Raw genomic sequence first — 57671 nt, forward strand, 5'->3', positions numbered from 1 at the left:
GTATGAAATAAAAAGTGACTTTTCTATAGAAAACCACGAATCAATTCCTAAGTTCTGAATTTCACTTATCTTTATGGATAGCTTTTGCTTACTTTATTTCTCTTTTCGAAACGCAGAAAAAAAAGATAAGTAAAGTAATCCATGTCTGTGAGCAGTGAGCACGAAGCACTAGTGGCTTTATTGCGTTTACACCCTCAAGTCGTGCTCGTGCTGGGATATCCCCAGCAGCAATTCCCCTTTCAGATCCCTCCGCAGGCTCGCGTTGTCCAGGACTCGGATATACTTACACAAGTTCCCCCCGTGAATTACATGCAGCTCTCATCCTGACCCTCCAAAATGAAAAAGGGGAGCTACTTCTAGTGATCGTCACAAAAATTTTGCGCACAGCAGACTCGCAGAAAGCAACGAGCTGGCCTATCTATTTGCTTCACCTACAGAAACGCCTTGGATGTAAAATCTGTCTGGTTATCTTTGCGTTAGATGAGGAAGTTCTACGCTAGATTCAAAATCTCATCCGCCGCATCGTTCCAACCTGTATTCCATGCCATCATAAGACCTAAGCCTTTAGATGGGTCCTCCTCCACTGAAGATTCCGACTCTGCTTAGAGCCTTACCTGTGCTCTTGACGCTTATATACTTCTCAGGCAGCTAGATATCACAAAGCAAGATGATTGTATTGAAACATTATTTCTAGCCCTTCCTCTGCACCTGCGGAGTGTATGGAGGAACAAGAAGAAATGTTAGCAAGCATGGGCGATTACATCACCACCCCATTCGCCAAAAAAATCTTTCAACATGGCAAAGCTTCTGGCAAAACTCAAGGAAAAGCAGAAGGAGTACTCTATGAAGGAGCACAAGCTATCTTCTTAACTGTCAAGCGAGAGGGTTAGAAATTCCTACTCCACTCAAAAAGCGAATACTCGCTTGTACCGACATCAGCCAGCTCTACAGACGGATACAAAAAGCCATTACCATCGATACACCTACTATACTTTTTGACGAATCCTTCAGCAAAAATCATTAAAACACAGAATTCATCGTATTCTGTAATGAAGGGGGTGTACTCTTCTGCTTGACTTTAAGCCATTCGATTTTTACCTAAGATACCATGTGTATTTATCATGTAGGCACAATTTTTTGTTAAATCCGTCTCAACCTCTGGATGCCTCTTGCGCTCAGGCTATGCTTACTTACTTTTTTAAAATGCATGAGGAGCAAGCACATTGAATATGAAGAGGTAATAGTAACATAAGCAAAGAGCCGAACCAAAAAGCTTTTGTGGGCACAACAGGTATCGAACCTGTGACTTCGACCGTGTGAAGGTCGCACTCTACCGCTGAGTTATGTGCCCTAACAGTCTTTTTTATTAGCGCATCTCCTCTCTGATAGCAAGATGAGAACACAGGATTCCACCCCTTCAGACAAGAATACAAATTCCATCCACTTGTTGTGTCCAAGCAATCAGGATATGGAACTAATAAATAGATGAACCCATCCTTACTGTAGATGCAGTGGTACCAGACAGCGATGTTTGAATGCGCTGCCAGAGCAGATCCTGCCCCTCTCCACTGATAGAGCTAATCCCCACCCATTTTTGTGGGAACTGCTTGTAAAGCACTCGCATAGCAAGCTTGCGCTTTGCGAATGCGAGTTTATCCAATTTCGTCGCAACAGGGATCAGGGCAATGGGGGGTAGTCCCGGTTCGCGCGCTTCTTGAATAAATGAAATCAGCGCTTCTTCTTCCTCTTTGATCCCTCGACGCACATCAACCAATAAAATAAGAGCGCGCAAATTGGCCCTGGAAGAGAGATACGACTCAAGCAGCGGACCCCATGTGGCTTTTTCTGTTTTGGAAACATGGGCATATCCATAACCGGGCAGATCGACAAACCGAACCGCATCTCCGTCCTGCCTCTGAACTGCAAAGAAGTGGATGTGGCGAGTACAGCCAGGTTTCTTGCTCACTCGAGCCAAATCTTTGCGTTCCATCATTCTATTGAGCAAGCTTGACTTCCCCACATTGGACCGACCTGCAAACGCAACCTCATCCTCCATAGGAGGGAGAAGATCTTTAGGGGAAGCAACACCTGCCAGAAAAACCGCTTTTTTAACGATCATGAAACGGAGAAGAGCGGATTGATAGGAAAGGAATTCGGCGCATAAGCATCCTGGCCACCGGAGTCAGTTCTGAAACACCGAGCAACCAGCAAGCTCCCAAAAAGAGAAGGCCAAACAGACCAACACCTATTATAGCATGGAGAATTGTCCATGTCGATGGGATCTTCGCGCTCACCCAACAACAGATCCCCCACGCTCCTCCTCCGGCTACAGCAGAAGCTTGGAGAATGCGGAGCGCTGAATGTATCACCTCTTTCCACGGAAATTGTTTAAATCGAACCCCCAAACACAGGCAAAGAAAAACCATCTGAAAGAGGCTGGCACCAACTACTGCTGCACTGACACCGCAGTGCCCCATGGGCCCTTTGAGAAGACTTGCTAATCCAAAAAAAACAAGAAAATCAAGAGCACTGATCAAAATAGGTGTTTTCGTGTCTTCAAGGGCGTGGAATAAAGGGATCACCTGCCGCACCACCACAACCATCCAAAGTCCCCCTCCCTGCCATGCAAGTGCCCGTGCTGTCTCGTGCATAGCCACCTGATCGAATTGCCCTCTCTGAAAAAGGGCTGCTGTAAAAGGCTCTGCGAGAACGACCAGCATCACACTAGCAGGGATAGCCACAGAAAGGACGAGACGCAGATTCGAAGAAAAGAGATGAACGAGCTGAGATAATTGGCCTGAACTCACCAACGTTGCCATCATTGGAAGAGAGGCACTTGTCAGAGCCATACCAAACACAGCTTGAGGCAGATCGCAAATTCGCATCGCCCACATAAAATAGCTTGGAGCTCCAATCCCAAGCTCTGACAAAAATCGACGTGAGAATAGGACATCGACGTAATACACTCCAACGCCAATCAACATCGGTCCTATCCGTCGAAAAAAAAGAGCAATTGTGGGCTCCCGAAAATCGAGCACAGGCTTCACCCAAAAGCCAAGCTGTCTCAGAGAGGGCCACTGACAAACCACTTGAAGAACTCCCCCCAAAAGAGCGCCAGTTCCCATTGCATAAGCCGGATCCAACCCTCTCGCATGAAGCCAAGGAGGAAGCAAAAATGCCGTCAACAGAAACGATATGTTGAGCCAAGAAGGGGCCAATGCAGAGGCTATAAAAGAGCGTTTCACCTGGAGGGCCGATGCATCCAACAAGCTAATACCCATCAAAAAAAGATAGGGAAAAACAAATCGAGTCATCGTGACAGTGCGCTCGAATTGGGATCCGTAGTCATGATAACCAGAAGCAAAAAGCTCACAAAGAGGCTCCGCGAAAAGCATCCCTCCCGCCGTTGTCACAGCCAATGCAAAGATGAAAAAACCCTTAAATCGAGCATAGACGAAACGCGTAGCATGCTCTCCTTCCCGAGTCATCTTTTGAGCTAGCAGAGGGACAACCGCACTGGACATCGCCCCTTCCCCCAACAACTGACGAAATGTATTAGGGATCGTAAAAGCGACAAAAAAAATATCCGTATCTTGACGACGAAAGAGAGCCGCTAGTGCAATATCCCGTCCAAGACCCAACACGCGGGAAAGCAATGTCCCTACACTGAGAATACCTGCCCCCTTCAAAACTTCAGCACGATTTTTATCCGTCATGACGCACTCTTAAGGGCAAACTCCTCCGGACAAGACCCTTCACTCGGTCCTGGTTCTTGCTCCTTGTTCTTTGCAAGGAGGGCACTGACAGAGAGTCCGCAAATAGGGGAAAGAGTAGATCCCACTCCCATGCCCATCCACCCACTCCAGCAGCAAAGCATAATTGCCAATCACTTCAATGCGCATCAGCTCGCATTGAAAATCAGAAGGGGGTACAAACTTGATCGTACCGGAATGACCTTGACATCCCGCACATGGACAACAGCCCCGTAAAATCGTATGAGGATAGATTCCTCGATGGCCATCCCCCCACTCGATCTCAGTAAAACGCCCCCCTTTGGGGGAGTAGACTGTTTTACATTTAAAACAGCGAGGGGTTCCCATTCCTATCATAACGATAGCCCCATATGAGCTTTAAAAACAGCATAAATTAGGTTGAGCAGTTCGTCGATCTGCCCGGGAGAAAGCTCGAGATGCTGACCTAACTGAAGTTGAATACATGCCATCCGAGTGGAGCTCTCCATGAGACGTCCTCCTCCCCCACATGAGGTGCAGAGAAGTCCCCCCTTAATGACATCAACCGTAGCCTTTTTTGCAGGACCACATGGTTTTTGACATCGAACACAACGCTCGAGCTCCAGTCGGTATCCTGTATGGACTAATAAACGAAACATCAAATGAACTAACTCCAGAAATGGGGAAGAAGAAGGCTTATCAAGTGTATCGAGCCATTCTTCGAGAAGATTCCAAATAATAGGGTCTGGAAGATGAAAAGGGGATAAGCAACGAATCCATCTCAATGCAGTCCCTCCTGCTTGTAATGCACTGAGATGAGATAAAATACCACTCCTGGCTCGCAAAAGGGAGGCCTCCCCTAAAAGCATTAGGGAATCCGTAGAAGGTCCCTTCTGTTTCACTAGAATCTCTAAGGTGTGAAAAGCTTCTAAAACACCCCCGTAGCGCTTGATACTCTTCCTCCCTCCAGGGACCAATACGCTAATTCGCCCCTCTTTCTGAGTGAAGAAGGTAACCATCAGACCATTTTCTCCATGCTCCAAACGGCGAAGTAGCAAGGCTGGAGTCAAAAACTGGTCTGCCAACATGTCTCCTTCTTTCCGCCCCGCTTTCCTTGAGCAGAAGTTGATCCCGTATCCGCTTAACCCCACCCGAGCTCACGGGATACAATCCAACCGCTATTCTCAAGATGGTAGGAAAGCTCAACAGGCATATCGTATCCACGCGGTTTGAGAACGATGGAAAGCGCAAGGACAAACAAAGTCAGAAGGAGCACAAAAGCAATCGCGAGCCCAAAACGGCGATTGTGTTCTTCCCCCTGAGATTGAAAGGGTGCCACCACTGGCAGAGGGGTCAAACAAACGATCGGCCTTCCCTCTGTATAACGCTCCACAATCTCTGAGGGGGAAAGCCCCACGGCAGAAGCGTATACCTTCAAGAAACCTCGAACAAACACCTCTCCTGGAAGCTCATTGAAATGGTCATTTTCAATTGCCTCCAGGAAATGAAGAGGGATACGGGTTAGTCGAGCAACTTCCACGATATGCATTTGCTTAGCAGTGCGATGTTGCTTCAAAAAACTTCCCAGGGACTGCGAACTCACCAATTCACCTCTAAACACCTGTGCGAAGAGGGGGACTCGAACCCCCACGCCGGTCAAAGCGCTAGCACCTCAAGCTAGTGCGTCTACCAATTCCGCCACCTTCGCTCGCATCCATTTCTAGGCATCATCCGAGCCCAGGAACGCCTACAAGTCAAGGAGATTTGTCGCCCGTCCCCCCAAAGGTGCAATCGCGCAAAGAGGAGAGCACTTGTTGTGCCTCCGCTAACGTAATGGTATGTCTTTTCACAATCTCAGCTGCAACCTGTTCCACCTCTTTCTCTACCGCCCCCGCAGCGACTGCAACAGCTCGAGCATGGAACCCCATATGTCCCCGCTGAATTCCATCAGTAGCAAGCGCACGAAGAGCTGCCAGATTCGAAGCGAGCCCAACTGAAGCAGCGATTCCCGCGAGCTCAGATGCGCTTTGAATGCCTAACATTTCGAGCGAGAGGCGAGCAATCGGATGTACACGCAACGTCCCTCCAGTCGTGCCTACAGCAAGAGGAAGCTCAAGAAAACCGACAAGCTCTCCACCTTCTCTTATCCATCGCGAAAGAGGCGCGTACTTCCCATGACGAGCTGCAAATGCATGTGCTCCCGCTTCGACTGCACGCCAGTCATTTCCAGTAGCGATGACGACAGCATCTATCCCGTTCATCACCCCTTTGTTGTGAGTAGCCGCGCGGTAAGGATCGAGCTCTGCAAAACGGGAAGCTTTAACAATCGCTTCCACCACTTCATCCCCTGTTTTCCCCTCTACTGCCATCGCTGCCGAAGGGATGCGACAGCGAACACGCACACAGCGTTGATCGCATAAGTTGCTTAATATCCTCAGCCCAACTCTTCCATGTGCGATCTCGGCAAGTCGTTCCGCAACAGCCTCAGCAGCCGTATTCACCAGATTCGCCCCCATCGCGTTGAGACAATCCATCACCAGATGGACTACTATTATCCCCTCCTGGGGATCAAGGATCCTAACCTCCATGCTTCGAGGCCCCCCTCCTCGCGCAACAAGCCCAGCAACCGAACCAGAAGCGCGCTTCAAAATCTCCGCCTGGTGTTGACACAGACGATATACGGCACCCTCGAGATCGGCAATGCCTGTCAATTGAATCTGACCCACCATCAAAGAGGGGTCTGCTTCCACATTAAATCCACCTCCCTGCCGTACAATTTTCGCAGCACTGGATGCAGCCGCGATGACACCAGGTTCCTCAACAACCATCGGAACCACATAGTCCTGGCCATTCACACACATGTTAAGCGTAACCCCATAAGGTAACGCGTAGAGCCCGATCACATTCTCCACCAACTTATCTGCTATCTCCACCTCAAGACCCCCTTTATCAAGAGAAAAGGCCGCTGGGGCCAAGTCGCAGCAAGCCATTTGCCCCACCAGGTCACGGCGTTCGGAGATCATTTTCTTATAAAACCCAGGAGAACGAGAAATGCGCTTTGCAGACATCAGAGAAACCTCAGGATTAGTTAAATAAGGGGAGAGACCAATTGAGCCCCTTCCCCAGGACAAGTTTCTAGCACCCTCTGCACCCCATGTAGAGCTTCGAGAGATTGCTTCACGAAAGAAAGATGTTTGGAGCCTGTGAGCACTTTAACGTGAGGGCCTGCATCGATAGTCGCATACGCTAGCCATCCTTTCTCACGAAGGCTGCGCACCGCCTCGAGTACAGAAAAAGTGACAGGAGACCAATAAAAAATCCCAGCAGCCAAGGCAGATGCATGCATCGCAAGAGCACTGGTTTCTACAGCTTCTCCCAGTTGACATATGTCGCAGGCAAGCAGAGCACGGTGGATGCGCTCATGAAGAGCAGGAGCAACTTCAAGCCAAGCTCGATAAAATGGGCTTTTGGATGCAGTCACCCGCATCCCTTCCGTAGAAGAGATCAGCTTAGGAGCTTCTGTAACGACACAGACAAGCATATACAGATCCAGATAATCTGGAGGGGCCACTTGGATCGCAGCTAATAGGCCCTCTTCCCCCTCTCTCTCAGCGGAAGGAGGGCCTGCAGTAAGTTCTACAAATCCACCAATGATACTACGCGCCGCACTCACTGAACTCTGACGAGCCAGATCCCCAACCCACTCACGCGTATAGGATAGACCCGCCGCATGCGCAGCAGCCAACGCGAGCGCAGCAAATCCAGAAGCACTTGAAGCAAGCCCACTACCCGTAGGAAAATCATTGTTCGTTCTGACTTCCGCAAAACGATTCTCTCCCGATACAGCACGAACGCGATTCAAAAGCTCTTTCACACGCTCCAACGGAATTCCGGAGAGTTCTTCCCCTGCCAATACCAAGCGATCGCAGGACAACTCCTCACGAAAGCAGACTTCGGTTTCTGTTTTCATTCCCTTCAGAGTGACTGAGAGGCTGGGCACCGCTGGATAATTTCCAGGCCCAGGCCATTTTCCCCAATATTTGGAAAGGGCAATATTCGGGTGAGCGATCGCAACTGCCATGGCTTCCGATCCTACCTCACCCCGTCGCTTGTCGGGGAAACAATTGATCCCGGATGCCGTTTCTGACGATAAATCCAGAGTAGCCATGTTCTTTCCAGGACTGAATTACTCTTTCTGCAACTTCTTCTCCCCCCACAAGAGCAATGACACATCCTCCTCCTCCGGCACCTGTCAGCTTCGCCCCCCAAGCCCCTGCCCGCTTTGCAAGTTGACAGAGCTGGCCTAGAGCAGGGGTCGAGAGAGAGAGAGAGTCGAGGCATGCTTGGTTGTCATCCATCAGATCTCCTACTTTCTGATATTCCTCGCTCTCAAGTGCTTTTCGGGTCAACGATACAATTCTCCGAATACGATTGAAGAGAGCTTCTACATGCGGTCGGTGATTTTCAAGAAGCTGAGCTACTTGTTCCACCATAACACGCGTGCTCGACGCACTCCCCGAATACGCTACACAGAGCAGAAACTTAAGTCTGCTTTTGATCCTTACCATCCCTTTCCCTTTTTTAAAAAAGATACACCCTCCATGGGCTGCGATCGTCGTATCGATACCGGAGGGGCTCCCATGGAAAACCTTCTCCCATTGCATCGCCCGCTCAATGACAGCTTCAGCAGTTGCTTTCGGGTCCAGAGCGCGCGCAATTGCAACACCCAACGCTGCGGAGCAACCCAATCCTACCCCAGGCGATAAATCCGATTCCACCTCAACCCGAACAGTATCCACCCCAGAGACTTTACCCCACCTTTCTGCATTTCCACCAGCCTTGAGAAGAGAGCGAAAAGCCCGTCCAATATCACTTTCTTCCTGTTCATGATTGCAGACATGAACCCCCCATTCCTTGATCACAAGCTCCGAGCAAGAAAAAGTAGAAGGGGAAAGCCAAGCCCGAACCCCTCGCTCGATCCCCAATGCAATCGCGGGAATTCCATAAACTACAGCGTGCTCACCGACTAAAATCACTTTCCCATAGGCAAGGTTTGGTACACTGCGCATTTTCTCGGATCTAAGCTTACTTTAACCGTATTGTGATGTAGCATTGAAAGATACAGATCGACTGAACGTCTACTCCAGCATTCACGACAAATAGAGATCACCCCTATCCACCAAAAGCCAGGGTTCAAATAGTAAAAGAACGTTATATTCGTCAATATACCTACAGCATTATCAAACGGTAAGGAAACATTCTCCATGGATACCCAATTAGAACAGCGAAAGATTGACCACCTTTCTCTCTGCTCAAATGAAGAGGTTAACTTTCGAACAACCACTACACTCTTTGAAAATGTTCGGTTGATTCATAACGCCCTTCCTGAACTTCACATGGATGAAATCGACCTTTCCTGTACTGTATTCGGTAAACAGCTACGCGCCCCTTTATTGATCGCCTCCATGACAGGAGGAACAGAAGAGGCCTCACACATCAACAAAACCCTCGCCTCCATCGCTGAAGAGAGAAACTATGCCTTTGGCCTAGGGAGCCAGCGGGCGATGTTAATCAACGAAGAAGCGAAAGCAACGTACTGGATTCGAGATGTGGCCCCTACAACTCTTGCCTTTGGAAATATCGGACTTATCCAGGCGCGCGATATATCTACTCCTACACTTGAGAAATTAGTTAAAGAAACGGCTGTCGATGCACTGTGCGTTCATCTCAATCCTGCCATGGAATTGATTCAATCTCATGGAGATCGGGACTTTCGAGGGGGGCTCTCTACCCTTCAGCGCCTGTGCGCTTCTTTTCCCGTCCCGATCATCCTCAAAGAAACAGGGTGTGGAATCTCTTCAGAAGTAGCCACCCGAGCGAAAGAGGTAGGGGTTCAGCACCTTGACATTTCGGGCGCTGGAGGGACTTCCTGGGTAGGAGTGGAGACCAAACGAGCTCAAAAAAAAGCCGATCTGACACAAAGTCTTCTCGGTGAGGCTTTATGGGACTGGGGTATTCCAACCGCAGCCAACGTCCTCATCCTCGCTCCCCTTAAGTTTAAGACTTTAATCGCGACAGGAGGAATTTTTGACGGAGTTAACGCGACCAAAGCGATCGTATTAGGAGCCAACTTGGTTGGGATTGCACGTCCTATTCTTAAAGCTTTGCATGCAGGAGGGCGTGAACAGGTGATTGCCTTCTTGGATAATGTAGAAGCTCAAATGCGAGCGCTCATGATGCTCACGGGGAGTCGCAACTTAACTCAACTGCAAAAGACCCGCTTCATTGTAGGGAACGAGCTGCACCTGTGGCGCGAGCAATCTCACAGAATTATCTAGCAAGGCGCTCGTGAACATCTGCACAGGTTAAAACAGCTTCTCGGAACGAAGAGGCGCTGTTAACGAAAGCCATCATTTCCTGAGCTGGCGTGAGACCCCGCGAAACCAATTCGGAAATCCCCTTTAAATAGACACGCTCATCATTTCCCTCTGCATTGTGTTGACCACGGCGCGCAAGCCCTTCTTGTGCAACATAAACCAATTTTTCTGCCCACTGGTAAAGCGGCCGACCGCGAAATAGCTGCTGCAAGCCCTCTTCGCCAACCTTCCTCCGCATTTGGTCCACTTCTTCCAACGTCCAATCCGCACACCATTCCTCTATTTCTTCAAATGCACGCGGATCATACAGAATACCCGTCCATAAGGCAGGCAAAGCGCATGTGTAGCGACCTGCTTGCGCATCAGCCGATCGCACCTCAAGAGTCCTTTTGAGGCGGACTTCAGGGAACAAGGTATTGAGGTGAGCAATCCAGTCCGCACAGACAGGCCGATGCCCCTGCCAACCATCCTTCCAAAAATTTCTGAAGGTTTGACCGGCATTGTTTACTTGTTTGCCGTTTCGGATAAACATAAACATAGGTACATCGAGAGCCCATTGTACGTAATCCATCCATCGAGAGCGTGGATCCCACACCTGAGGGATCAGCCCCGTCCGGGCACAATCCACATCCAACCAGACTTTCGACCTTAGAGACATTCCCCCCCATGCTTCCCCTTCCACCCACGGACTATTAGCAAAAATAGCACTAATAAGCGGGGCCAACTTCAACGCCAACCGCAGCTTGCGCATGGCATCTTCTTCATTGCGATAGTCGTAATTGGCTTGCACTGCACATGTGCGCAACATCATGTCAAGCCCGTGCTTGCCGCGGGTGGGCAAGTAATTGCGCATGACTTCATACCTCATCTTAGGAGCCCATCCAAGTTGCTCTCTCTCTGCAAAGGGATGGAATCCAAGGCTAAGCCAAGCAATCCCCATCTTGCTTGAGATCGGCTCCAACTCCCTCATATGGACTCGCATCTCTTCAGCGACTTGATGGAGACCGCAGCAAGCAGCCCCACTCCATTCCAATTGTGCACCCGGTTCCAGCGTGATGTATGCATCCCCTCTCTTTAAAGCGATCAGAGGGCCCCCTTCGACTTCGTAGATCGGCTGCCATCCATACTCCGCTTGCAATACTTCAAAAATCGTCAAAATACTGGCCGCCCCTCGATAAGGGAGAGGCCCCCCTGTATTCACAAAAATGGCCCATTTTTCGACTTCAATCCCGATATACTGACGATTTGGATCCTGTGCCTCTTCAAACACACGAAGTAGATCTTCGTAGGTACGGATTAATTGATCGCCATTGGAAGAGACATTTGCCATCAGTACACTTCTACGCTTCCTTGCATCATCACCATGCAAATAAAAAATCAGTTGATGTTTACTACCAATAAACACTAATTTAACAAAAAAAAGAGTTGTATTATCTTCTTGTCATTCTCTCTTGTATTTTTTTACGTTGCTCACTCCTACATCCTTTCCTCCTGTTCCATTCATCTCATTGGATGTGACCTCCTCCTCTCCCCCTCACTCAACAGAAGGATTTTTGACCATTCAACGCACCCAGTTGCAGGTCCGGTCTTCACCCCACGAGTTGAGCGAACCATTCACTTACGACATCGTGACTCGAAAAGCGCTGGACGCTGTCGCTCTTGTTCTCCATTTCATACGAGATCAAAAACGCTACGTGATCCTCCGCTCCTGTCTGCGCCCTGCTCTCGCTATGCGTCCTTCTCCTCCTCGCTTCTCTGGACTTCTCTGGGAAATACCTGCAGGACTCATTGAACCAGGAGAAAATCCGCGAGATACTGCAGTACGGGAGACGTCCGAAGAAGTGGGGATCCACTTGCATCCCGACGACTTTCAAGAGCTTGGCCCGTGGACACTGCCGTCCGCAGGGATGATTGCAGAACGCCTTTTATTCTTCCACGCCTCTATTAAAGAGAGACCTACAGCATACACCCCTTCAGGAGATGGTGGCCCTCTTGAAAGACACGGAATGGTTTGTGAAGTCTCCTTAGAAGAAGCGCTCGAATACTGCCGTCAAGCCTACCTCCAAGATGCCAAGACCGAACTCGGTCTCCGACGTCTCAAAGACAACGATGCGATCCTATAAAGTTGCAGTGATCCTCAAGCGATCAGAATATTACCTCCACGTAGAACAAGAGCATGATCCACACGTGCAGGATTTGATCGAAAGGGATGATCCCATAGTACGCTCCATGTGCTCAGCTCATGAAGAGCACCAGGGAACGATTCAAGAGGTACTCGACGCATTGAAGAAAGAGAACGTCTCTTTCCAAATCTTTGAGAGCTCAAGTTCTCTCGACGAAAACACATTTGACCTGTACATTACAGTTGGCGGCGATGGGACGCTCCTCGCTGCCTCTCACGTGATCGGTCCGCATGCTGTAGTCCTCGGCATCAACAGCGCTCCCACGTATTCAGTCGGTTTTTTCTGCGCTGGACGGAAAGGGACGCTCTCTCAGACAATCCATGCTGCCTTGACAGGTTCCCTCCCCCAAGTGCGACTCACGCGCATGAGTGTGTCCCTGAATGATCAATGCATTCATCGAAGAGTCCTCAATGAGCTGCTCTTCTGTCATGCATGCCCAGCAGCGACCTCTCATTATCTCCTCCGAACGCTCCATCAGAAACAGATCGTCCAAGAAGAAGAACAGCGATCCAGCGGTCTATGGGTAGGCCCTGCTGCAGGTTCAACAGCAGCTCAAAAAAGCGCAGGGGGGCAGATCCTCCCCCTCACTTCCCCTCAGTTACAGTATGTTGTTCGTGAACCTTATACCCCTTTAGGAGGCTCTTTCACTATGCGGACTGGCCTTTTTAGCGAAGACGAAGAGCTCCTGATCCTCAATGAAATGAAGCAAGGGAAGATCTTTATTGATGGACACCACGTTGCCTTCGACACCACCATAGGGGATGCTATCGCTTTATCGCTTTCCCCCGAACCATTGACCATCCTCGGGCCGATTCCGATTACACGAGATAACAAAACCCATCCTTTATGATATAAGGCCATCCTCAATGAAGCAAATTTTGAATCTTCACATCATGATTTTGCCCCCTGTCTTCTTCCTTTGTTTCTTCTTTTTACTTTACCAACAGGCTCACGCAGGAACAGCAATTGCTATCTCTTACCCAGAGCTTGTTAGAACGTCAGAAGCAATAGCTATGGTTTTTGTGGAGAAGAAGAGCTGCATACAAGAAAAAGGCTATCTCTCTACTTTAAACGAAGTTGTTGTTGTTAAGCCTATCAGTGATAACTTAAAAGAAGGAAATAAGCTGACTATCAAGACACGTGGAGGGGAAATGGGCGATCTGCGACAAAACGTACCAGGAGAGGCCACCTTCGTTTTACAGGAGAACGCACTTGTTTTTCTCACCCGCGACTCACATCAGCCTTGTATTTGGTGGTCAAAAGAACGAGCACAAGGCACTTACCACATCATGCCAAAAGGTAAGGAGCGCGTTTTGAAGACAGGTGATGTGGATCTTCTGTTCGCTCTTGTTCCCCCCTCTTCAGGATTAAGTGGTCAATCCAATATGTCTGTCATCCCAGCTACTCAACAGTTAGAAGGGCGTTCGGTAGCCGATTCCTTATTCTTACAGCTACAGAAAGATTGGCATCGTCTTCATAAGATTACAATCTCAACCTCTTCAACCCGCTAAGTTTATGGAACAAATCCGAAAACAAAGTTGGATCCACGTTGGATTCCTTGGTGTACTGTTCTCTCTGTTTCCTGGAACAAGCAAAGCTTTCTGCATCCAAACCACCAAAAATCCTCTTCCCACTTACAGACTCCAAGACGGATGCTGGGAGGACGGGATTCGGGTCTGGTGGCCAAACGAATGTGTAGGGTATAGCCTCCATCATAATGCTGTCCAAGATACAAAAATCTTCGAAGATGCATTTAAAAAGTGGGAAGTTGTCCAGTGCCACGGTGAGAAAAACCTACATCCATCGATTCACTTTATTAATTTAGGACCTGTTGAATGCGACTGCGTCCAATACAATGAACGAGGGCCCAACCAAAATGTGATTGTTTACCGTACGGTATGGCCCTATCACGATGCCACTCATCAACTGGCCCTGACTACCACCACCATGGACCAAAAAACAGGAATGCTGCTCGACGCAGATATTGAATTCAATCAAAGCATGAAATTTGCCACTGCAGAGCAGATCCCTTCAGATGCCTATGATTTCATTACCGTGGTCCAACATGAAACAGGCCATTTTCTTGGTTTGTCGCATGCAAATACGCAAGGTACTGTGATGAGTGAGGAAGCAAAGACAGGTTCAATTACCTTGCGAACTATCAAACAGGATGAAATGAATGGGATATGTGCGCTCTACCCTCCATCCGGACTTCGTTTTGTTCCGATGTCGGTAGCTGACAAAGGGGTTCTGAAAGCAGAGACCTGCGATCCCACCCCTCGCCACGGTTTTTCAACCACTTGCGACAAAGGGGACCCGCCTGTGCGTGGATGCAGTTGCCAACACTCTTCTTCTTCGCATTCTTCTGAAAAGCTTTCTTTATTGCTAGAATGCACTCTTATCGTCCTTTATCGATTTCACCCCAAAAGGAAATTTTCCACTCAGCTTTCTTAAAGCTTTCTGATGTTCAATCTCAGCTTTTCCCTTTGTCGTTATCGAAAGCAATTGCCTATTATTCTGATCGTGTTGTGGTGCTACCCCACAATCAGTAAAGCCTTCTGTCTCTCGCGAACCGTTCCACCTAACCCCAATCATCAAGCTGACATGCAAGGCTGCTCCACCCAAGGGTATCCTCTTTGGTGGCGCAATCAATGTGTTGGTTACAGTCTTAATTACAAAGCGAGTCGGAACATCCCCCTTAATGTGGCAACACTCATCGTCAAATTCGCTTTCGCTGTGTGGTCCAATGTCCAATGCAACACATCCAAATTTGAAATAGCTAGCCCCTCGATTCAATTTATCGATCTAGGACCCGTTGTATGTGATCAAGTGCAATACAACCATTCGCGTCCGAATCAAAACATAATTGTGTTTCGAGAAGATGAATGGCCGTACACTGATTCAACCAACACGTTAGGCCTAACAACCGTCACATTCAATTCCTATGGAGAACTGCTGGATGCAGACATAGAATTGAACGACACTAATGAAAGGCTCTTCGCAGGCGAGCCAATTCCGCCAGACAAATACGATTTTGCGACTGTTATCACCCATGAAATAGGGCATTTCGCTGGCCTCGCACATTCCGACGACCGAGAAGCGACCATGTACCCAAGTGCCCCCCCAGGGAAAACCGACATGCACACGCTTGAGACAGATGACATCAAAGCAATCTGCACGCTTTATCCTCCCTCTGGACTCCGTTCTGTACCGAAAGAGGTTTCTCCTTCGGGGCTTCTCGCTGCTGAATTTTGCAATCCTGCTCCACCCCATGGCTTTGGAAGCGAATGCAAGCTGGCAGTTCAAGATAGCTCAGGAGGATGTAACTGTAGCCATGCTGCATCCTCCCGGTTACCACAGGCGATTTTCTCAGGCATCGGCTTTATCGGTTGGCGGCGATGGCGCGCTTCCAATCGTTCAAAATCCTTATTTCCCTTCATCTCCAAATGGAGCCACTGACCCGCTGACTCCTCCAACCACTTGGATCTAATTGTTACAAACTCTTACAAGAAGAGGGATGAACACAAGAAGGTGCCATCGGAGTAAGACCAAACTGATGCATCATCGCTCGATCTTGATCTTCTTCTGGGTTAGGCGTGGTGAGAAGCTTATCCCCGTAGAAGATGGAATTAGCCCCCGCTAGCATGCAGAGCATCTGGGCTTCTCGCGATAATTGCCCCCGCCCTGCAGACAATCGCACACGCGCTTTAGGCATGAGCAAACGCGCAACAGCGATAACCCTTACGAACTCTAAAGAGTCAATCGGGGGTTGATTTTCGAGAGGGGTCCCTTGAATGGGCATAAGCGCATTGATCGGAACGCTCTCCGGTTGAGGATCCAGATTCGCTAACGTTCTCAACATTTCGCAACGATCGTCAGGGCTCTCACCGATCCCAAGAATCCCCCCAGAGCATACCCCAATTCCTGCCCGACGAACATGTTCAAGTGTTTGCAAGCGATCTGCAAAAGTGCGGGTAGTAATAATACTGCGATAGTACCGCTCACTGGTATCCAGGTTGTGGTTGTAAGCATCGAGCCCTGCTGCTTTGAGCCGTTGCGCTTGTTCCTCTGTCAACATTCCAAGCGTCACACACGCTTCCACTCCTTCTCGTTTAACTGCCCGCACCATTGCAAGTACCCGTTCAAAAGCGGGACCATCCTTGACTTCACGCCATGCAGCACCGAGACACACACGTGTCACTCCTAATGACTGCGCTTTACGCGCCGACCCGATTACCTCTTCGAGCGTTGTCATTTTTTGAGGAATCACTGCAGTCGAATAATGGCTCGATTGAGAGCAATACCCACAATCTTCGGGACATCCTCCTTCTTTGATATTCATCAGAGTGCACAACTGAAGTTCAAAAGGGGAATGATATGTGCGTTGCACTTCCCGAGCTTCATCGATCAAAGCGAGAAGAGGACGATCATAAAGAGAGCGAACACATTCTGAAGAGAAGGGAGGAGCATTTATCATCCTTCATGCGGTACCAAACCCATGAGCTGCCGAGAAGAGAAAATCGCCTTTTTTCTATTTTTAGAGCCAGAATGTTTTTTTAAAACACCGCATCGAGCCCCAATCCTAAAGACCACACCGTATAATGTTCTGCCTGCACAAAAGATTTGTTATCGCTCTGACAGGCGGAAATGATCCTTTCTTCTGGAGTACCTTGTATGTTTACACAGCCTCCGAGAGGGATCACAGGCATCAGTCGAAAGAATGGACCTACACCCAATAGATTGAGCAAACTGACGTCCGCACCTAGAGAAAGCAAAACTCCAAAACCATAATGCTGCAGTTTCCAGGTAGCTGGGACAGCCGGCAAAGAAGACTGGAAGAAAGCAGAATACTGCTGCGCATCGTAGACATACTGAAGCCCAATCCCAAAATAAGGCTCGATGAGAGGGATTAGGGGAACAGTGAATCGAGCATAAGGGCCAACTCCAAATCCCCAACGCGCAATCGATTGTTCAACAGCCATTGGAGAAGCATCTGAGGACACATCCTGAAACCTGATCCCTCCAGCAACTCCCACACTGATCCCTCCTAGCATGTACCATCCTACCCGCCCATCAACCCACACACCCCCGGTATAAGGCGTTCTTCTCCCCGAAAAAATATTTCCAGGCCACTCCATCGTCCCATTCTTGACTTGTGTGTATTGAACCGGAGAAGTATCTCCCGCATAGACATAACTGAGTTGTACACCTACTTCAGGGTCTGCATAGGCCGCGCTGTTCCACCCTACCACCAAAACGCTAACCATCCAGCAAAAGCAACCAAGAAGTAAGCTCGCTCGCTTGGTTCTTAACAAAAGACCCATTCCACAACAAAGCAGTACTCCAAGCATAACACTTCGACATCGAACCACACATCACACAATTCTAGATCAAAGTAAGCTTCTAAGAACAGTTCAAAGCATGCGACATCCCCTGGTCCCACCTCTTTTGAGCAACCAGGGAAGACTGAGGAGAATACACCCCTCTCCTTAAAAAGCCTCGCCAAAGCAACAAACCACCTATGCGCTACAGTTTGAAAGATGGTTAAACCATCCATTAGGAAGTCCGGAAAAAGTCAAGGGAGGGGAATAGTTTGCTTCAAGTTCAGGAATTTTGCCACAGAAATTGGAAAGTACACCAGAATTCTTTTACTGCCTGTCATCCACTGCACTCACTAACCTGACGAAGGTCCCTCGACTTTTCTAACGCCCCCAGTACTACTCTAGTACTACTAGAAGCCAATCAAGCCTACGGAATCCCTCCCCAGCTATGATTCATGGGCAAGTCAGATCAAAAACATCTGCGTCATAGCACCTATCCCTACGGAAAACACCTCGCTCTTTCCTCTTCCTCCCATAACCAACCCAGTTGCTCAGAAAGGGAAAATTCGCAACCTTTCCATTCCATGCGGATGAAAAGAAACAAGTAGGGATCATCCCCTACGAAAGTACACGGGATATTTCCTATATCCAATCTCTGGATCCGCATCAACGCACAATCACCGCTGTGTATAAAATCCGATGGACTCTTCAGACCAAATTCCTAAATATCAACAAAATGCAACTAACCGATATAGGTAGGGCAAAAAAGTCAGCAGGAACATCTGTGGCGTGAAACGTGTGGTGATGAGCTGAACACAGAAGAAAGACAAGGGATTGAATTGCAAGGCGTTCTGCATTTGCAATTCGCTTCCGCACAAAAAAATGCGTTGGAAAGCAAGATCAACCTGAATGTTCCCTTCGAGCAGCTCTATTCAGAGCTGCACCAACAGGACGAGTCGCTAACTAAAGACATCCATGTGAAAGCACTACTCTCTTATGTTCTCCATGATCCCCAAAAGGTTGTTAGACAAAGCAATACAAGATCTAATGTGTATCATGCTTTCTGAAATTAAACAGTAACAGTAAAGCGGCTCCCTATCACAACGACAACCTATGTCTTTACCCCTATGGTCTCTACACGAGATACAAACAGAAGAAGCATTTAAAAATGCCGCCCTCCGCGCAGGAGGAGAGGGGATTGTCGAAGTCCCTTCAGACTGAACTTCAGAACTTGCCCTCTAAACATCCCTACTCGAAGGAATTATGGGAACAACCCAAGCATCACTCCTACAAGGAGAGAATCAGCTTGTGGAGTCCTGGTCATCCTGCCGTATTCCTCTCTTACTGCCCCATCTTCAATCATCTACTAGAATTCTCCATAGAAGAACCTTAGGCTCCTTCCGCATCTATGGCTTTCCCTTACAGCCTACCGCAATTTTCCAGATCGGAAAGGTCAAGTTCTCTATTTAGATCGTGTGGCAATTTATTGGAATGGAGCAGGGGAGAAAGCCCTTGACATTTATGGCAGTATCTATCAAGCATGAGGCAACTCATAGTTCACTTGGCTATCCGATCCCCCTGTTCATCTCTACACCAACTGATCCAAGTACTCCAGTCTAGTACCAGATTCTTCAAGAAGGGATGATTTACTATGTACTAAAGGGATCTGCACCTGCACTTTAGTTATAGGGTGCAGGACGTTTCTTTGAAAAGTGGCATGAATCTAGTGCTACACCAGGATTTCCCAAAATAGACGCAGTGGGTATAAGCCATGGTATTGCACTAATGGATTGCGCCCACGGTGCATTCGCATGGAAATATAAAACTGAACCCAGGAGTGAGCTCGTCCCTAAGCCCCAAGCTTTTTTCCTTTATGCATTAAAGCAGGCGAACTGGTGATGCGATTTTCAAGCTACTGTTCATTTAAAATTCGATGAAAGCAAGCAGGAATACCAATCGGAAAATGAATGGTGCGAGCACTGTGTTGTTCTTCTTTTTTTTGAGAAAGGGGGCTTGCTAGAACAATACAATCCGACCACACCATGGACCTATCAATCGATTGCCATTGCGAAAGACTGGGTACCTCAATTGACAGGGGCAGGGGGTAGGTACTTCGGATTCCCTCACACGGGTATTCTTGACATCCAAATGAAAAGATCTATCCTCCAGTCAGAACTAAAGCACGAGCGATATTTTAAGGGGGAGGCTCAAAAAATTTTTGACCTACAGAACTATCTACTATAGTAGAAAAAAGAGACTCTCCTAAGCCCAATCCTGGTTACGTGGTATGAGGCCAAGCAATACTGTCCCTCACTGGAACCCAAAGGAAGCTACTTTCAATGAATGGAGAGAGACCATAGAATAACCTTTCCCCTTTCTTTGGACAATAATGAGCCTCAATATTTTTTTCTAGACAGACGCAGATACATCCGCCTTCCATGCATGAAAGAAGAGCGATGGTGTTGAGTTGTGTCGCCTAAGTATAACCAAAATCCCTCCTGTTTTTCTTAAACGAAAAGAGAAGGGTTCGATACAAAATGTGGGGAGAACTTCAATACAGAAGGGAATACCTATTATGTACAGTGCGTACGCTGAATGCGCAGGCTAATGTTACACAATCATGCATTCAATCACGGAATGTCCCCATCCAAGCTGATGCGGACTACTTCTAGGTTAGGGAAAGCGGCTAGCAGCTTGCGAGTTTCTTCGCTATCAATGCCTTTTTGCTCTTTATCCAGATGATAGACCATCAGTTCTTTCACTGTGGTTTGCCATATCAATCTGATTTTGATAGAATGACCACTTTCGATGGATTCATTTGCCACCAAGAGCAATTAAATACAGAACTTGTAGATGAGATAGAAGCTGGAAAGCTTCACTGCTTGGATAAAATTCCTCGCTTATTTGTATCTGTACAATGGGAATATCTCCTATATTGGTCCTGACGTTCTGTTGCCTGCTGCAAGCGCTTCACGTCCTTAGGATAGGCTATCGTACAAGAGGAGACCAAGCATAGTTTACCTTTTTAGGGGCGCTAGCCATACTGAGCAACATCATAATCCCTCTTTCACTGATATTGGTGCTTAATATATCGAGATACCGAATATTGAGCTTATCAATTGTTCGACAATCCCTTCATGCAGATCTTTCCGATCCCGCAGTTGCACCTCACTAATAGAAATAAATGGGTATTGTTCCTGTCTCGCCTGCGCCTGACTGAGATTTTTTCAACTGGGTTCTGGCGGTTCCTCTCATAAATCTAAAAGACGCCACGTATAGTGAAATGAAAGTATTTTATTGTTCAAGATTGTCTGCACAAGAGCATATACCACTTATCCACCAACCCTCTTTTGATGAGCTCTTCTGCGCAGCTGTCTACGTTCAGAAGGATCCTCGCTTGCAGCTCTCTAGGAAGATCACACCAGCTAGCCTTCTTCTCTGCTTATCTTTCGTGTTCTTCCCGAGTTCCTAGCATGGATGACCGAACTGAACGAATCGCCTCCCCCCTCTGCCCCTACTTTCAGAGCATTACCTTCCTCTACCATTAGACTCCCCCTAATGCTCCACCCCTATTTTCCACATTTATATCCAATACCTCCTCCTAAAAGGTTAAACAACAAAATCAAATATCAAATTTCCGTACTGCTCATAGAATACCACCCACACATAGCAAAATACACCTTCTAAACAAGAACACATATTTTGATTGACAGAGGTCTCACAGACATTTTAGCTTATTTGTTGATTGAATCCGGCGCTGATTTGCTTCACTTGCGGGCGCATCTTCAAATACAGCTAAGTTAAGGTCTTCTTCAGTGATTCTACTTCAACATCTCGTTAAAGCCTACAAACAGGCAAAAAGTCCTGTGTTTGCTATTAACAATATTCAACTGACCATCCCGCCCAGCGTAATCTTTGGAATTGTAGGCTATAGCGGAGCAGGGAAAAGCACATTGCTGCGCTGTATTAATCTACTGGAACGTCCAGACAGTGGTAGTGTCCAATTCGATGGTCAAGAGCTTACACATATGAACCCCATCCAACTGCGTGAAGTTCGTTACAAAATAGGGATGATTTTCCAACATCTCAATTTGTTCTCGAGACGAACGGCCTACAACAATGTAGCCTTACCCCTAGAGTTCCTTAATTGCCCTAAAAAAGCCATTGCAGAACGAGTCACAGACGTACTTGAGCTGGTAGGTTTATCTCATAAAAAAGATAGCTATCCTCACCAACTGAGCGGAGGAGAAAAGCAACGGGTCGCTATCGCCCGCGCGCTGGTAAGTAAACCAAAAGTACTCCTGTGTGACGAGGCCACTTCAGCGCTCGATCCTTCCACTAAATCCTCTATCCTCGAATTGCTCTACACCATCAACCAGCAATTAAAGGTCACCATCGTACTGATTACTCACGAGCTTGAAGTCGTTAAAAACATCTGTCACCTTCTCGCTGTGATGGAACAGGGGAAGATCGTCGAAGAGGGCCCTCCTCTTGATCTCTTCCTCCGCCCCAAAAGTGACTACTCGCGGCACGTTTTTCGGGCCTTTTCCCTTGCCAATCTCCCCGATAGTTTACGCCACCAGATGATCCAAGAACCCACTGCCTCTTCAAGCGCTCCTATACTCCGTCTGATTTACGAAAATCAAGCAGGCCACCATGTCCTCTGGGATCTGATCAAGAGTCTTCATTTTCCTGTGAATATCGTCCACACTCACACGGAATCGATGGGGGATCGCAGCGTCTGCATGACGGTAGTTGCACTTCCTACTCTAGAACAAGCCCTTCCAAGGGCCCTATCTCTCTTCACGGAACACGGACTTAACCCAGAGATACTCGGCTATGTCTCCTGATATCATCCACCTTGTAGCGAATGCCCTCTTGGAAACTATCTTGATGGTAGTCGGGGGAGGGCTGATCGGTATGTTATTTGGTATCCCACTAGGAATCCTCCTCTTCACCACACGACCTTCAGGAGCATGGCCGCATAAGTATATTTCAATGGTTCTCGGAGCAGTGGTCAATGCAGGCCGCTCCTGCCCTTTCCTGATCCTCATGGTCGCTATCCTCCCGCTCACACGCTTCCTGACCGGAAGTTCCATTGGGACAGCAGCTGCTATCGTCCCGTTGGGGATCAGCGCTATCCCTTTTGTCGGACGAATCGTAGAAGGAGCGTTGACAGAAACTGCCCCTGGACTGATTGAAGCAGCCCTGTCCATGGGAGCCTCCCCCTCTCAAGTAGTGTTCAAAGTACTTTTGCCTGAAAGCCTCCCACGGATTTCCCATGGCATCACGGTTATGTTGGTGAGCCTTGTAGGATCCTCTGCTATGGCAGGCGCATTGGGGGGAGGGGGCCTTGGGGATCTCGCCATACGGTATGGATACCAGCGATTCAATACGCCGCTCATGATCATTACAGTAATCATTCTCATCTGCTTCGTGCAGTTGATCCAGATCGTTGGGGACTGGACCTCCCACACACTCGATCATCGAGGATGACCTCCCTTTTCTACCACTTGTTTTCATGTTTTCCTCTCACTTATCAATCCTTTTTCTCTATTAAAAGACTTTATTAAAAGATTAAGCGACAGGAGATATTTATGCGATTATGGCCCCTTTCTATTTTCCTTCTTTCCCTGATCCCAGCATGGACAGGTTGTCGCAAAATGGGGTGCCTTTCTCGTCAAGAAGACTCGGCTTTAAAGGTAGGGGTCATGGAAGGTCCTGAAACTGAAGTCATGGAGATTGTCCAGCAGATCGCACGCACACAGCATCAGCTCGAAATTAAGATCGTCCCGTTTACCGACTATACTCTCCCGAACGCCGCGCTTGCAGATCAAAGCATCGATGTGAATATTTTCCAACACGAGCCCTACCTCCAAGAAGCCATTACAGCCCTGCACTATCCCATCACTGCGGTCGCCAAAACATTCATCTATCCCATGGGCATCTATTCCCGCAAGATCTCCCACCTGCCTGAACTTCACCCAAACGCAACCGTCGCGATTCCCAATGATCCAAGCAATAGCGCACGAGCTCTTCTTCTCTTGCAAAAGGCAGGACTGGTCCGACTAAAAGGGGACTTGTCCCTTCGGGTAACCCTGACTGACATCCTCGAGAATCCCTTCCATCTGCGCATCCGAGAGCTAGACACCGCAACTTTACCTCGCGTGCTCGAAGACAGCACCTTGGTTGTCATTAATACCAACTATGCGATTCTCGCAAACCTCTATCCGACACAAGATGCACTGTTCATCGAAGATAAAGAATCCCCCTATGCGAACCTCATCGTGGTACGGACAGATCGTCAGACAGATCCCCGCATCGCTCTTCTGATCCAGAGCTTCCACTCCCCCGAAGTAGTCCAAGCCGCTGAACGGATCTTTGCAGGTCTAGCTATCCCAGCCTGGTAATCTACAAAACAAGGAAAGAGCATCATCCTGAGCATCAAAGCTATCTTCTTCGGAACCCCTGCGTTCGCGGTCCCCTCTTTGCAAGCACTCTGCTCCGTTGCGGAAGTGCTAGCAGTTGTCTGCCAACCTGACAAACCAGCTGGTCGCGGAAGACACCTCACCATACCTGCTGTAAAGTCCTTTGCCCTCGAGCTAGGATTACCTGTCATCCAACCGACTTCTATCCGGACGGAAGGCTGGATGGACTGGTTCGAAAGCCTCCAGCTCGATGTCGCTCTCATCGTTGCTTACGGAAAACTGCTTCCCAAAAGAATCTTGGACGCACCTCGTTTCGGATGCGTCAACGTGCACGCCTCTCTTCTCCCCAAATACCGAGGAGCTGCACCGATCCCGTGGTCCATCCTGAAAGGGGAACATGTCACAGGAATCACCCTGATGAAATTAGACGAAGGAACTGACACAGGGGACATTATTACCAGCGTCTCCACTCCAATCGGCGCTGAAGAGACAGCTGGAGAACTGACACAGCGCCTAGCCCTCGTGGGTGCAGATGCTGTTAGACGAGATCTCCCTTCCTACTTAGCCGGCCACCTTCCTCTGCACCCGCAATGCCATGAAGAAGCCACCCTCTCCCCTCCCCTCCGAAAAGAGCAAGGGGCGATCCAATGGGAAAGTGCAGCCACTTCCATTCACCAACACGTACGCGCGTTTAACCCATGGCCGGGGGCCTACACCTTCCTGCAAGGTAGACGGATCAAAATTCATGCAGTCCGTCCATTGATCCCCATGTCCCCCATCCAGGAACCCCCTGGCACTGTTATCCTTGCAGACAAATCACACCTCATCGTGGCTTGTGGAAACCACGGCGCAGTTGAAATCCTCACAATCCAATCCGACGGCGGAAAACCAATGCAAGGAACAGCATTCGTCAGAGGGCGAGGAACACAAACGGGGGACATCTTCTATTCTTAAAAAGAGACACTTACCCCATCTCTCCTTGCACTGCCTTTCCACTGCATCGAGCTAACTACACAGTCTCCCGATCACTTCTCGAACGAAATGACTTCCTCCACACCCAACTGCCCACCACAGCTACAAGAGACAAGAAGCTAGTCCCTGCGCTTGTAGACAAGCTTCCGCAGGTCATCGAGCATCCAGCCCCCACAGGCATAGTCGTTCGCGGATTAGGATCTGATACCCCATTGATTGCATTCGGATCGGAGGAAGGTGCTCCTACGATGTCTTCGATGTCATCCTGATCATTCAAAGGACTTTCCCCTTTTCCATGGTTTCTTCCTATACTAGGGCTCACAGGATGAGTTCTTCCATGGCTCACAGGATAAGGCCTCCCACCCTCGATCGAATCAGAGCTCCCATTGGAATTGGGACCACCCTCGACTTCACCAGATTGATCCCCCTCTGATGTATGCTCCTCAGGTACCTCCCCATTCCCTCGGCCATTTGGACCAGAGGAAAATCCAGGATGACCAGGTTGAGGCAGCAAAATGCAATTAGATGACTGATGCTTTGCAATTGCCTCCAGCGTATCTTGAATAAACTGTTTGTGCAGCGGAACAGGAGCGAGAAAATTAAGCCGAGGTTGAACATAATTTTCTGTGTCTATGCCAAAGGAAGTAACCCCTATCACACACCCTCCTTTTCCTCTGTAATACGCTGGGCCACCGCTATCACCATCACACAACCCGTATCCTACATGAAGTAAAGGACTTTCAAAGTGAGCGTTTGTTCTAATCTTCTGTAACTGGGAAGGCAACTTTCCACTCTCATTAACACCCCACCCATGAATCTCAACTAGATACTGCTGCCCCTCCTGCATCAAAATATAACAAGGAAGGGCGATTTGAACCAAATTGTCTAACGACTGATCTGTTTCAAGAATAGCAAGGTCTGCACCCTCACACACATTGTTGCTCTCAGGATAATAAATGCGCACTCCACGTGCTGCACGACGTAGATTCGCAATCCCTACACCGACAACAATTGTAGAGGGGTCATAATCCTTTCCATAAGTACCGCCTGTTCCATACTTCCTACCTCGAAAACATGCAAAGCTACCTGCTGATATCTCTGCAACACAATGGCGAGCCGTCAAAACCGCTTCAGGGCCAATAAGTGTACCTGTACAGGTATGGTTTGAGGTGAGGCCTAGACGCCGAAGACAAACCGTAGGTTGATGTAGTACATTTTTCCCACCTGCTATAGGCTGAGATGAAACTTGCGCGGAGACATTCTCCTCTCCAGCCTGAAAAGAACAATTAATCAAGCCTAAGCATAAAGGAACATACCATTTCATAAGAATAAGCCCATAAGCTAAACGTTGAAGCAATCTCCCTACCTTAAGACTTACAGAGAGTCGATCTTTCTTTCTAATTCAATAAGAATCAACCGGTGAGACCAATGCAAGAGAACCAAATTAGCGTTATGCAAGCCGAACCATATGATTTAAAAAGGCTTCCTTTTCCTCGACAGACCAGCCAAGGCCTGGTCGATGCGTATGTGTTATCCAACCTGGCTGCTGAAATCCCGCGATTTCTCTTTCTTTCCAAATCCCAAGCCTCTTGTGCTTAGCAAGACCACAAGCAAGAGGAGGGCGGTTCAAAGAAAGCGCGAGCTGACTGGCTGCTGTCAGCGCAACCGGCCCATCCACACAATGAGTAACGACAACTTCAACCCCAAACTGATGAGCTTTTTCAGCGAGCGCACGAGCCATTAACAGCCCCCCCACCAGAGCAGGCTTGAGTACCCAAACACTACAGTTGCCATCTTGCAGAAGAAGAGGCTGCAAGGAAGGATCGACCAGAGACTCATCTGCAGCCCAAGGGACAGAACAGGGCCCCAGCTCCATCAATCCCAAACCCTTCGTAGGCTCTTCGACAAATTGAGGACAAAAGCGGCTATAACTTGAGAGACGCAAGATAGCCTCTGCAGGGGACCACGCACCATTTGCATCCAATCGAAGCGTCCTCTGTCCTCTCATCTGACATAGCCTCTCCTCCAATCGTTCCAGCTCTCGCTCAAGAGATAAGCATTGATGCCCGACTTTCACCTTGAGAGTCCTGATCCCTTGGTTATCTAACCATTCCTTGTTTTGCTCCCATAGCTCCAATGGCTCAGCTAAGTCGAGAACACCGCTCAGTTCTACCTTATCATATCCCCCTCCTCCCAACACAAAGGCGATCGACTCCCCCCGAGCTTGCCCCACCAAATCTAGTAAAGCTGTTTCTAAAGCGAACAAAGCAGATGGTTCCCTTTGAGGAGAAATCCCGAGCGTTGCTATCCAAGCGTTCAAGCGGAAAGAGAGCTCATGCGATCTCCCTTCTTCCTCAAGTGGATAGAGGTGAGTCTGCTGGATCGTACGCAAGCAGGCAAGACAGCTCTCTAATGTATCCGGTGAATAACCAGGAAGGGGGGCTGCCTCACCTATTCCCATCCTTCCAGAATCATCCAGCAGTACAAGAACAACCCCTTCGCGCACTTTCCACCCCCAACGCCAATGGGGTAGAACCTCTGGAAAAGGTTCCTTATAATAAAAAAGGTGAGATGTGTTAATGTGAATCACAAGGCCGTTCCATGGATTTAAAAACCGATCACTCCGAGAGAAAAGCGAGTCTTTTAATCATGATCGCAAGCATCCTCTACAGAACAACAGGCTATCTTGGGGTCCAACTCATGGCACATTACGTCTCCATTCTTCAAGCCCTCTTTTTGGCGCTCATTGTTAGCTGCCATCGTTATTTTGGAATCAGCAAGATCCCTCTTCATCTGATATAACTTCTAAGTGAGCCTGGCTAGCCGCATGTTCGCTAGGCACTCTCTTTCATGCGGTTCCTCGCTCACCTACTTCATTGCTTTACAACGGATAGATACGGAATAGGCATCTGTTTTCTACATACAGAAGAAAACGTCACACTCCACTCAAAAGGGATATGCTTCATCCTGATTTCAGCCCTCTGTTATGCATTTTATCTACCAGCGAGCGAACGAATCACAGCTTATCTTTCTTCACTTGCTTCGACCACAGCAGCCTGTACAGGAAGCGCATTGAGCTGCTTTCTCCTCCTCTGCCTCCAAAAAGAATCTTTTTTCCCTACTTCCATTACTGGCTGGTTCTACATTGGTTCTGGAAGTTTAATTGCAACAGCCACCCCCATCTTTTTGGTCTTGGAAAGGATCAGATAAGTTTCCCCCTTCCGCGCATCCCTTCTTTCCATGCTTAAGCACCTCGCAGCTCTAGGGATTGGAGCCATTGCATTCCACGAACGGCTGATTTCATCCTAATGGATTGCCACTAGCTTTCTCCTCGCCGGAACCCTCTTAACCCAACGCCCCTCCTCGAATCAAAAAAACACCCATGACCGACAAGGATTCTAAGTGAGATCTAACTTAGTGGCAATAGCAGGTTGCTCGCTCAGACTACTCACGCCTTTTGAAGATAGAGAAGAGGCAGGAACAGGCTGGCTAACCAAGTTACGACTGCGAATATGGGCAGGCACTGTATGTAAATCCCAGATCAATCCTATCGCCTCAAGACCCTTTAGCACATAGTAACAGATATCGATTTCCCACCAAAAGAATCCCTGTCGAACAGAACGTTGGTAATAGTGATGGTTGTTATGCCACCCTTCTCCCAACGTGATGATCGCCAGAATCCAACTATTGCGACTGTTATCTGCAGTCTGGTAGCGCTTCTTTCCAATGACATGAGTCAGCGAATTGATACAAAAAGTACCGTGCCACAAGAGTGTTGTAGAAACAAAAAAACCCCAAAGAAGAGCCCACCAGCCCCCCAACAAGAACAAGGTAACCCCAAAAGCGGCAGGCGGGATAGCCCAATAGCGATTGAGCCAACGCAATTCCGGATACTTCATGAGGTCAGGGATTGTGAAGTTGGAAGTTTCCTCGTACTTGGGAGACAGGATCCAGCCTACATGACTCCAAACAAACCCATCCAACAGGACAGAATGAATATCTCCTGGCTTATCGGAATTTTTATGATGGGTTCGATGATGGGAAGCCCACCACAAAACCCCTTTTTGAGAGCTGATCATCGCGAGAAGAGCGAGGACAAATTGAAAGGTCCGGCTAGTCCGAAAGGCTCGGTGAGAAAAATAGCGATGATACCCAGCTGTCACTCCAAACATCCGTACGACATAAAGCGCAATCGCAAATCCTAACCCGGCCCAAGACCAGCCTAGGTACCAAACACCAACAATAGCGATCAGGTGCACAAGGACAAAAGGAAGACAACTAATAAGAGAAACAGAATGGAGGAAAGAAGAATTTCGCATAAAAGCATCTTATGATTTTTTATGTCATAAATCCGTCACAAGATTATCATATTTATCCATCGATTCATTTTCCTTCCACTTCACCGCCTAGCTTTGATGAATCCGCCATGTGCTATCCTGCACACACAGCAACCACAAAAAAGAATTCCCAGACTCGGATTAGAAGAGAAGTTTAACGAGGAGGTAACCAATCCCGAAAGAACTCAGCAAAGAGACAAATCCAGCTTGTTAAAACAGTGGCTTAAAATATCTCTCCCAACTCTGGTTGTGCCCACATGTAATCGAAAGTAATAGAACAGCGAACGTAGGACAATTCGAACACGAAGAATAGCTACTAATCGAGAAGGGAAAAGAGCAATAAGCGCATGAGGGCTAGGCCTAGTGATAACCACACAGGTACAAGCGTGCGAGACTGCCGCCGCTTGGCTACTTTTGCTGCTGCAATGGTACTCCCATCACAAGCAGAGCACAAGCAAAAAGAGAAGGTTGACTGGTTACGATAGCTTGATGAGCCCCTTCAATTGGTCGAGACACCCATGAAAGAAGATATCTCCCGTCCAGGTGATCCCGAAGATGGACACAACTGCTTCCATCACTGACATAAACACCGTACTTTCTCTCATGTCCTCGGGTTTCATTTTACAGACAGCAAAGGACAATGAGCACAGGCACGCTGAGCATGATCATTTCAATGGCTAGAGCCATATTCAATTGCTCACGGAATCCCTTGACAACCCAAGACTGATGCGAAGAAGGGATTAATTCCAACGCCACAACCCCAGCTACACCGATCATGAAAAAGGCGACGGACATCTTTGCATACCCTGTGACTTCAGATTTGACAGCTGATCCTGTTGGCTGAACCAGTCCTTGTACGAGACGATTCTGATACTCAAGGTCATCATTTAATCTTTCCCCATCGATCAAACCGACAAGGCACCAATCATGCAGTCCCGAAAGGTAGGCTGGCCACAATGGCCTGCTGAGAAGCGATAACAGCAATAGAAACAGGCCGCTCGGGTCTCACTCAGGATTGATAGGCCACTTCCACAACGATAGGAAGTAAGGAGAAAAGATCGTAGGGGACAAACAGAATAAGCAATGTGTCCAGTCCATGAGCAAAATGTAAGTAGGTAGGTTACCATCGTAGCGACAAAGGTGATAGCACGCAGATAACGGCGTCAGGAATGCTTCGCAAGACGAGTGAGGTAATCCATTCCCCATGCTATACTGGAGTGCTCCCGCTGCCGTTACAACAGATGCGATCATCAGCATAACATCGATAGGAAAAGAGGTAAGACAATACTCAAGTACAAAAGTTAGAATCAAAAGAGCAAGGCCGCTTATCATCCACAGTGAGATGCCCTTAAATCTAGCCCCTACAATAATGGCTCTAGCGAAAGAGCTAACTTAAAAAAATCATCAGACAACCTTCCTCTGTTAAACAGTGAAACAACTTATGTGAAATACACCAAAATCGTTCTGTTCTCCATTGTACAGATCATAACGAGCGATAAAGTAGATACGGACTGCATCCCTACTATTTCCTATGGTCCATCTTTGCTGAGACCATAGAGAAACTCAAGGCCTAAACAGAAATATGCAACTGACTCAGCCAGAATATTAATAGAAGCACAATCAGCCTTCATCAAATTGCCCATGTGTTCAAAATTGGTGTGCCCTAAAGCTATCCCTCCCAAAAGCAGGGTCTATCGGAGAGGACTATCCCACCACTTTTTTTCGTAAGCCATAATCCCCCCAACGACAGGCAAAGCTACCCCATATCCTATATCATCCACTTCCGCATCAAGACTCTGACCAGCCAGAGAGGAGAGATACCAATCAATCCCCCTTCCAATTAATCCCCGGTAGTAAATCTTATCTTGAGCAAAGACAGGAACTGCACCAGCAATAAAAGTTCCAACCCCTAAAAGTGAAGCGCGCCAAGAAGAAACACGATAGGGAACTTCGCGCATTAAGGTAGGCTACCTGCACATGCCCCCACTTCCTTTGAAACCGAACATTCTATAAAAAATCAGGTAGACGAGGCGAAGGCTCTGGCTTTACCGTTGCCGGACTTAGGAGGGAGAATGTCCTCCCCCCACTATAATAAGATGCTACATCACCGCTCTGGGGCTTTCCACAGAAAAATGCATATGTCCTCCACATCCGATCGGCAAACGATAACGGATCATAGGGCTATGGGTCATGATTGTGCTAGGAACACTATTGAAGTCTGCAATCGGAGTAAACACATTTTCGTTAGCATACACACTCCACTACTGACCCATCTGGAGACCAACATAATCCATATAGACATAGCGGAGGCGAAAAGAAGGGAAAGGGAGTTGATAGAGTCCGCTTTAATATAAGCAATAGCAGGTTGAAGGTCGGACTCTGAGAGAGCCCATGGAAATCGTACCCTGAATTAAAACGGACAGAGAGCCACCCAAACGCAAAGTAGCAAGGCTTACCATCTGGTATCTTCTCCCAGCTTTGATGGTTGATCGGATGGGCATCAAAGATGCCAGCGGAAAGTGCGACGAGCGAAGAAAAAAAAGAGCCTCGTCTTTCCTAAAGAATTCAGCAAAAAAGGCATCTTGTTCATTTAGGTCAACCATGTAAGAAAACTCAGGTATGGTTGACAAACACAAAGAGTTGCTGGCAAAAGAATTAATATGCAACGTTCACGTGTAGGGGTTCTATTCGGTGGACAATCAGCTGAACATGAAATTTCAATCCTTTCCGCAAGGAATATTGTTGCAGCCCTAGACCAAGATCGTTTTGAATCCGTTCTCATTGGAATCAGTAAAGAAGGCCAGTGGCTTCTCGCATCAGAGACTATGCTACTCGGAGCAGGGGGTGTCCTGCGTTTTGCTAGATTGCATAATCACGTCCCGATGATGATTCAACCTCACGCTGCTCATCAAATATTTCTGGTTGAGCAAGAGAAGTACCAAGAGAGACTCGTTTCGGCAATCGATGTCATTTTTCCAGTCCTCCACGGACCCATGGGGGAAGACGGAACAGTTCAGGGATTGCTTGAAATGATCGGTATCCCTTACGTAGGAAGTGGCGTTCTTGGATCGGCCATCGGAATGGATAAAGACGTCATGAAGCGTCTTCTCTCTCAAGCAGGAATCCCTACCACATCATTCCGAACACTGCATGCCCATGATTTTAAACGCGATCCTGTGTCCGTCTCATATAAGGCGATCGAGGTAGGATTTCCTCTCTTTATTAAGCCAGCAAACTCAGGGTCTTCGATCGGCATCCGTCGGGTTAAAAGTCAACAAGAACTACAAGAAGCTCTCGAGCATGCATTTTTATATGACCATAAGGTCCTTGCCGAAGCAGCCATCTCAGGGCGTGAGATCGAATGTTCCGTGCTAGGAGGGAATGTTCCTGTCGCTTCTTTACCCGGCGAGCTTATTATCAAACATCCAGATGGATTTTATTCCTACCATGCCAAATATGTGGACGAAACGGGGGCTCTTTTGCAAATTCCCGCGCAACTGGAAGCGGATCAAATCCACAGGATTCAAACCACAGCGATTGAAGCCTTTCGGGTATTGGAATGTGACGGGATGGCTCGAGTCGACTTCTTTCTGCAGGCCGATGGCAGCTTGCTGCTTAACGAAATTAACACAATCCCTGGTTTTACCAATATCTCGATGTATCCCAAGTTATGGGAAGCGACCGGCCTTCCCCAGCAACAATTAATTACCCGACTGATCGACTTAGCCCTTGAACGCCACCAAAAACGCAAGGCTCTCAGAACCTCTATTATTAATAAACAGCAGTTGCTTGGGTCAGGTAGATAGCCAATCACAAACCAAAAAAGAAGGCTTCTACCTCAGGAAGAAGCCTTCCTCTTGAACAGATGCAACAAGCTGAAAGCTTATTGTTTCCAGCGTCGAGCAAGGAAGTCGCCCTCAATCCCAGCGAATGCCGCTGTCACTATCTGATGAACCTCCTCCATCCTTGATCGGTTCCTCCGTCTTTCTGACTTCCAGAGCCGTCCGTCGACGAATCACCATCCTGACCACCTGGATCAGGAGGAAGAGGAGGTTCATAGCCTCTCCCCTCATATCGAGCAGTCCCTATACAGGTTGCTGTATCATCAGAGAGCAATCTCTTGCACTCGTCATCGCTCATGCATCTTTGCTTTGCACTGATCATTCCATTGCCAGCAAAAGCGTTCGCGCGGATAATCACCACGCCACCCCCTAGAGTTCCGTCTGTACCTACAGCATCGTTTTGGTGACTACCTCCGCCACCACTCCCAAGCGTCATTCGACCCTCGAAGTTCGCATAAGCAACACTCCTCCTACTCCACATGTCGAAAGTGGACCAAATCCTTTTTGATGCCATAGAGCATCACTTGAAGCACTGGCACCTAGACCGTTCTTATTGGGATTCAAAAAGTACACACCAGGAATAATTCCCTCTCCTCAACAACCATAGCCCTGCTTTCTATTCGTATCGGCATCGTCATACAGACCTTGTCATGATTTTACATCTTTATTAGGAGCCCTCAATCCACCACGAAATCCGAGCCTATCAACTACTATCTTTCCATTACCCGTCATCACTGTCCCCGCGCTGAGAATAACCATAACAGCTCCTGTAGCTCCATCCCATGGCAATCCAGACAAAACATCAGGATCTCCTACCGTCACATCCGTGTACTCTGAAACACTAATCACTTGGGGTAAGTTTGGAGCATAGTCTGTCCCGAGAAGCTGTGTTAATGTGTCGTTGTTTTACTCTCCGAAACATCCTAATTCTCGCATATTCATAAGATCCCACTGTCGTGCCACCTAGAGCAATAGACGCTTGATATGCTAGATCACCAGGAGTACGCCGCTGGAGGAGGCGTAAGTGCATATCCAGTCGGTTGCCACACCACCACACGTTTCCACTTTTCAAAAGAGACAGCACCTGGATTGTTATTGGCACAGAGAATTATCGTCAACACTCTTTTATCTGCAATTGCAATTATTTATGCGTAGGAATTGACTATTTTTGGGGTTCGAGCTGTCCCCCCATTCAATATACTAGCCCCATCCTTTCCAGTACCGAGACCATAGGTATCTTCACCATATGCTGCCCGTACCAATGCAAGAGAAGCAACAGCCCCCAAGACCCATGCATATGCCTTCCCAGAAAGAAGATCCCCTCACCTCTACATGCTCACTGATGTACTGCTCTTCTCTTTCATAATTCTTCTTAAAATGTACATGTTACAATCAAAATAGACTGAACTACGCGGAATTTTTCTCAACTTCAGATGGCGAGAGTCCACTGTACTGTAATCCAAATCCCAATAAGAAGCGGCAAACCACAGCAAAACCCAGTGACCCCAACTTCCAGTCAAAAGCATACATCCACCTTTCCAAGTCACCTGCCCGCTCAACTCGTTGGGACACCCTCGTAAGACATAAGAAAAATTCTCTTCCGTACCTCTCCTTACTATAGAGACAACCCCCCTGATTTAACAAGTAACTTTATACCGTATTCAAATGACTTTGTAAAATTCTTAGCGAACGAAAATGTTAAGCAAGCTCATATCGCTCAAATTACTCAATAAGCCCATCCTTTTTCTTCAGAGAGAAACAGATGTCTGTAGTTGCTTCTCGTCAAAGAGCGATTTAAGGAAAAGGAAAGGGATTGTGAAAACAATCCCTTTCACTATCCTCCCTCCTGAGCAACTCGTTCAACTATTTCTAGAAGAACGACAGCGTATCGGCGCAACCAAAAAACCACTTACCACTGCAACTAGACCGACCAGCGATTCCTCCATATTCCCTTCACTCCATGTGGATCATCCACCTCCGCCCTTCCTCGAATCAGCTCCAGAAGGTCCTGTCCCACCTTCCTTATTGTTGCCACCATCTCCCCGTTTCTCCCCCCCCTGTCCCACCATCTTGTTCACCAGGAACAGGCGGCTTATCACCAGAATCCAGACAATAGCTCAACTTACAAACTTCTCCCCTCTCGCAATCGCTACCTTCTACACACCCTCCACACTAGCCATCCTTGACAGGAGTTCCAGGTGGACAGTACACCCTAGCAAGGACCTCTCCCTTCACAAACTTCTGATTCACATCATCACGAAATGGCTCATCCTCTCCCACCGAAATCGCTCCCCACGTCCGATCTTCTACAGAGCCATTTTACTTCTCTAGCCTCTTTCCAACCCCAGATGCATAGGTCGCACTGTTTCCACATGCTTCACCATCTCTATCAAGCAAAAATTTCATGTCATCGCCCACGCCGCCACTATATCAATCCCACCGCAATCGGAAGCACTATCCACCCGTAAAACCTCCGTCCCTACTGGCGTCTCCCCTACCATTCCCTCTACCCGTCTTACCCGAAGCGTTCAACGAGGCGGCGTACCTTTGCTGTCCCGCCGCAGAAAAAACCAGCTAGCCTTCCACTCTACCAGCATAGACAATCACCATCTCTCCCCCGTTGCCCCCTCCTCAAGAAAAAAAAGCATCAAATGAATCACCTAAACCTACACCCCCACCAAACAATAAACGTTCAAGTGGGGAACCCACTATCTTTCGGACGCTCCGGCCACCCACATCTCTCCCCTTCTCATTACCGGTAGTCCCATCTCCCGCATACACCCCACCTTCTTGGCCACATTTTGTACCATGGGCTCTATCATTTCCTCCAGCATTCCGACATTCCCCACCCCCTGCCGCATTCGCCCAACTCCCTTGGCCTCCTGCTGCCGCACTTTTCGGGTCTCCCTCATAGGCGCTGATCAATCCTCCCCAGCAAACGCAAAACCCACCACTTGGCTTCCCTTGGTTTGATTGACTTGCCGAATCACACTTGTCCTTCTTACTGTGATAAGAAGGTTTTCTATCATCTGCATCTTACCCTCAGGAATCCTGCATGCGAAGTTGTGATCGTCACATTCCCAGACAAAACCTCCCCGCCTACAATGAAAGCCACTCCTTCCTTCTTTCCATCACATAACTGAGGAACTATCGTCCCTGGACCACGTCACCGTCAATTTTAGTATATTCAGCAATCAAAACTACCTGTAAAATGCAACCCATCAAACGCTAATTCCAGATTCCGATTCAGCGTCAATTCCCTCCCCTACACACTCTTCACATGCACTACATCGAACTTCTCCATCTTCTTCGGGCTTTTCAACAAATCGATCGGGGGGCTAGCGTCAATCCCACCGTCACTCCTAACTTATCCGGTTTCCTTGCCATCTACAACACCATCACACCCTTCCCCTTCGCATTCGCAATCCCGCTGACTCGTCGTCCGCTAACACCAATACCGTATAATCCCCAACATTCCTCACATCTTGAAGAACCCCACACTGACTCACCTGCGTACGCTCCTTGTCTACCACCAATTCCCTATCCAAATCACGACCAAGCCCAAAACCCAAGCTGTCCACATACGATAACGAACTAGCAAAAAATATCGCTAAATCTATTCCTACACGACCTCTAGCATGCTTCAGGTCTCTCCAGCCTCCTCCTGAATGTACAACAAAACAAACCTACCCTTGTCCATACGTTACTTTTCCATGTCACCTCCAAACTAAGTAAGCCACCAAAGTCCTTCCCACCCCTCCTCTTACAGGAGAACTCGTTTCCAAACGACAAACTCTTCATAAGTGAGTTATAATGAAAGTTTACCCTCTTCAATCAAAATTAAAAATGCGCTGGTGTTCTTCTTACAGTTCCAGTCCGGAAACAATCTTTTGCAATCCTACCAGCGTGGATAGATGCGTCTGTTGAAGCACACAATACAACACATGAGACTTAAAGATCACTCCATCTCCTTGCCTCCTTGCCGATCAAAAATTAGCACAGGCCCTGTGTCTTCTGACACATCCTCATCTCTGGCTCCTCCGCGCATGTTGAGTTCTTTCTTGACGAGAGACACAATCTCCTCACGTTGCTTTTGCGAACAGTCTCGCAGGAGCTTCTCAAGATAGGTTACCCCCCGCAGGTGATCATATCCATGTTGAACAACATGCACTGCAAAGCTAGAGAATTCCTATTCTAACTCCCTTCCTTCACGGTCCACATAGCGAACAGTTACACGCTGATGCCGTTTCACTTTCCCCCTCAGAAGTCCCAAAACGCTCAAACATCCCTCACCATTAAGGTAGATAGTAAGTCTCTTCACTATAATGAATGATGATGGGATTGATTAAAGAGGTGGAAGGGGGGATCTCCATGTCAGGATAGCGACTCCAAACAGACATCTGTAACGCTGTACCGTCCGTCCCAATCCAACATATTTTTCTGGGCGCCTGAATCAACTGGCATTGGTTAGATGCAATTCCACCCCTTTATGCTGGGATTGCTCCTCCTGTATCTTACCGAGATCGCAAGCAACTCCTCACTTCCTTAACATCTCCAGAGGACGGGAGGGGAAGGATTCCAAGGATAGAATCTCCCCTATCTGTCTTATGCTCAGGAAATCCCGTCTATCCGATGTTGTGGAGGGCTTGACGAACCACTCCTGTCTCCTGGTTAGATTCGGGCGACTTGGCAGCGTGAGGAGTTGGATTGACGCGATTTTACACCCAACCAGTACACCTCCCAACAAAATCATCACACCAATCTGCATCCTGTCGATTGTTCCCTCCTCAAGATCAAAAACAACAAAAAATTAGTCTTCTTTCCACCTTATCTCATTCCCTGAGCCGCTGAAGGCTCATCCATATAAAAATATTTGACATAATGTCCCAGATGGTTTTTAAAAACTAGTACGTTTATTTTCCCTTCTTTTTTTGCTCAAAAGCCAGCTCTCTGCCAATCGCTTCTCGTCACTTCTCTATTTTTATGCTCATGTGGGATGCAGGCCTAAAAAAACAGACAACAATGTCTATCAATCCCCCTCCGACAGCTAATAGAAATCTATCCTTGATGGTAATAAAAAGCTGTCTTGCGATCGATAGGATAAGAAAAATTTCATATGTACTCTCTCCTAAGAAAAAAGGGCTCACCACAATCCCTATCAGTTCGATCGACGATCAAAACCCATACTCATTCTACCCAATTAAGAATGTGTTTACTTCTAAATGTGTAAGGGGTAGCCTACATCCCTTTTCTCAGAGATACCAGTGAAATAAGGAGGCCAATTTGGTCGTTTCTATCCTAAATTCAAGTACTAGTGAACTTTGGTATGTCTCTTTCCTTCCATCGAGCATGACCAAATTCAATTGGGCATTAATGAAAACCGCAGAACCAAATACGAAATTCTTAGGAGTTTCTCCATTACCCAATTCATAGTAGACGGAAGTCCCTCTGGAGTTACCCCCCTCTCTTCATTTCAAGTATTTGTTTGGAATGAAGAACGGGGGCTCGTTCCGACTGTTGCCACTGAGTCAGATCTCAAGGTAGCCGATTCATGGCTAGTGAGCGATGGGTATGTATACGGATTAGCATTACATAAACTGCGTTTCTTTCAAGCTTGTAGGCACATAATCCAGGGGATTCACCCTCCCCTAGAGTTAGAACTATTCTGGCAAGCAGTCTTGGAGAAACTGCCACGCCAGGGGCGGTGGTTCCCCCGCGTAGAACTCGCATGGAAATCCAATCTGCAGCTCTTTCTAAGGCTCCGTCCAGCCCCCTCAGTACAAGAAACAGCACGCGTCTGGATAGAAAACCACTTCGATCCTCGTCGGACACCACGAAGGAAAGGGCCTGATCTCACCTCCCTAGCTGAATTGCGCCACCGAGCCATGACCAAAGGGGCTAATGAAGCTCTGCTCGTAACCCCCTCCGGTATTGTCCAGGAGACGTCCTCGTCCTCTATTCTGTGGTGGAAAGGGGATACGCTGTGCACTCCTTCCCCTTCCCTCAGGATTTTACCGAGTATTACGGTAAATCTCATCCAGCAAATGGCCTACGAGATGGGGGTGCACACAGTGTTTCGGAAAACTCCGCTCAGCGAGTTAGAAGGGCTTGAAGTGTGGCTAGCGAACTCCCTTCATGGCATCCGCCCCGTCGTCCAATGGGTAGGAAATTCTCCATCCATCACTGCAGGCCCCGTTCAAAAAGCCCCCCTCTGGCAGCGCATGCTTCACGCCCGCGCACAGCTTTTATAAGCATACTCTTTTGATCTCCCAACGCAATGCTACCTTTTCATTTTTTGATAAAATTTTTAAAGCCTGTACACGATCAATATAATCAAGGGGCACGATCAAAAAAGACCTTCTTCAACGAAGAGAAGTGGTCAAATAGTCCAGTGCTTCTCTGGATATAGTCTTTACGCTACACAAAACCACTGCGGTTGCGAAGAGTGAATGGATACTTTAAAATCTGAACTTCCCCCACAACGGGAAAAGACTGAAATTGATTATTAGAAAGAAATTATTCCAACATAGTTACATCAGAAAAAATATTCTCCAAAATAAGTTGATTGAGCTCATACCGATCGCGATATCGCTTTCACCATTCCTCTATCTTTTTTGTCAACGATTGATTGTAATCGATACCCCTTCTGGCGAGAGCTTTCTGGTAGATCAAGATAAAAGCACCAGGCTCTATACACAATTTTTTTATTTTTATGATGGTATATAACTTTCGGCATTCATCAAAACAATGAACATTAAATACAAATTTTGAATTACTTTCTATATAATTAATATCATACATTCTTTTCCTATAGTTTTTCCCTCCTTGATTATTTTGAAGATGTTCCAACGTTTTAGATCAACTTTAATTTAGGCATTTTTTGAACAAGTAGATCGTAATCAACAGAAAGCACTTTTTTAGAAATTAGTTCTCAGAACAACTAACCTGAGGAAGATAAGAAAAACATCCTCCAATCGAATCCCTCCTGACAAAGCAAACTCACAAAGCCAGGCCGCTTGCCATGGCTTTTCTCCTCTATCCATAATCTTTAAATCGTAATTCAGTGAGCCCCCCAAAAAGTCGATTTGCAAGTATTTCTCTTTGTTGGATAGAACCATCGCTGATGGCAGGAAGTGGACAGATTCTAGAGAAACTTCTGTTGATTCTTTAACGCCTCCACAGGTCTGCAATAAACTGGTAAACACAAGTACCATCCATGGATTGATTCGGCCATGATTTTCAAGCATCTGAGGGACTTCTTTCTTCCCCCTTAAAATTGCCTTTTCTTTAGGTTTCTAGGTATTCTAAGCGCTCTTGAAAGGGAACACACTTATGATAAGAAAAGGAAGAAAGCAGTGTATGCTTGCTGGACTCATGCTGATCGGACGCGTGCGGAATGTCAGTCAGGGTGCTACCGACGCAATCTTCTGGACTCGCTGATCTGGTCCCGGAAGCATTGTTCAATCAGATGTTCTTACATTGTTCTACATCTCCTTACGAAGGAGCCTTTTACACTTATCTGCACGGAAATAAGAGCTTGCTGCTTTCTTTGCCAACATCGCCCATAAAACAACAAGGGAAGACTACCACACCGAATGGGTGCTATTCTTGGGGCCTTTGTTTGGTCAAAGAAGGCAAGCCGAGTCCTCCTCAGACTAGCTACTGCGACATAGTAACCTGCAATGACCTTGTCAGCCAGGTAAATTCTACTATGATCGCAGCCCAATTCAACTGAGTTGGAATTACAATTATGGATAGAGGCAGGAACAGCCCTTAATCTTCCTCTTTTAACCGATTCTGACGTGTTGCCCCCGATCCAGTCATCGCATTAAAAACAGCCATCTGGTTTTGGATGGCAACGCAATCGCCCAAACCCTCCTGCCACGATGTGATGACAGGAAAGTGGACACCCTCTGGTGCAGACATCAGCGCAGGACAGCTGCCAAGACAAGATTCGGGATCACCATCAACATCATCAACGGAGGGAGGAGGGAGCGAGCACAATCAGCCTACCCCCCTCCAAGTACAAGACCGCATTAGCTACTATCAGCAATTCACAGGCCTATTGAATGTAAATCCTGGAGAAAAATTGGACTGCAGCCATATACAAAGCTACCAGCGAGAAGAGATCTCTTCTTCATCCTATCTTAACCATTAACGTAGGGGGGACAGGGCAATAGGACCATAGAGTCAACCCTATTCCACCAAAAAATACAATACAGAGCATGCAAATTTGATTTAAATCTCATCTACATGTTGCAAACAATCCACTTTCAGTTAATTAGTAAAACAAAAAATGTCCTTCCTTTCTAAAGATGGAAGGGAATGAAAAAAGGCAAAACGCCTTGCTCTTCCTCTGCTAACGACATCCAGTCAAAATACATTGGGGAAGATAAGGAAGTCACATCAACGGAAAAAAATGGATCTGTATGTCTTGTGTAGCCATCCTAATGACTTGTGGAAATGCAAAGATGGACGGAACAGAAGACCAAGAGGACTTGACTGCTCTACAGAGCCCTTTGATAGAAGCAAAGAACAGCCAATGGAAGTCAGATAATATTACAATAAAAGGATGGGAAGACCCTAGACACAAACCTAGGATTCCACGTCCACCAGCAAATATACAATGCAAGGAGACTCGCGTTTCTACTCCAGCACTCCTCCATCCAAGCAACTTCGTTTTCCATACATCCGAATCAACTTCTACAACCAATCAGTAATTCTAACAAACCATTCATTCGAATCAAAATCATGTTCCTGTCTCTTTCTTTACTTGCTCTCATCCACTTAATTCAAGAGAAGGATCTTTAACTATGAGAAATACACGTTATTGGATCAGTACAGTAGCACTTGTATATTGTGGAGGGTTGGAGGAAGGGGAGGACACGGTTACTCCAGAAGCCCTGTCCTTCTTATCTCAAGCTATGAATACGCCTCCCTCCTTACCCCCCAGGCTTAAAAAATCCACAACTTCACAAAAATAAATAACTCTACCAGTTGTTCCTTCAAAGTTATTAGATTCCCCTCCAAAGCCAATCAATCATCTTCCTCTTTCTCATAAAGAGATTATGTTATTAGACCACAATCAGCTCCTCCACAGCATATGAGAATGGTATAATCTTAAGCGGTATAAAGAATTACAAAAGCTCGTACATATCAATCAAATTATATACTACCTATTTCATTCAATCGCAACAAAAAAGGTCCTTATACAGAGCTTGTACCATCCGCAGACAATTTTATTTTAGCCAACAGCCTCAACTATCCTACCAATTGGAAAAACTCTCATTTTAGACGGTATAACCAGCTGCAATATAGACAAATCATCCGCTCCTTTGAAAATATAAAGGGTATTAAAGATATTATTAACTTTCGATCATTTTTTTTCTTCAAGAAGTGACAGAACTGTTAAATGGAAACGAATTGACTGGATTTAAAAAATTAAAAGAAATCTTATTATAGTACCCAAAGGATTTTATTAAAATATCTACAATAAAATATCCTCTGAGTGGAGAAAAAGTGCCTCAAAAGATGATATCCAAGATGGATATAAGAATAATTGATTACAAACTTCTGACCATTCAATATAAAATTCAACATCCTAGAACTTGGTTTCCAACCACACAAACAAGAACAAGGATTAATAGGTATTTACTATCAACTAGGTGATTCCATCTACGAGGTAGACGATAAGGAAAGAGACCTAAAATTGCAGCCACTGGGGCCCGACAGGCGAATTATGGATAGAAAGCCTTAATGACACATAAAATTCTGCTCGCTCGTTCCACCAAATCTCAGGAATGACTGGCTGATTTACATTTTTACCCAATTGATCAATCCACATTTTAATCACAACAAGCTCTCAATATATCCTCACCTTATCAATTATTGTGTGTGTTTTGACTCTCAAACTAACATATAAATCACTGTCACTGATCCAACATTAAGAAGCAACAAAGTAAGAAGGGGCGAATCCTTTAGAAAAAGTTGGATAAAATGCACAAATCGTTTCTCCTATAGAACGAAATCGACAAGCACCTCTATCTCTCTAGAGACTATCGATACAGAATAACTATGATTATTTCCTTCATCTCTCAATATCCGCAATGAAGAAAAAAATAACCGATTGGGGAATAAGGCTGAAATGGTATTCCTTAATATTGTCACATGTTAAGTTTTATCGTATCATCGTGTTCTTTTAATAATTGCTTGCTTAGGAGAAAGCACGATGAAAAGTATGTGGCATGTTCTCTTCCCCAGGATCGATACAACGCGTGGAGATATTCCCATTTTGCTGCTTCGTACTGTGGCTGGCGCCGCGTTTTTGATACATGGATGGAAGAAAATTCAGGACCCTGTCGGTTGGATAGGCCCCGGGTCATCCATTCCAGGTGTTTTGCAAGCACTTGCCGCACTCTCTGAATTTGGTGGAGGGGGGGCCTGGATACTCGGGTTGTTAACGCCTCTCGTATCAGCCGGTATCCTGTCCACCATGAGCGTCGCATTGTGGATGCATATCAGCGTGTGGGGAGATCCGTTCGTCGGGAGCCCCTCTTCGTACGAACTCCCTCTCCTTTACGCAATCATCGCTATTCTCCTCCTTCGAATGGGACCAGGACGGTTTTCTATCGACGCGATCCTATCCCGACAACTCACTCCAAAGAAAGAAGACGAACAGTTGGTCTAGGCTGTTTCGGATTTCGACTTACGCAAACGGGACCAGTACCACCAATTACATTGTCCAAGAGGAAGATCAGGATGTTGAGCCTGGGCAATCGCTGCCCGAAAAACATCCTCGCAGCAGGGCTCGTAGAGGATACCCTGTCTTTTCACACAGCTACCGATATAGCTCGCTCGCATTACACGCAGCGAGTTGTTTGACAGTTTGAATACGGAGCAGATCAAAACCGCGCAGGATTGCACGACCCACCGATACAAGCTCCCTCAGCATCTTCTCTCTGTCTTTGCTTTTGCTTTTCTCACATCCACCTTACAGAAAGCCATGTCAACCAAAGGCTGCACTGCGAAATCACCCCTTCTCTTCTCACGGTCTCTGGTCCCCAAAGCTCCAAAGGCATTCTCTCCTCAACACATAACGCTGTGATTTTGTCGAATTGTACAGTTATGGGATTCCCCTGCACTGATCGTCACCACGGGAGATTCATCCTCTGGAGGAACAGGATCCGTCGGTTTTAGTCACCGCATGTCACGGGTCCCTATCCCTAGCTGGCCATAGCTATTGTCTACCCAACACCAGACTTTCCCACTCTTGCTCAGCATACAAGCATTTTCCCACCAACAACCACCTGAACCAATTCCTCATTGAGAGCAACATCCATCCCAGGAGCCACCTAATTTTTTTGAGTTCCATCCCCCAGCTGCTTGCATCCATCACTTCTTCAACATGATACCTTCCCCGTTTCTTCAAGCGCACAGGTGAAATTGAGCTCGGTAGCTAGTCCAGTCACCTTATTGAATGACACACGTATAGTTAGTTATATAAGATGTTGATTCTGACTACAGAGACGCAGTTAGCTCAGTAGGCAAGCGCATCAGAGGTGGTGCTTGTGACCCCAGTTCACCGTTATCCCCCAACAGCTGATCTGATGGCTGAATTAATCATACAACAATATCCTGCGCCAGTAGTGACCTGGCTCGCTTGTACCATATGGCGACCCAACAAACAGAAGAGGAGAGGTGGGCTCAAAAAACCGATTCCGCACTCGCACTCACCTTTTCTAAATCACACCCCCAACATCGAACGGCATGCTCTTTATAAGGAGAGCAGCCCCTAAGGGATTACTTGCTATCTACTACGCTTGATTCCTTCGCGGGATAGATCAACCGCTAAGGCATTTCCTCTCGAATTCATTATAGCTCCATTTTTTAAGAAATCGGTAGAGACATGCATCCAAACTCTTCTCGAGTCATTTCACGAAACAGAAATGCGCTCGGATCCACTACCCCACGCACTTTTTGCTGACCTGCTTCGTTATAGGCATGGAGATACACATAGACACGAGGACATCCCTTGATCACATCCGCCAACCGTTTGAGAGCAACTTTTAGCACAGAAGGGGGATTATTGAAAGCCCCTTGCCCCACCAAGGTTAGATGGACAGGAACGTTTTGCTGAGCGATCAGGCTCCGGATCACCGCAAGTTTGCCAATCACCTCATACTGTGTCCCCACGACAAACCGGCAAAACTGGGCCCCGATCGAATCATCTTGCGGCATGCTCACCCCCTGATAGGACGGGGCTGCTGAAAATACCTGCAATTGAACACGGCCTGAAGCCTCACATTGAACCCACTGAGCAAGAACGCGCATCTTGCTCACTCTCTGTTTAACATAATTAAACACCCCACTAAGCTGATCATCTGGGATCTTGAAAAGTTCCAGATATCCGTTTTGATAGTAGCTTTGATGATTAGCAGGAAGAAGCATCGTCAACGCATGATGCAATTTTTGAGCTCTAACCGCAGCTGTACGATGAAGAGCAGCTGCGCCAGCTTCTATCGATCCTTGAGGCCCCTGCGTGGAATCATACAAATAAGCGGAAACAGGAGTGATTTGATTGTTCGGGGATTCCAAGAAGTTAAACTGACTCGCCAATTGTAAAATGCTGTTTTTGGCAAGCGGCACTTCATGAAGGAAATTGACACTGACCCCTTTGACCATGGTCAACGTGGGGAGTGTCGTATCGAGAGAAGAAGGAGGATTCTTTTTTTGCCAATATTGATAGGCACTGTCGATACTTGCTACCGTCCACGTAGGTGGACCAGGAATCTGGCTGAGCGACGTAATCATCTCATCCTCGCTCTGATCAAAGGTATCCTGTATCCAGTTCGGTGTCCTTCCTGCACCTACTCCTTCTGCCCGCCGCGCATTCTGTAAAGAGGACAAGGTCTGATACCGCTTGATTCCTGTCTGCGCCAACTGCGACACAGTGGGGTCATAAGTGGGAGCTTCAATGTAAGCATTGAATTCCTGGATCGTTTCATTCATCGGATGGAATCCCTCTCGCAAGCTGAAAAACAACAGAGACTCCTCACTACAGAAGGCCATGTAATAGTCTGATGCCCTTTCTTAAACAAAAGCTACCTTCCATCATCACAAGCTAAGTAGACATCAAAATGCGATTTGCGCAGCGAGCTCTGTTAGTATACCCTCATTCTTGCACTATGTTCTCAGCTATTGATTTTGTCCAGCCTTTGTAGCACCCTCTCTAATAATTTACAAAATATACAAGATGTTGTTGACACACCAAATGATTCCACTATATGTTGTGCTTGTTGCTGGTATTTGCCCGCAAGAGCAATAAAAAGGGAATCTGGTACAAATCCAGGGCTGCCCCGCAGCGGTCAACGAGAACAAGTCCACCAATACGCACTGATCATTGATTGGGAAGCAGATGGTAGTAAGAATGTGGTCTCACCCACAAAATCGCAAGCCTGAAGACCTGTCAGCATCCCTTTCTGGAAGATATCCAGAAAGGCCCGTTCGAAATCCTCGAGGGAGGATGTTCTGAAAAGAAGCGCTCGCTTCTTGCTCTGTCCATTCTTCTCTCCATCCACCTTTTACCCAACAGTTCTTAATCTATTGAATCTTAATGCCGGGAGGAGAATCATGAATAGCGCTACCATGCTATCTGTAGGCTATCCACATGCACATTCGTCGACCAAAAGAAGCAAAGGGGCGGAATACGAAACCACTTTCCTTCCCTTCCATGGAGCAAACCACGTGCGGAAGCGTAAGGGGCACCTCGAGCGGATCGATCGAGAGAAATTGCTCCGTTCAGTCACGTCCTGTTGCCAGGAATTATCTGGAGTGGAGCCAGATCGAATCATCACCAAAGTCCTCTCAAGCCTACAGGATGGCACCTCCACCACCGAATTAACCAAGCTTCTCATTCAGACTGCAGCCTCTCTCACAGCTGAAGAGCCTGACTACAGCCAGCTCGCAACACGCCTTCTTCTAACTTCTATCCACAAGGAAGTAGCCAATCAGAAAATCCTCTCATTCCTCGACTCGATCACCATGGCTTATGAGAGTGGGCTCCTCCATGAGAGAATGCTCACAAGGGCACGGGAATACGCCTCCGTCTTTGAAGAGACCATTAGGGATTGCCCTCCTTCCCCATTCGATTACATAGGTCTTCAGACAATCTATGATCGATATTTGTTAAGGCATCCGACAGAACATCATGTCGTAGAAACACCATCTTATTTCTGGATGCGAATTGCAGTCGCACTATCGCGTTCAACAGAAGAGGCCTTACAGCTTTTTCATCTTTTTGCATCGCTTGAATATCTACCTAGTTCCCCCACCTTATTCAATGCAGGGACCCGTCACGAACAGCTTTCCTCCTGTTTCTTACTTGACTCTCCAGAAGATTCACTGGAAAGCATCTACCAGCGATATACTGAAATTGCGCTGCTTTCAAAATTCTCTGGGGGGATCGGGATAGCCTATCACCGCGTCCGAGCACAAGGTTCGCGAATCGAAAGCACCAATGGGCGTTCAAGCGGAATCATCCCCTGGCTCAAAACACTCGATTCTTCTGTGGCAGCAGTGAACCAGGGAGGAAGGAGGAAAGGGGCCTGCTGCGTGTATCTAGAACCATGGCACATGGATATCGATGATTTCCTGGAATTGCGAGACAACACAGGGGATGAAGCCCGTCGCACCCACAATCTTCATATTGCACACTGGATCCCGGATCTCTTCATGAAACGCGTTGAAGAAGACCAGCTCTGGTCTCTCTTTGATCCCAAAACCGTACCACATTTTCCTGATTTATACGGAGAGTCCTTTAAACAAGCATATGAAGCAGCAGAACAAGCTGGCCTCGCTGTCAAGACTGTCAAAGCACGTCAGCTCTATGGGCGCATGATGCGCATGCTGGCTCAAACAGGAAATGGATGGATGAATTTCAAGGACACCTGCAACAGGACTTGTAATCAAACTGCAAAACCAGGAAGAGTTCTTCACTCATCGAATTTATGTACGGAAATTCTCGAGGTTACTTCTTCAGGAGAGGTAGCCGTATGCAATCTAGGGTCTATCAACCTCGGACGTCACACCAAGCAGAATTCTCAAGGCCACATTGTTCTCGATGAAGACAAGCTAAGATATACAATTACCACTGCGGTGCGGCAGCTGAATCGTGTCATCGATCTTACCTTCTACCCTATTCCTACTGCTTCTGCTTCGAACCAGCGCTGGCGACCTATAGGACTTGGATGGATGGGGCTACACGATCTCTTCCTTCAGATGCGTCTCCCTTTCGACAGTCCAGAAGCTCAAGAACTCTCGACTCATATTGCGGAAGAGATCTATTTCCATGCGCTGTCCACATCCTGTGATCTCGCAGAACAAGAAGGGGCCCATCCAGCTTTTTCGGAGACACGAGCCGCACAAGGGAAACTGCAGTTCGATTCCTGGGGTGTTCAACCTAAAAACATGGATCGGTGGATTCAACTGAAGCAGCGGATTCAGACCGTAGGCCTGCGCAATTCTCTATTGATCGCGATCGCCCCCACCGCCACGATCTCATCGATTGCAGGCTGCTCTGAATGTATCGAGCCCAGGGTTTCCAATTTATTCAAACGGGAGACACTATCCGGTGATTTTCTTCAAATGAACCGCTACTTGGTTGAAGCGCTCAAGAGCCTCAATCTGTGGAACAAATCGATCCGTCATCAGATCAAGGCAGCGGATGGTTCTATTCAGTCGATTGAAGAAATCCCTGCTGCCACCCGAAAGCTCTTTCGGACAGCCTGGGAGCTCCCCATGCGACCTCTGATCGATATGGCCGCAGCCCGCGGGGCTTTCATTGACCAGAGCCAATCGCTTAATTTGTTTATGGAGTCCCCTACGCTCGATCAGCTAAGCTCGATGTACATGTACGCATGGAAGAAGGGAATTAAAACAACGTACTACTTACGTTCGAGACCGGCCACGAGAATTGCGAAAACTACTGTAGAAGGAGCTTTAAAAACAGGGGTTCAGGCATTAGGGATTCGGAATGGGAATTCCTCCCATTCACCCACTGCGTGCGCTCTCGAGAATCCAGAAACATGTGAGGCCTGCCAATGAGATCAATCAACACAATGCCTCGCCTTCTCGATCCCGGTTTTGATCTGACCCTTCGTCCCATGCACTATCCTATTTTTTACGACATGTATAACCATGCCATCCGTAATACGTGGACAGTAGAAGAAGTCGATTTTTCTTCTGATTTGATCGATCTTAATCAACGGTTTTCTCCTGGAAAGCACCACTTAATTCAACGTCTCGTGACTTTCTTTGCGACAGGGGACACAATTGTAGCGAATAATCTCGTTCTCAATTTCTACCAACATATTAATTCCCCTGAGGGAAGGATGTATTTATCTAGGCAGCTTGCTGAAGAGGCTGAACATGTACGGTTTTATTTAACTCTTCTCGATACTTATATGCCTGATCCCGCTGAACGAGAAAAGGCATTCGCCGCGGTAGAGCACATTCCCAGCATAAGGCAGAAGGCTCAGTTCTGCTTCCGGTGGATCGATTCACTGCGTCATATCACCCGTCTTCAAACGAAGGAAGATCGGAGGATGTTTCTCCTCAATCTCATATGCTTCGGAGCCTGTATCGAAGGTCTCTTCTTTTTTGCTGCATTTGCATATGTTTATTTTTTAAGATCGCAGGGGCTTCTGCATGGTTTATCTACAGGAACCAATTGGGTCTTTCGAGATGAGAGCATGCATATGGCGTTTGCGTTTGAAGTGGTTCGGATTACACGGGAGGAGGAGCCTGATCTTTTTGACCATACGATGAAAGAGAATGTCGTGCAGATGTTGGAAGAAGCAATTCAATGTGAGCTTCAGTTTGCGATGGATCTGCTTGAAATAGGTGTCAATGGGCTGTCCATTCAAGATGTCCACCAATATCTGAAGTTTGTGGCTGACCAGCGTCTCAATATGCTTGATCTTTCCAAACACTTTAAGGGGACTAACCCCTTCCCTTTTATGGATCTTCAAGACGTGCAGGAACTGACTCATTTCTTCGAGCGCCGAGCCTCCGCCTACCAAGTTGGGATTAAAGGGGGGGTGTCTTTCGACGCACCATTTTAACTACCCCTTTCTCTAAAGACCCATCACCTACGTTCTCTCACTTAAAATAAATGATGGGTACGGGAAGTGGAGGGGTTGTGGTGGAAGTGACAGAGTAGGAAGAGGGGATAGAGACAGCAGAGTGGAGAGGAAAAATACACATCCCCGGGAGGACGGGAGGAACCCGATGTTTGAGCCAAGTGCGTTAGGGAAGGACCCTAGTCCTCCCGGGGATGTGTATTTTTCCTCTCCACTTCCTCCCTCCTTCCCGCCTATCCCGGACCTCACGTGCTATTCGCATGCCATCCTCTTCCCTCCCCCACCAATCCTTATCCAAGGAGCCATTGCCCGTCAGCCACCATCACCACACAATGCCTCCCCCAAACAAGACCTCCAAAGACAGAAGAACCCCTTGCAACCAGATGGATTCACCCTATAATTTACTCCTGCACAAAAACTACAGGAGATCTTTATGCCTTCTTTCGAACTGACCCCTCCCTCTGGCACTCGTGATTTTCTTCCCGAAATAGTCAAGCTTCGCGATCAAGTGATTTCGACGATCAAAGGGGTATTCGAGCGATTCGGATTCGTTCCACTAGAAACTCCAGCGTTTGAACGGATTGAAGTCATCACTGGCAAGTACGGAGAAGAAGGAGAAAAATTAATTTTCAAAATTCTCAAGCGCGGCACACAAGCAGCAACAGGCGAGACAGACTTTGCACTACGCTATGATTTTACAGTACCTCTGGCTCGTGTCGTAGCCCTCTACCGCAATCAACTGGGATCCATTTTCAAACGATATCAGATCGGTCCTGTCTGGCGAGCAGACCATCCAGCCAAAGGACGCTTCAGGGAATTCTATCAGTGCGATATCGACACTGTTGGAAATTGTTCCCCCATTGCAGATGTCGAAACGGTATTCGCAATGACAGAAGTACTTCAAGCACTCCAATTACCAAACTTTACGATCCGTTTCAACTCAAGGAAAGCGCTCAAAGGACTGATGGAAGCATACAACATCACCCCTGAAGATGAACGGAAAGTCATGATCGCACTGGACAAACTAGATAAAATCCCTCTCGAAAAAGCCATTCAAGAGCTGATCGCTCAAGGACTATCCAAGGAAACCATCCAGCAACTCGAAGATGACATTCAATCCTCTTCACCAGAAGAACAAGTACGTCAACGCCTACACAGCTCTGAAATCGGTAAACAGGGGCTCCAGGAAGTAGATCGCTTCCAGCATTGTCTCTCTCCTCTTCTTAAGACAGGAAAGACCGTATTTTCTCCCTTCCTAGCAAGAGGCCTCGATTATTACACAGGCATTATCTTTGAATTTGGGATCGACGGTTTCTCCCCTAGCATAGCAGCTGGAGGCAGATATGACGGCCTCATCGGAATGTTCTCAAAAGGGAATGTACCGGCCTGCGGATGCTCCTTAGGACTCGATCGCCTTCTTTCCTTTCTAGCGGAAAAGCAAATGCGGCAGACAACCAACAGTCCTGAAGCAATAGTCTGCGTGTGGGACGAACATTTCTATCTGTCCGCCCTGCAAACAGCATGTCAACTGCGCGAGAAGGGGATTGACACCGAATGCTACCCTGGACGAGGTGATCTGAGGCAACAACTCCGCTACGCATCTCAGAAAGGAGTCTCCTTCTGCATTCTGCTTGGCCCCCACGAGCAAGCACAAGGAGTTGTTACCCTAAAGGATATGCGATTCGGAATACAATACACGTTGATTCCAGATAAAGTATCTGACGAGATTGTCCGACTGCGCCAGTAGTCATCTCCAACTATAGGCTTGCATCGAGCTTCCTTCCTTGAGCTATCTCTCCTCGCAAATCGCCCCTCGACTGGCGGTTTGTACCCATCCATATTGGAATAAGACCACCATCGCTATGAAGCGAGGCTAAAAAAATCCTTTCTCTCCCTAAACTACTCCCTGTACAGGGATTTCAAGTATTCCCTTTGATCTGAAAATTCAGAAGGAATAAGATCAGCTACAATCTTCCCCTTCTTCAAGACCAAAAGGCGATCCGACATCTGGGTTAAAAAATCGAGGTCGTGCGAGGCAATCAGCATAGTCACCCCCATCTTATGAACGGAACGCAACAGATCGATCACATCCTGGATAGAAGAGACATCCAATCCTGAAGTCGGCTCATCGCATAAGAGAAGGTCTGGATGAATTGCCAATGTCCTTGCAAGAGCCACACGCTGTTTCTGACCACCCGACAACTGATGCGGGAAACGATCTGTCTTCTCTCGCAAGCCGAGCTGCTTGAGAAGCGATAATCCAAGCTCTCGCGCATTCGCATTTCGACCCACTTTCTCCAAGGCATAGGTTACATTCGCTAGCACTGTCATGTGAGGAAAGAGCTGGAAATCCTGAAAAATAAAGCCAGGTCTTCCCGAGCATATAATCTGACCTGCATCCAATGTATCCAATCCCTGAATACAACGCAATAAAGTGGACTTTCCACCCCCTGAAGGACCTGCCAACCCAACAATCCGGTTAGGCTGAACTTCCAAGGAGACACCTTCTAAGACACGATGCCCGTGAAAATCTTTGAGCGCATTAGCAATTTTTAGCATGACCCCACCGTCGCTCTATTCTCTTGCCCAAAAATTCAATCAGAACAACAAAACCATAATAATACGCACCCACAATACAGAGCGGGCCAAAATAGTTAAACTGTTCCGCCGCAAGGGATTGTGCTCGCCGCATCAGATCCATCCCTCCCAATGTAGAAATCAAAGCAGTCTCCTTAAGTAGAGCAATCAATTCATTGATTAAGGCTGGGAACACATTCCTCAACACCTGAGGCAGAATAATATCCTTCCACATGAATCCAGAAGAGATGCCAAGGGTCTTGGCAGCCTCAAACTGACCTTTCGGCAAACTTTCAATCCCCCCCCTCAAAATCTCTGCCACATAGGCAGAGCTATTAAACCCCAAGGTGAGAACTCCCGCTGTAAGAATATCCAACTGGATCCCGAGCACCCCCGGAATCGCAAAATAGAACAGACTGAGCTGAAGCAAGAGAGGGGTCCCACGAGCGATCGAAATAAAACGCTCAATCCAAAAGGCCATCCACCCTTTAAAGCGGAACACAGCAAACAGACATCCCAACACCAAACCAAGAAACACACCTCCCAGCAATAGCTGAAAGGTCATCCCGATCCCCTGACCAATAAATACAACATCTTTGAGGAGATTCATAGCGAGCTCGTTGCCACCCACTTTTGCGCGAGCCGCTTTAGCTCACCTTTTGCTTCAAGATTGTTCACAGCGCGATTGAATTCAGAAAGGAGTGGAGAGCCTTTACGCAATACAATTCCGTATCCATCAGGAGCAGAAGCAATGACCCTAGAGGATAGACCTGAATTTCTCTGACAAAACTCCTGCGCCTGGCTCTTGCCCAAGAGGACAGCATCGATCTGATGCGCTTTAAGCGCCTCGATCAAAGGACTATTGTCGTCCATCGCATGAATCTGAGAGGTAGGCAAACGGTTCTTAAGCCATATCTCCATGGTGGTCCCCAATTGACACCCTACCTTTTTCCACTGCAATGCTTCTGCACTCAAGATGGGATTTCCCTCCTTATAAACAACTGTCAATTCATCCATAAAGTAAGGGATAGAAAAATCAAAACTCTTGGTCCGCTCAGGAGTAATCGTGACACTAGCAAGGACAGCATCGATCTTCTGATTCTGAAGTGCAAGCAACAGAGCGCCAAATTGCATGTCCTGGATCTCTATGTCTTTGTCCAGTTCCTTTCCGATCAAGGAAGCAAGCTCGATGTCAAAACCCCTCAGCTCATGTCCGACCTTATATTCAAAAGGTGGATATGTTGCTGATGTTCCAATATAGATCTTTTTGCTCGATCGCTGCTTTTTACAAGAAAAATAAAACAATAAAAGCAAACTAAGCAGAACAGTGACCACTTTTTTCATGAACACATTCCATCCAAAATTTATTCACTTTTTGAGCTTATAGAGAGCTCACTTGCACTGTCAATCTCAGTCGAATAAAAGATTCTAAAAAGTTATTCCTTCTTCTTACATAAAGCACGCATGGGACACAATATCGCCATCGACACACACATTTTAGAGATCGTGCAAAATTATCAGGTTCGAGAACAGAGAGAGCTGCAAAAGCAACTCAAGCAGCATGGCCACGATGTCCCTCAAGCTACCCTTTCTCGCCGTCTCAAGAAATTAAAAATTGCAAAAATTGATGGTATCTATCAACTCACAGAATTTTATCTGCCCACTATCCCTTCCATCCTGAGCCTGCAAACCTCCGAGTCAGGTCTGATCATCCTGCATACGTATCCAGGACACGCTCATGGTCTCGCTTATTACATCGATCAAAAATATATCATTTCCTCTAGACAGAATCAGTCCCCTCCTCCCAGCGGCATTCTCGCCACCCTAGCCGGGGACGATACCATCCTCATCGTTTTGCGAAGCAAAGCCCATCTTTCTCTGGCGCTAGAGATGTTACGTCGCGACTTTTTAACTCCCCCTTTAAAAAAATAGAACTCCAGGTGGCTCTGCTCATGAATAGCTACAGCTCTTTGGAAAGGAAAGTATATCTTTACTTTATGGAAAAGTAATCTCTCGAGATAGCAAATCTGTGCAATGTCTTGTTAAATCATAAGATTCATAGTACAGGTGTATTTAAAAAGTGCGATCTTGCCATTGCATGAATAGTGTAAGAACCAAAGGGAGGGATTACATGTTTCATGTTAAATGGATCCCAACGTGGAGAACAACAAGGTGATGGCTCTGCCTATTCATCGCCGGCTGCACTGAACATCCTGAAGAGGAACCAACGGTCTTTGCATCCTCTCCCCTATCACCTTAGGAGCCAACGGTGTCTATGGAATCCCCCCCTCTTGGAAGAGGTTAAGACTCATTGACGGGGTATTCCAAAAATGTCTGTGTTAAGGCCTCCATCCTATCCACTCCGATAGAGGTATTCAAATTCTTTCAGAAGAGTCTCTCTGCAAGCAAAATAGGTCATAAAAACGATAACAAGAATTCGAGGGGGAGTAGAAATTCCCAAATAATATCAGAAGACAGCGAAATAAGCGCTTTTTGAGCCTGATCAGATCGCAAGCAAAACCTATATTACCCATCCCTCACCCACCCCATCTCAATCCTGGACTTACCCAAGAAGACGTGGAAGTAGCTTGTCGCAACGTTGTCCGAGAGACAGATCAAAATACTGCGCTATCCTCATCAAACGAGAGCCCTTTTGAAGATCTATTTCCCCCTACACACGGGGATAGCGCAACTAAATCAAGCGAATGGGAACGACCCAAATACCAACTTGTTTCAGGGGGCACGATCGTGTGGGCTTCAGGCCATCTTGCCATCTTTATAGCGAACGACCCTATCCTGGATCACTTAAGAAACCTCTAACATAAGGACCCATCCACCTTTCATCCTTTACGGATTTCCCCGCAACCGATTCAAAAGACACCAGAACACAAAGTTCAGGTCCTTTACATGGACCATGCTGCTATTTACTAGAATCAGGAAACCAACATCGTATTCGACGTGCATGACGAACACCTACTTAAACCAGAAAACCTTAGAAATAAGGGACTCTCTTGGCTATCCCGCGTCTCCTCCCTATTTCTATATATTTCAAAAAGGCCAATTTGTACCAAATTGTCCAGGGGGGAATCATCTACCATCCATTTACTGAAACAACCCCACGGCAATGGACAGGATCCAGGACTCTCTTTTAGCAATGGCACCAGGTCAAAGAAACCTATGGATTCTCTACAGAAAACGCAATTGAAAAAGACGGACTCGAGTCCATCAAATGTTCTCACGGAATCGTGCTTCACGAGACGGATTCCGCCTGCGCAAAAGGAATCAACTTATCGTACGTTACATACCATGAGAATGGAGGTCAAAAACGACTAGGGAATTTCCACGATCTGAAATATCTTCGAACAGAACAAGATAGTTACAAAATGTTGGATAATTGGTGTCAGGGTTGTGCAACGATCTGGTTTTTTGAGAAGGGATGTCTCCTACGTAATCATAAAAATACCACGGTGTGGATATATTTGCTCGTCCGTCAGGAGTGGACACCGCGATTGGTTATAGGCAGATACTTGCCGATCGCTCAATAATAGGATCCTCGATATCAAAACCAAACGCTTGATTAAAAAACGCAGTTTATTGCCGAATGGTACTTTAAGACTGATATTGGAGACGTAATCGATTTAAAGATCAGGCTTGTATAGCAGAAAGAACCACGGAAACAGATAGTGTGGACGGATACGCTCAGCTATCGCGCTACTCTCGAGCCAAAGGGTTCCTGGAGGACACCAACTTCTGATGAGCTCAACGTAATCATGGAGAAAAATCCTGAACAACCTCCGCCTTTATGGAATAGGATTACACGCGATTTCCTACTGAGTCCACCTCAAAACCACACTCCCGACATGGAAGACCAACCGCATTGGTCTTCCACATCGAGGGAAAGTTAAGAGTCCACAATATGGACACGTACTGTTATGTGCGATGCGTGATGCCTTTTGACCAAAATTCAGAAAAAACCGAGAAAAAACTGCATTGACAACCGTTACGAGGCATTCCATAGTTTGGAGCAATGAATATATTCATGACAGGAGCAACAGGATTTATTGGTCGCTCCTTGCTTGCACGACTTCGGAGGGATGGACATCATGTCTGTGCCTGGGTTCGCAATGTACAGCGAGCAAAGGAACTGCTTGGCTCAGAAGCGCAATTGATCCCAGCTGCTGGAGGAATGCAAGCGCTCCAAGATGCGATCGCACCCTGTAAAGGGGTGATTCATCTGGCAGGCGAGCCAATTCTAGGGGAGCGGTGGACAGATGCACGGCGAAAAGCACTCGTAGAGAGCCGTGTAGGGCTTACCCACCAGCTGGTTGAGGCGATGTCTGGAATGCCATCCACCAGTTCACGTGCTTTTGTCTGTGCCAGCGCTACAGGAGTGTATGGTGATCGGGGGGACGAGTGCCTATCCGAAGAGAGTAAAGCGGGAAATGACTTTCTTGCGCAATTATGTCAAGATTGGGAAAAAGAGGCTCGACGGGTTTCCTCCCATGGAATTCGAAGTGTTCAAGTGCGGATTGGAATTGTTCTCGGTCAAGGGGGAGGGGTGCTCGATCGGATCCTTCCTCTCTTCCGCGCTGGTTTAGGGGGATGGATCAGAAATGGTAAACAGTATTGGCCTTGGATTCATCTCAATGATCTTATCGAACTCTTTGTAACAGCCCTGACAGATGAGCGATACGAAGGGCCCATCCACGGAACTAGTCCAAATCCTGTCACAAACCGCACGTGGACACAAGCGCTAGGAAAAGTG

At 47.2% G+C, this 57671-nt stretch carries 55 protein-coding genes, 2 tRNA genes, 3 pseudogenes and 1 riboswitch (1 of these 61 only partly in view); of the genes and pseudogenes, 28 read left to right on the top strand and 32 right to left on the bottom strand.

The genetic code is table 11. From position 1 onward, the window contains the following. The first annotated feature begins 141 nt into the window (after positions 1–141). Together BCY86_RS06330 and BCY86_RS09815 are read left to right on the top strand one after the other, a co-directional pair. A complete protein-coding gene (locus BCY86_RS06330; protein WP_075276978.1) occupies positions 142–327 on the top strand; it encodes a hypothetical protein in 186 nt (61 codons plus the stop codon). Positions 328–737: 410 nt separating this feature from the next. Then, on the top strand, positions 738–890 hold the full coding sequence (locus tag BCY86_RS09815) for a hypothetical protein (RefSeq protein ID WP_156865119.1): 153 nt from the start codon (positions 738–740) through the stop codon (positions 888–890). Positions 891–1279: 389 nt separating this feature from the next. On the opposite strand, the gene BCY86_RS06335 is transcribed toward BCY86_RS09815, so the two are convergent. From BCY86_RS06335 to mvk, 10 genes are all read right to left on the bottom strand, one after another. Further along, positions 1280–1351, bottom strand: a tRNA-Val gene (locus BCY86_RS06335). Between the two features lie 123 nt (positions 1352–1474). Then, complete coding sequence (gene yihA, locus BCY86_RS06340; RefSeq protein WP_075276979.1) at positions 1475–2119, bottom strand: ribosome biogenesis GTP-binding protein YihA/YsxC; 645 nt, start codon at positions 2117–2119, stop codon at positions 1475–1477. Then, positions 2109–3716 (bottom strand): murein biosynthesis integral membrane protein MurJ, encoded by a 1608-nt coding sequence (gene murJ, locus BCY86_RS06345; RefSeq protein ID WP_075276980.1) that lies wholly within the window; start codon positions 3714–3716, stop codon positions 2109–2111. The genes yihA and murJ overlap by 11 nt, the downstream gene beginning before the upstream one ends. A gap of 39 nt (positions 3717–3755) precedes the next feature. Further along, the gene (locus tag BCY86_RS06350) at positions 3756–4109 is read right to left on the bottom strand and encodes a gamma-butyrobetaine hydroxylase family protein (protein WP_083604237.1); all 354 of its coding nucleotides are present in this window, start codon (positions 4107–4109) and stop codon (positions 3756–3758) included. Beyond that, the gene (recO, locus tag BCY86_RS06355) at positions 4106–4819 is read right to left on the bottom strand and encodes a DNA repair protein RecO (protein ID WP_075276981.1); all 714 of its coding nucleotides are present in this window, start codon (positions 4817–4819) and stop codon (positions 4106–4108) included. The genes BCY86_RS06350 and recO overlap by 4 nt, the downstream gene beginning before the upstream one ends. A gap of 53 nt (positions 4820–4872) precedes the next feature. Further along, positions 4873–5334, bottom strand: coding sequence for a helix-turn-helix domain-containing protein (locus BCY86_RS06360; protein ID WP_245776212.1), 462 nt, complete (start codon positions 5332–5334; stop codon positions 4873–4875). A 21-nt stretch (positions 5335–5355) separates the two neighbouring features. Further along, positions 5356–5439: transfer RNA gene (locus BCY86_RS06365), tRNA-Leu, on the bottom strand. A gap of 46 nt (positions 5440–5485) precedes the next feature. Continuing rightward, on the bottom strand, positions 5486–6862 hold the full coding sequence (locus BCY86_RS06370; protein ID WP_275935820.1) for a hydroxymethylglutaryl-CoA reductase, degradative: 1377 nt from the start codon (positions 6860–6862) through the stop codon (positions 5486–5488). Beyond that, on the bottom strand, positions 6820–7899 hold the full coding sequence (gene mvaD / locus BCY86_RS06375; RefSeq protein WP_083604238.1) for a diphosphomevalonate decarboxylase: 1080 nt from the start codon (positions 7897–7899) through the stop codon (positions 6820–6822). Before mvaD ends, BCY86_RS06370 begins: the two co-directional genes overlap by 43 nt. Beyond that, positions 7829–8800 carry a mevalonate kinase gene (gene mvk / locus BCY86_RS06380; protein WP_075276984.1) on the bottom strand — a complete coding sequence of 324 codons (972 nt, stop codon included), beginning with the start codon at positions 8798–8800 and terminating at the stop codon, positions 7829–7831. The genes mvaD and mvk overlap by 71 nt, the downstream gene beginning before the upstream one ends. A 195-nt stretch (positions 8801–8995) precedes the next feature. Here mvk and fni point away from each other — a divergent pair, with 195 nt between their 5' ends. Next, the gene (gene fni / locus BCY86_RS06385) at positions 8996–10069 is read left to right on the top strand and encodes a type 2 isopentenyl-diphosphate Delta-isomerase (RefSeq protein WP_075276985.1); all 1074 of its coding nucleotides are present in this window, start codon (positions 8996–8998) and stop codon (positions 10067–10069) included. On the opposite strand, the gene BCY86_RS06390 is transcribed toward fni, so the two are convergent. Then, on the bottom strand, positions 10062–11438 hold the full coding sequence (locus BCY86_RS06390; protein ID WP_075276986.1) for a glutamate--cysteine ligase: 1377 nt from the start codon (positions 11436–11438) through the stop codon (positions 10062–10064). The two genes, fni and BCY86_RS06390, sit on opposite strands and share 8 nt — an antisense overlap. A gap of 136 nt (positions 11439–11574) precedes the next feature. On the opposite strand from BCY86_RS06390, the gene BCY86_RS06395 reads away from it, so the two are divergent. The 5 genes from BCY86_RS06395 to BCY86_RS06415 are packed head-to-tail and all read left to right on the top strand — an operon-like array spanning position 11575 to position 15750. Beyond that, the gene (locus BCY86_RS06395) at positions 11575–12231 is read left to right on the top strand and encodes an NUDIX hydrolase (RefSeq protein ID WP_156865120.1); all 657 of its coding nucleotides are present in this window, start codon (positions 11575–11577) and stop codon (positions 12229–12231) included. Next, positions 12218–13141 carry an NAD(+)/NADH kinase gene (locus tag BCY86_RS06400; protein ID WP_075276987.1) on the top strand — a complete coding sequence of 308 codons (924 nt, stop codon included), beginning with the start codon at positions 12218–12220 and terminating at the stop codon, positions 13139–13141. The genes BCY86_RS06395 and BCY86_RS06400 overlap by 14 nt, the downstream gene beginning before the upstream one ends. Before the next feature lie 16 nt (positions 13142–13157). After that, positions 13158–13802, top strand: coding sequence for a hypothetical protein (locus BCY86_RS06405; protein ID WP_156865121.1), 645 nt, complete (start codon positions 13158–13160; stop codon positions 13800–13802). 4 nt (positions 13803–13806) lie between these two features. Further along, positions 13807–14745 (top strand): matrixin family metalloprotease, encoded by a 939-nt coding sequence (locus BCY86_RS06410; protein WP_075276989.1) that lies wholly within the window; start codon positions 13807–13809, stop codon positions 14743–14745. Positions 14746–14754: 9 nt separating this feature from the next. Continuing rightward, complete coding sequence (locus tag BCY86_RS06415) at positions 14755–15750, top strand: matrixin family metalloprotease (protein ID WP_075276990.1); 996 nt, start codon at positions 14755–14757, stop codon at positions 15748–15750. A 34-nt stretch (positions 15751–15784) separates the two neighbouring features. Here BCY86_RS06415 and bioB read toward each other — a convergent pair whose 3' ends face one another. The 3 genes from bioB to BCY86_RS06445 all read right to left on the bottom strand — a co-directional run bounded on the left by bioB (position 15785) and on the right by BCY86_RS06445 (position 20437). Then, complete coding sequence (gene bioB / locus BCY86_RS06420; RefSeq protein WP_075276991.1) at positions 15785–16768, bottom strand: biotin synthase BioB; 984 nt, start codon at positions 16766–16768, stop codon at positions 15785–15787. Between the two features lie 79 nt (positions 16769–16847). Then, positions 16848–17558: a hypothetical protein gene (locus BCY86_RS06425; RefSeq protein WP_156865122.1), complete on the bottom strand. Its 711-nt coding sequence runs from the start codon at positions 17556–17558 to the stop codon at positions 16848–16850. A 2684-nt stretch (positions 17559–20242) separates the two neighbouring features. After that, positions 20243–20437, bottom strand: coding sequence for a hypothetical protein (locus BCY86_RS06445; RefSeq protein WP_156865123.1), 195 nt, complete (start codon positions 20435–20437; stop codon positions 20243–20245). Positions 20438–21427: 990 nt separating this feature from the next. On the opposite strand from BCY86_RS06445, the gene BCY86_RS06450 reads away from it, so the two are divergent. The 4 genes from BCY86_RS06450 (at position 21428) to fmt (ending at position 24994) form a co-directional block, all read left to right on the top strand. After that, entirely contained in the window at positions 21428–22462 is a 1035-nt protein-coding gene (locus tag BCY86_RS06450) for a methionine ABC transporter ATP-binding protein (RefSeq protein WP_075276997.1), read from the top strand. Further along, a complete protein-coding gene (locus BCY86_RS06455; protein ID WP_075276998.1) occupies positions 22452–23108 on the top strand; it encodes a methionine ABC transporter permease in 657 nt (218 codons plus the stop codon). The genes BCY86_RS06450 and BCY86_RS06455 overlap by 11 nt, the downstream gene beginning before the upstream one ends. 101 nt (positions 23109–23209) lie before the next feature. Beyond that, on the top strand, positions 23210–24022 hold the full coding sequence (locus tag BCY86_RS06460; protein WP_075276999.1) for a MetQ/NlpA family ABC transporter substrate-binding protein: 813 nt from the start codon (positions 23210–23212) through the stop codon (positions 24020–24022). 42 nt (positions 24023–24064) lie between these two features. Beyond that, positions 24065–24994 (top strand): methionyl-tRNA formyltransferase, encoded by a 930-nt coding sequence (fmt, locus tag BCY86_RS06465; RefSeq protein WP_275935854.1) that lies wholly within the window; start codon positions 24065–24067, stop codon positions 24992–24994. Between the two features lie 55 nt (positions 24995–25049). Here fmt and BCY86_RS06470 read toward each other — a convergent pair whose 3' ends face one another. Together BCY86_RS06470 and BCY86_RS06475 are read right to left on the bottom strand one after the other, a co-directional pair. Then, complete coding sequence (locus BCY86_RS06470; RefSeq protein WP_156865124.1) at positions 25050–26336, bottom strand: trypsin-like serine protease; 1287 nt, start codon at positions 26334–26336, stop codon at positions 25050–25052. Between the two features lie 126 nt (positions 26337–26462). Then, on the bottom strand, positions 26463–27602 hold the full coding sequence (locus tag BCY86_RS06475) for a mandelate racemase/muconate lactonizing enzyme family protein (protein ID WP_083604241.1): 1140 nt from the start codon (positions 27600–27602) through the stop codon (positions 26463–26465). Positions 27603–27661: 59 nt separating this feature from the next. Between BCY86_RS06475 and BCY86_RS06480 the strand changes: the two genes are divergently transcribed. Then, the gene (locus BCY86_RS06480; protein ID WP_156865126.1) at positions 27662–27814 is read left to right on the top strand and encodes a hypothetical protein; all 153 of its coding nucleotides are present in this window, start codon (positions 27662–27664) and stop codon (positions 27812–27814) included. A gap of 48 nt (positions 27815–27862) precedes the next feature. Further along, positions 27863–28222: an EamA family transporter gene (locus BCY86_RS09820; protein WP_156865127.1), complete on the top strand. Its 360-nt coding sequence runs from the start codon at positions 27863–27865 to the stop codon at positions 28220–28222. Positions 28223–28410: 188 nt separating this feature from the next. On the opposite strand, the gene BCY86_RS06485 is transcribed toward BCY86_RS09820, so the two are convergent. From BCY86_RS06485 to BCY86_RS06510, 5 genes and pseudogenes are all read right to left on the bottom strand, one after another. Next, entirely contained in the window at positions 28411–29331 is a 921-nt protein-coding gene (locus tag BCY86_RS06485; protein WP_075277003.1) for an acyl-CoA desaturase, read from the bottom strand. 494 nt (positions 29332–29825) lie between these two features. Beyond that, a complete protein-coding gene (locus tag BCY86_RS10780) occupies positions 29826–29969 on the bottom strand; it encodes an anaerobic C4-dicarboxylate transporter family protein (protein WP_083604242.1) in 144 nt (47 codons plus the stop codon). 1 nt (position 29970) lies between these two features. Then, a pseudogene (locus tag BCY86_RS06495) lies at positions 29971–30358 on the bottom strand (anaerobic C4-dicarboxylate transporter family protein). A 203-nt stretch (positions 30359–30561) separates the two neighbouring features. After that, positions 30562–30720 (bottom strand): annotated as a pseudogene (locus BCY86_RS10785) (anaerobic C4-dicarboxylate transporter family protein); the annotation flags it as partial. A gap of 320 nt (positions 30721–31040) precedes the next feature. Then, positions 31041–31307: a hypothetical protein gene (locus BCY86_RS06510; RefSeq protein ID WP_075277007.1), complete on the bottom strand. Its 267-nt coding sequence runs from the start codon at positions 31305–31307 to the stop codon at positions 31041–31043. A 702-nt stretch (positions 31308–32009) separates the two neighbouring features. Between BCY86_RS06510 and BCY86_RS06515 the strand changes: the two genes are divergently transcribed. Continuing rightward, positions 32010–33155, top strand: coding sequence for a D-alanine--D-alanine ligase family protein (locus BCY86_RS06515; protein ID WP_075277008.1), 1146 nt, complete (start codon positions 32010–32012; stop codon positions 33153–33155). A 136-nt stretch (positions 33156–33291) separates the two neighbouring features. Here BCY86_RS06515 and BCY86_RS06520 read toward each other — a convergent pair whose 3' ends face one another. Then, positions 33292–33627, bottom strand: a complete 336-nt coding sequence (locus BCY86_RS06520; protein WP_075277009.1) for a hypothetical protein — start codon at positions 33625–33627, stop codon at positions 33292–33294. A 212-nt stretch (positions 33628–33839) separates the two neighbouring features. Next, complete coding sequence (locus tag BCY86_RS09830) at positions 33840–34040, bottom strand: hypothetical protein (protein WP_156865129.1); 201 nt, start codon at positions 34038–34040, stop codon at positions 33840–33842. A 966-nt stretch (positions 34041–35006) separates the two neighbouring features. Here BCY86_RS09830 and BCY86_RS06525 point away from each other — a divergent pair. Further along, positions 35007–35522, top strand: coding sequence for a hypothetical protein (locus tag BCY86_RS06525; RefSeq protein WP_156865130.1), 516 nt, complete (start codon positions 35007–35009; stop codon positions 35520–35522). A gap of 300 nt (positions 35523–35822) precedes the next feature. Here BCY86_RS06525 and BCY86_RS06530 read toward each other — a convergent pair whose 3' ends face one another. The 3 genes from BCY86_RS06530 to BCY86_RS10790 form a co-directional block, all read right to left on the bottom strand. After that, positions 35823–36116, bottom strand: coding sequence for a hypothetical protein (locus BCY86_RS06530; RefSeq protein ID WP_075277011.1), 294 nt, complete (start codon positions 36114–36116; stop codon positions 35823–35825). Between the two features lie 1033 nt (positions 36117–37149). Further along, positions 37150–37362 carry a hypothetical protein gene (locus tag BCY86_RS06535; protein WP_075277012.1) on the bottom strand — a complete coding sequence of 71 codons (213 nt, stop codon included), beginning with the start codon at positions 37360–37362 and terminating at the stop codon, positions 37150–37152. Positions 37363–37380: 18 nt separating this feature from the next. After that, positions 37381–37512 (bottom strand): peptide deformylase, encoded by a 132-nt coding sequence (locus BCY86_RS10790; RefSeq protein ID WP_420814518.1) that lies wholly within the window; start codon positions 37510–37512, stop codon positions 37381–37383. A gap of 1000 nt (positions 37513–38512) precedes the next feature. Between BCY86_RS10790 and BCY86_RS06550 the strand changes: the two genes are divergently transcribed. After that, positions 38513–39442, top strand: a complete 930-nt coding sequence (locus BCY86_RS06550) for an aminotransferase class IV (RefSeq protein WP_216636009.1) — start codon at positions 38513–38515, stop codon at positions 39440–39442. A gap of 666 nt (positions 39443–40108) precedes the next feature. Here the strand turns inward: BCY86_RS06550 and BCY86_RS06560 are convergent. Next, on the bottom strand, positions 40109–40438 hold the full coding sequence (locus tag BCY86_RS06560) for a hypothetical protein (RefSeq protein WP_075277015.1): 330 nt from the start codon (positions 40436–40438) through the stop codon (positions 40109–40111). Positions 40439–40883: 445 nt separating this feature from the next. Between BCY86_RS06560 and BCY86_RS10795 the strand changes: the two are divergent. From BCY86_RS10795 to BCY86_RS06575, 4 genes and pseudogenes are all read left to right on the top strand, one after another. Further along, positions 40884–40949 (top strand): annotated as a pseudogene (locus BCY86_RS10795) (hypothetical protein); the annotation flags it as partial. Between the two features lie 94 nt (positions 40950–41043). Further along, positions 41044–41349 (top strand): glycoside hydrolase family 19 protein, encoded by a 306-nt coding sequence (locus tag BCY86_RS10800; RefSeq protein WP_075277016.1) that lies wholly within the window; start codon positions 41044–41046, stop codon positions 41347–41349. A 655-nt stretch (positions 41350–42004) separates the two neighbouring features. Next, entirely contained in the window at positions 42005–42175 is a 171-nt protein-coding gene (locus tag BCY86_RS09840) for a hypothetical protein (protein WP_156865131.1), read from the top strand. 1244 nt (positions 42176–43419) lie between these two features. Beyond that, positions 43420–43878, top strand: a complete 459-nt coding sequence (locus BCY86_RS06575) for a DoxX family protein (RefSeq protein ID WP_083604246.1) — start codon at positions 43420–43422, stop codon at positions 43876–43878. Positions 43879–44387: 509 nt separating this feature from the next. Here the strand turns inward: BCY86_RS06575 and BCY86_RS10805 are convergent. Further along, entirely contained in the window at positions 44388–44507 is a 120-nt protein-coding gene (locus BCY86_RS10805; RefSeq protein WP_420814554.1) for a hypothetical protein, read from the bottom strand. A 251-nt stretch (positions 44508–44758) separates the two neighbouring features. Here BCY86_RS10805 and BCY86_RS09845 point away from each other — a divergent pair, with 251 nt between their 5' ends. Continuing rightward, positions 44759–44986 carry a hypothetical protein gene (locus tag BCY86_RS09845; RefSeq protein WP_156865132.1) on the top strand — a complete coding sequence of 76 codons (228 nt, stop codon included), beginning with the start codon at positions 44759–44761 and terminating at the stop codon, positions 44984–44986. Positions 44987–45077: 91 nt separating this feature from the next. Here BCY86_RS09845 and BCY86_RS06585 read toward each other — a convergent pair whose 3' ends face one another. Next, a complete protein-coding gene (locus BCY86_RS06585; RefSeq protein WP_156865133.1) occupies positions 45078–46199 on the bottom strand; it encodes a hypothetical protein in 1122 nt (373 codons plus the stop codon). 274 nt (positions 46200–46473) lie between these two features. After that, a riboswitch (cobalamin riboswitch) is annotated at positions 46474–46675 on the top strand. A gap of 145 nt (positions 46676–46820) precedes the next feature. Between BCY86_RS06585 and BCY86_RS06590 the strand changes: the two genes are divergently transcribed. The 3 genes from BCY86_RS06590 (at position 46821) to hisS (ending at position 52076) form a co-directional block, all read left to right on the top strand. After that, complete coding sequence (locus tag BCY86_RS06590) at positions 46821–49292, top strand: ribonucleoside-diphosphate reductase subunit alpha (RefSeq protein ID WP_245776216.1); 2472 nt, start codon at positions 46821–46823, stop codon at positions 49290–49292. Next, positions 49289–50311 (top strand): ribonucleotide-diphosphate reductase subunit beta, encoded by a 1023-nt coding sequence (locus tag BCY86_RS06595; RefSeq protein WP_075277021.1) that lies wholly within the window; start codon positions 49289–49291, stop codon positions 50309–50311. Before BCY86_RS06590 ends, BCY86_RS06595 begins: the two co-directional genes overlap by 4 nt. Before the next feature lie 451 nt (positions 50312–50762). Beyond that, positions 50763–52076: a histidine--tRNA ligase gene (gene hisS, locus BCY86_RS06605; RefSeq protein ID WP_075277023.1), complete on the top strand. Its 1314-nt coding sequence runs from the start codon at positions 50763–50765 to the stop codon at positions 52074–52076. Between the two features lie 152 nt (positions 52077–52228). Here hisS and BCY86_RS06610 read toward each other — a convergent pair whose 3' ends face one another. Genes BCY86_RS06610 through BCY86_RS06620 form a run of 3 tightly spaced genes read right to left on the bottom strand, consistent with a single transcriptional unit; the run spans position 52229 to position 54250 of the window. Then, on the bottom strand, positions 52229–52888 hold the full coding sequence (locus BCY86_RS06610; protein ID WP_075277024.1) for an amino acid ABC transporter ATP-binding protein: 660 nt from the start codon (positions 52886–52888) through the stop codon (positions 52229–52231). Further along, positions 52872–53516 (bottom strand): amino acid ABC transporter permease, encoded by a 645-nt coding sequence (locus tag BCY86_RS06615; protein WP_075277025.1) that lies wholly within the window; start codon positions 53514–53516, stop codon positions 52872–52874. Before BCY86_RS06615 ends, BCY86_RS06610 begins: the two co-directional genes overlap by 17 nt. Then, on the bottom strand, positions 53513–54250 hold the full coding sequence (locus BCY86_RS06620) for an ABC transporter substrate-binding protein (RefSeq protein WP_075277026.1): 738 nt from the start codon (positions 54248–54250) through the stop codon (positions 53513–53515). Before BCY86_RS06620 ends, BCY86_RS06615 begins: the two co-directional genes overlap by 4 nt. A 120-nt stretch (positions 54251–54370) precedes the next feature. On the opposite strand from BCY86_RS06620, the gene BCY86_RS06625 reads away from it, so the two are divergent. The 3 genes from BCY86_RS06625 to BCY86_RS06640 form a co-directional block, all read left to right on the top strand. Continuing rightward, positions 54371–54838 (top strand): arginine repressor, encoded by a 468-nt coding sequence (locus tag BCY86_RS06625; protein ID WP_075277027.1) that lies wholly within the window; start codon positions 54371–54373, stop codon positions 54836–54838. Positions 54839–55399: 561 nt separating this feature from the next. Then, entirely contained in the window at positions 55400–55726 is a 327-nt protein-coding gene (locus BCY86_RS06635; RefSeq protein ID WP_075277029.1) for a hypothetical protein, read from the top strand. A 1207-nt stretch (positions 55727–56933) separates the two neighbouring features. Beyond that, positions 56934–57671, top strand: partial view of a TIGR01777 family oxidoreductase gene (locus tag BCY86_RS06640; protein ID WP_083604248.1) — the 5' portion only. 723 nt of this gene lie beyond the right edge of the window; 738 of the gene's 1461 nt are visible here — the first part of the coding sequence; the start codon lies at positions 56934–56936; its stop codon lies off the right edge, out of view.

This window comes from Pajaroellobacter abortibovis, assembly GCF_001931505.1.
Classification (GTDB): domain Bacteria; phylum Myxococcota_A; class Polyangia; order Polyangiales; family Polyangiaceae; genus Pajaroellobacter; species Pajaroellobacter abortibovis.

Coding starts and splice junctions, on each gene's coding strand:
- fni (WP_075276985.1), top strand. CDS start 8,996: ATGGATACCCAATTAGAACAGCGAAAGATTGACCACCTTTCTCTCTGC.
- BCY86_RS06480 (WP_156865126.1), top strand. CDS start 27,662: ATGATCGCAAGCATCCTCTACAGAACAACAGGCTATCTTGGGGTCCAA.
- hisS (WP_075277023.1), top strand. CDS start 50,763: ATGCCTTCTTTCGAACTGACCCCTCCCTCTGGCACTCGTGATTTTCTT.
- BCY86_RS06620 (WP_075277026.1), bottom strand. CDS start 54,250: ATGAAAAAAGTGGTCACTGTTCTGCTTAGTTTGCTTTTATTGTTTTAT.
- BCY86_RS09840 (WP_156865131.1), top strand. CDS start 42,005: ATGAGAAATACACGTTATTGGATCAGTACAGTAGCACTTGTATATTGT.
- BCY86_RS06405 (WP_156865121.1), top strand. CDS start 13,158: ATGAAGCAAATTTTGAATCTTCACATCATGATTTTGCCCCCTGTCTTC.
- BCY86_RS06615 (WP_075277025.1), bottom strand. CDS start 53,516: ATGAATCTCCTCAAAGATGTTGTATTTATTGGTCAGGGGATCGGGATG.
- BCY86_RS06515 (WP_075277008.1), top strand. CDS start 32,010: ATGCAACGTTCACGTGTAGGGGTTCTATTCGGTGGACAATCAGCTGAA.
- murJ (WP_075276980.1), bottom strand. CDS start 3,716: ATGACGGATAAAAATCGTGCTGAAGTTTTGAAGGGGGCAGGTATTCTC.
- yihA (WP_075276979.1), bottom strand. CDS start 2,119: ATGATCGTTAAAAAAGCGGTTTTTCTGGCAGGTGTTGCTTCCCCTAAA.
- BCY86_RS06470 (WP_156865124.1), bottom strand. CDS start 26,336: ATGAAATGGTATGTTCCTTTATGCTTAGGCTTGATTAATTGTTCTTTT.
- BCY86_RS06510 (WP_075277007.1), bottom strand. CDS start 31,307: ATGCGCGAAGTTCCCTATCGTGTTTCTTCTTGGCGCGCTTCACTTTTA.
- BCY86_RS06415 (WP_075276990.1), top strand. CDS start 14,755: ATGTTCAATCTCAGCTTTTCCCTTTGTCGTTATCGAAAGCAATTGCCT.
- BCY86_RS10800 (WP_075277016.1), top strand. CDS start 41,044: ATGGCAACGCAATCGCCCAAACCCTCCTGCCACGATGTGATGACAGGA.
- BCY86_RS06575 (WP_083604246.1), top strand. CDS start 43,420: ATGAAAAGTATGTGGCATGTTCTCTTCCCCAGGATCGATACAACGCGT.
- BCY86_RS06625 (WP_075277027.1), top strand. CDS start 54,371: ATGGGACACAATATCGCCATCGACACACACATTTTAGAGATCGTGCAA.
- BCY86_RS09815 (WP_156865119.1), top strand. CDS start 738: ATGTTAGCAAGCATGGGCGATTACATCACCACCCCATTCGCCAAAAAA.
- BCY86_RS10780 (WP_083604242.1), bottom strand. CDS start 29,969: ATGAAACCCGAGGACATGAGAGAAAGTACGGTGTTTATGTCAGTGATG.
- BCY86_RS06390 (WP_075276986.1), bottom strand. CDS start 11,438: ATGGCAAATGTCTCTTCCAATGGCGATCAATTAATCCGTACCTACGAA.
- bioB (WP_075276991.1), bottom strand. CDS start 16,768: ATGATAAATGCTCCTCCCTTCTCTTCAGAATGTGTTCGCTCTCTTTAT.
- BCY86_RS06400 (WP_075276987.1), top strand. CDS start 12,218: ATGCGATCCTATAAAGTTGCAGTGATCCTCAAGCGATCAGAATATTAC.
- BCY86_RS06350 (WP_083604237.1), bottom strand. CDS start 4,109: ATGATAGGAATGGGAACCCCTCGCTGTTTTAAATGTAAAACAGTCTAC.
- BCY86_RS06410 (WP_075276989.1), top strand. CDS start 13,807: ATGGAACAAATCCGAAAACAAAGTTGGATCCACGTTGGATTCCTTGGT.
- BCY86_RS06460 (WP_075276999.1), top strand. CDS start 23,210: ATGCGATTATGGCCCCTTTCTATTTTCCTTCTTTCCCTGATCCCAGCA.
- BCY86_RS06560 (WP_075277015.1), bottom strand. CDS start 40,438: ATGCTTGAAAATCATGGCCGAATCAATCCATGGATGGTACTTGTGTTT.
- BCY86_RS06610 (WP_075277024.1), bottom strand. CDS start 52,888: ATGCTAAAAATTGCTAATGCGCTCAAAGATTTTCACGGGCATCGTGTC.
- BCY86_RS06330 (WP_075276978.1), top strand. CDS start 142: ATGTCTGTGAGCAGTGAGCACGAAGCACTAGTGGCTTTATTGCGTTTA.
- BCY86_RS06485 (WP_075277003.1), bottom strand. CDS start 29,331: ATGCGAAATTCTTCTTTCCTCCATTCTGTTTCTCTTATTAGTTGTCTT.
- BCY86_RS06425 (WP_156865122.1), bottom strand. CDS start 17,558: ATGGTTAGCGTTTTGGTGGTAGGGTGGAACAGCGCGGCCTATGCAGAC.
- BCY86_RS06595 (WP_075277021.1), top strand. CDS start 49,289: ATGAGATCAATCAACACAATGCCTCGCCTTCTCGATCCCGGTTTTGAT.
- mvaD (WP_083604238.1), bottom strand. CDS start 7,899: ATGGCTACTCTGGATTTATCGTCAGAAACGGCATCCGGGATCAATTGT.
- BCY86_RS06520 (WP_075277009.1), bottom strand. CDS start 33,627: ATGACGCTTGGGAGTGGTGGCGGAGGTAGTCACCAAAACGATGCTGTA.
- BCY86_RS09820 (WP_156865127.1), top strand. CDS start 27,863: ATGCGGTTCCTCGCTCACCTACTTCATTGCTTTACAACGGATAGATAC.
- BCY86_RS06590 (WP_245776216.1), top strand. CDS start 46,821: ATGAATAGCGCTACCATGCTATCTGTAGGCTATCCACATGCACATTCG.
- BCY86_RS06585 (WP_156865133.1), bottom strand. CDS start 46,199: ATGAATGAAACGATCCAGGAATTCAATGCTTACATTGAAGCTCCCACT.
- recO (WP_075276981.1), bottom strand. CDS start 4,819: ATGTTGGCAGACCAGTTTTTGACTCCAGCCTTGCTACTTCGCCGTTTG.
- mvk (WP_075276984.1), bottom strand. CDS start 8,800: ATGCGCAGTGTACCAAACCTTGCCTATGGGAAAGTGATTTTAGTCGGT.
- BCY86_RS06455 (WP_075276998.1), top strand. CDS start 22,452: ATGTCTCCTGATATCATCCACCTTGTAGCGAATGCCCTCTTGGAAACT.